This window comes from Hyphomicrobiales bacterium, from assembly GCA_016710435.1.
GTDB lineage: Bacteria > Pseudomonadota > Alphaproteobacteria > Rhizobiales > Aestuariivirgaceae > Aestuariivirga.
The window spans coordinates 1-46,301 of the sequence record JADJVV010000008.1 but is presented as its reverse complement, the minus strand read 5'-3'; the positions used below and the strand labels follow the sequence as shown (position 1 = coordinate 46,301).

Annotated in this window: 52 protein-coding genes and 1 pseudogene; 23 read left to right on the top strand and 30 right to left on the bottom strand. The window is 59.2% G+C overall.

All coding sequences use genetic code 11. The annotated features are described in order from the left end of the window. Window positions 1–204 precede the first annotated feature (204 nt). The 3 genes from IPM06_17870 to IPM06_17860 all read left to right on the top strand — a co-directional run bounded on the left by IPM06_17870 (window position 205) and on the right by IPM06_17860 (window position 1,415). On the top strand, window positions 205–447 hold the full coding sequence (locus IPM06_17870; GenBank protein MBK8772272.1) for a hypothetical protein: 243 nt from the start codon (window positions 205–207) through the stop codon (window positions 445–447). A gap of 363 nt (window positions 448–810) precedes the next feature. Beyond that, the gene (locus tag IPM06_17865) at window positions 811–1,047 is read left to right on the top strand and encodes a hypothetical protein (GenBank protein ID MBK8772271.1); all 237 of its coding nucleotides are present in this window, start codon (window positions 811–813) and stop codon (window positions 1,045–1,047) included. Between the two features lie 44 nt (window positions 1,048–1,091). Next, window positions 1,092–1,415, top strand: coding sequence for a hypothetical protein (locus IPM06_17860; protein ID MBK8772270.1), 324 nt, complete (start codon window positions 1,092–1,094; stop codon window positions 1,413–1,415). A gap of 746 nt (window positions 1,416–2,161) precedes the next feature. Here the strand turns inward: IPM06_17860 and IPM06_17855 are convergent. The 30 genes and pseudogenes from IPM06_17855 to IPM06_17710 all read right to left on the bottom strand — a co-directional run bounded on the left by IPM06_17855 (window position 2,162) and on the right by IPM06_17710 (window position 34,654). Then, complete coding sequence (locus IPM06_17855) at window positions 2,162–3,325, bottom strand: glycoside hydrolase family 19 protein (protein ID MBK8772269.1); 1,164 nt, start codon at window positions 3,323–3,325, stop codon at window positions 2,162–2,164. Between the two features lie 96 nt (window positions 3,326–3,421). Then, window positions 3,422–3,613 carry a hypothetical protein gene (locus IPM06_17850; GenBank protein MBK8772268.1) on the bottom strand — a complete coding sequence of 64 codons (192 nt, stop codon included), beginning with the start codon at window positions 3,611–3,613 and terminating at the stop codon, window positions 3,422–3,424. Then, window positions 3,589–3,897, bottom strand: a complete 309-nt coding sequence (locus tag IPM06_17845) for a hypothetical protein (GenBank protein MBK8772267.1) — start codon at window positions 3,895–3,897, stop codon at window positions 3,589–3,591. The genes IPM06_17850 and IPM06_17845 overlap by 25 nt, the downstream gene beginning before the upstream one ends. A 90-nt stretch (window positions 3,898–3,987) precedes the next feature. Next, a complete protein-coding gene (locus tag IPM06_17840; protein ID MBK8772266.1) occupies window positions 3,988–4,239 on the bottom strand; it encodes a hypothetical protein in 252 nt (83 codons plus the stop codon). 12 nt (window positions 4,240–4,251) lie between these two features. Then, window positions 4,252–6,219: a hypothetical protein gene (locus IPM06_17835; GenBank protein ID MBK8772265.1), complete on the bottom strand. Its 1,968-nt coding sequence runs from the start codon at window positions 6,217–6,219 to the stop codon at window positions 4,252–4,254. A gap of 61 nt (window positions 6,220–6,280) precedes the next feature. Beyond that, a complete protein-coding gene (locus IPM06_17830; protein MBK8772264.1) occupies window positions 6,281–12,517 on the bottom strand; it encodes a GNAT family N-acetyltransferase in 6,237 nt (2,078 codons plus the stop codon). Further along, window positions 12,514–14,673, bottom strand: a complete 2,160-nt coding sequence (locus IPM06_17825) for a transglycosylase SLT domain-containing protein (protein MBK8772263.1) — start codon at window positions 14,671–14,673, stop codon at window positions 12,514–12,516. Before IPM06_17825 ends, IPM06_17830 begins: the two co-directional genes overlap by 4 nt. A 1-nt stretch (window position 14,674) precedes the next feature. Beyond that, a complete protein-coding gene (locus IPM06_17820) occupies window positions 14,675–15,655 on the bottom strand; it encodes a hypothetical protein (protein MBK8772262.1) in 981 nt (326 codons plus the stop codon). Between the two features lies 1 nt (window position 15,656). After that, window positions 15,657–18,311 carry a hypothetical protein gene (locus IPM06_17815; GenBank protein ID MBK8772261.1) on the bottom strand — a complete coding sequence of 885 codons (2,655 nt, stop codon included), beginning with the start codon at window positions 18,309–18,311 and terminating at the stop codon, window positions 15,657–15,659. A gap of 1 nt (window position 18,312) precedes the next feature. Next, a complete protein-coding gene (locus tag IPM06_17810; GenBank protein MBK8772260.1) occupies window positions 18,313–18,954 on the bottom strand; it encodes a hypothetical protein in 642 nt (213 codons plus the stop codon). Beyond that, complete coding sequence (locus IPM06_17805; protein ID MBK8772259.1) at window positions 18,955–20,463, bottom strand: fibronectin type III domain-containing protein; 1,509 nt, start codon at window positions 20,461–20,463, stop codon at window positions 18,955–18,957. Beyond that, a complete protein-coding gene (locus tag IPM06_17800) occupies window positions 20,464–22,764 on the bottom strand; it encodes a fibronectin type III domain-containing protein (GenBank protein ID MBK8772258.1) in 2,301 nt (766 codons plus the stop codon). After that, window positions 22,764–23,069, bottom strand: coding sequence for a hypothetical protein (locus IPM06_17795; protein MBK8772257.1), 306 nt, complete (start codon window positions 23,067–23,069; stop codon window positions 22,764–22,766). The genes IPM06_17800 and IPM06_17795 overlap by 1 nt, the downstream gene beginning before the upstream one ends. 11 nt (window positions 23,070–23,080) lie before the next feature. Next, window positions 23,081–23,350 carry a hypothetical protein gene (locus IPM06_17790; GenBank protein ID MBK8772256.1) on the bottom strand — a complete coding sequence of 90 codons (270 nt, stop codon included), beginning with the start codon at window positions 23,348–23,350 and terminating at the stop codon, window positions 23,081–23,083. Continuing rightward, window positions 23,347–23,601 (bottom strand): hypothetical protein, encoded by a 255-nt coding sequence (locus tag IPM06_17785; protein MBK8772255.1) that lies wholly within the window; start codon window positions 23,599–23,601, stop codon window positions 23,347–23,349. Before IPM06_17785 ends, IPM06_17790 begins: the two co-directional genes overlap by 4 nt. Continuing rightward, on the bottom strand, window positions 23,598–24,029 hold the full coding sequence (locus tag IPM06_17780) for a hypothetical protein (protein ID MBK8772254.1): 432 nt from the start codon (window positions 24,027–24,029) through the stop codon (window positions 23,598–23,600). Before IPM06_17780 ends, IPM06_17785 begins: the two co-directional genes overlap by 4 nt. An 18-nt stretch (window positions 24,030–24,047) precedes the next feature. Beyond that, the gene (locus IPM06_17775; protein MBK8772253.1) at window positions 24,048–24,404 is read right to left on the bottom strand and encodes a hypothetical protein; all 357 of its coding nucleotides are present in this window, start codon (window positions 24,402–24,404) and stop codon (window positions 24,048–24,050) included. A 66-nt stretch (window positions 24,405–24,470) separates the two neighbouring features. Next, the gene (locus IPM06_17770) at window positions 24,471–24,659 is read right to left on the bottom strand and encodes a hypothetical protein (protein ID MBK8772252.1); all 189 of its coding nucleotides are present in this window, start codon (window positions 24,657–24,659) and stop codon (window positions 24,471–24,473) included. A 5-nt stretch (window positions 24,660–24,664) separates the two neighbouring features. After that, the gene (locus IPM06_17765) at window positions 24,665–25,117 is read right to left on the bottom strand and encodes a hypothetical protein (protein ID MBK8772251.1); all 453 of its coding nucleotides are present in this window, start codon (window positions 25,115–25,117) and stop codon (window positions 24,665–24,667) included. Window positions 25,118–25,129: 12 nt separating this feature from the next. Beyond that, entirely contained in the window at window positions 25,130–26,149 is a 1,020-nt protein-coding gene (locus tag IPM06_17760; protein MBK8772250.1) for a hypothetical protein, read from the bottom strand. 15 nt (window positions 26,150–26,164) lie between these two features. Then, window positions 26,165–26,794 (bottom strand): hypothetical protein, encoded by a 630-nt coding sequence (locus IPM06_17755; GenBank protein ID MBK8772249.1) that lies wholly within the window; start codon window positions 26,792–26,794, stop codon window positions 26,165–26,167. Continuing rightward, window positions 26,718–27,098, bottom strand: coding sequence for an endopeptidase (locus IPM06_17750; GenBank protein MBK8772248.1), 381 nt, complete (start codon window positions 27,096–27,098; stop codon window positions 26,718–26,720). The genes IPM06_17755 and IPM06_17750 overlap by 77 nt, the downstream gene beginning before the upstream one ends. Window positions 27,099–27,128: 30 nt before the next feature. Next, window positions 27,129–28,808, bottom strand: coding sequence for a phage head-tail adapter protein (locus IPM06_17745; protein ID MBK8772247.1), 1,680 nt, complete (start codon window positions 28,806–28,808; stop codon window positions 27,129–27,131). A gap of 1,328 nt (window positions 28,809–30,136) precedes the next feature. Next, complete coding sequence (locus IPM06_17740; protein MBK8772246.1) at window positions 30,137–31,402, bottom strand: terminase; 1,266 nt, start codon at window positions 31,400–31,402, stop codon at window positions 30,137–30,139. Between the two features lie 245 nt (window positions 31,403–31,647). Continuing rightward, a pseudogene (locus IPM06_17735) lies at window positions 31,648–32,016 on the bottom strand (terminase). A 281-nt stretch (window positions 32,017–32,297) separates the two neighbouring features. After that, window positions 32,298–32,732: a DUF1064 domain-containing protein gene (locus tag IPM06_17730; GenBank protein ID MBK8772245.1), complete on the bottom strand. Its 435-nt coding sequence runs from the start codon at window positions 32,730–32,732 to the stop codon at window positions 32,298–32,300. Between the two features lie 10 nt (window positions 32,733–32,742). Further along, the gene (locus IPM06_17725; GenBank protein MBK8772244.1) at window positions 32,743–33,030 is read right to left on the bottom strand and encodes a hypothetical protein; all 288 of its coding nucleotides are present in this window, start codon (window positions 33,028–33,030) and stop codon (window positions 32,743–32,745) included. Then, on the bottom strand, window positions 33,027–33,383 hold the full coding sequence (locus IPM06_17720) for a DUF1566 domain-containing protein (GenBank protein MBK8772243.1): 357 nt from the start codon (window positions 33,381–33,383) through the stop codon (window positions 33,027–33,029). The genes IPM06_17725 and IPM06_17720 overlap by 4 nt, the downstream gene beginning before the upstream one ends. 190 nt (window positions 33,384–33,573) lie before the next feature. Then, complete coding sequence (locus IPM06_17715) at window positions 33,574–33,882, bottom strand: hypothetical protein (protein ID MBK8772242.1); 309 nt, start codon at window positions 33,880–33,882, stop codon at window positions 33,574–33,576. Continuing rightward, window positions 33,869–34,654 (bottom strand): hypothetical protein, encoded by a 786-nt coding sequence (locus IPM06_17710; GenBank protein MBK8772241.1) that lies wholly within the window; start codon window positions 34,652–34,654, stop codon window positions 33,869–33,871. The genes IPM06_17715 and IPM06_17710 overlap by 14 nt, the downstream gene beginning before the upstream one ends. Window positions 34,655–35,808: 1,154 nt before the next feature. Between IPM06_17710 and IPM06_17705 the strand changes: the two genes are divergently transcribed. The 20 genes from IPM06_17705 to IPM06_17610 all read left to right on the top strand — a co-directional run bounded on the left by IPM06_17705 (window position 35,809) and on the right by IPM06_17610 (window position 46,199). Next, window positions 35,809–36,132 carry a hypothetical protein gene (locus tag IPM06_17705; GenBank protein ID MBK8772240.1) on the top strand — a complete coding sequence of 108 codons (324 nt, stop codon included), beginning with the start codon at window positions 35,809–35,811 and terminating at the stop codon, window positions 36,130–36,132. After that, complete coding sequence (locus IPM06_17700; GenBank protein MBK8772239.1) at window positions 36,125–36,370, top strand: hypothetical protein; 246 nt, start codon at window positions 36,125–36,127, stop codon at window positions 36,368–36,370. Before IPM06_17705 ends, IPM06_17700 begins: the two co-directional genes overlap by 8 nt. Before the next feature lie 45 nt (window positions 36,371–36,415). Continuing rightward, window positions 36,416–36,631, top strand: coding sequence for a hypothetical protein (locus IPM06_17695; protein ID MBK8772238.1), 216 nt, complete (start codon window positions 36,416–36,418; stop codon window positions 36,629–36,631). 2 nt (window positions 36,632–36,633) lie between these two features. Further along, window positions 36,634–36,894, top strand: a complete 261-nt coding sequence (locus IPM06_17690; GenBank protein ID MBK8772237.1) for a hypothetical protein — start codon at window positions 36,634–36,636, stop codon at window positions 36,892–36,894. Window positions 36,895–36,912: 18 nt separating this feature from the next. After that, entirely contained in the window at window positions 36,913–37,224 is a 312-nt protein-coding gene (locus tag IPM06_17685; protein MBK8772236.1) for a hypothetical protein, read from the top strand. Between the two features lies 1 nt (window position 37,225). Continuing rightward, complete coding sequence (locus IPM06_17680) at window positions 37,226–38,515, top strand: hypothetical protein (protein MBK8772235.1); 1,290 nt, start codon at window positions 37,226–37,228, stop codon at window positions 38,513–38,515. Window positions 38,516–38,989: 474 nt separating this feature from the next. Next, window positions 38,990–39,247: a hypothetical protein gene (locus IPM06_17675; GenBank protein MBK8772234.1), complete on the top strand. Its 258-nt coding sequence runs from the start codon at window positions 38,990–38,992 to the stop codon at window positions 39,245–39,247. Then, a complete protein-coding gene (locus IPM06_17670; protein ID MBK8772233.1) occupies window positions 39,225–40,046 on the top strand; it encodes a PD-(D/E)XK nuclease-like domain-containing protein in 822 nt (273 codons plus the stop codon). The genes IPM06_17675 and IPM06_17670 overlap by 23 nt, the downstream gene beginning before the upstream one ends. 86 nt (window positions 40,047–40,132) lie before the next feature. Next, complete coding sequence (locus tag IPM06_17665) at window positions 40,133–40,528, top strand: hypothetical protein (GenBank protein ID MBK8772232.1); 396 nt, start codon at window positions 40,133–40,135, stop codon at window positions 40,526–40,528. Window positions 40,529–40,811: 283 nt separating this feature from the next. Then, complete coding sequence (locus tag IPM06_17660; protein ID MBK8772231.1) at window positions 40,812–41,000, top strand: hypothetical protein; 189 nt, start codon at window positions 40,812–40,814, stop codon at window positions 40,998–41,000. Next, a complete protein-coding gene (locus tag IPM06_17655) occupies window positions 40,997–41,197 on the top strand; it encodes a hypothetical protein (GenBank protein MBK8772230.1) in 201 nt (66 codons plus the stop codon). The genes IPM06_17660 and IPM06_17655 overlap by 4 nt, the downstream gene beginning before the upstream one ends. Then, the gene (locus tag IPM06_17650; protein ID MBK8772229.1) at window positions 41,194–41,508 is read left to right on the top strand and encodes a hypothetical protein; all 315 of its coding nucleotides are present in this window, start codon (window positions 41,194–41,196) and stop codon (window positions 41,506–41,508) included. The genes IPM06_17655 and IPM06_17650 overlap by 4 nt, the downstream gene beginning before the upstream one ends. Then, a complete protein-coding gene (locus tag IPM06_17645) occupies window positions 41,505–42,278 on the top strand; it encodes a hypothetical protein (GenBank protein MBK8772228.1) in 774 nt (257 codons plus the stop codon). The genes IPM06_17650 and IPM06_17645 overlap by 4 nt, the downstream gene beginning before the upstream one ends. A 1,048-nt stretch (window positions 42,279–43,326) precedes the next feature. Then, window positions 43,327–43,731: a hypothetical protein gene (locus IPM06_17640; GenBank protein ID MBK8772227.1), complete on the top strand. Its 405-nt coding sequence runs from the start codon at window positions 43,327–43,329 to the stop codon at window positions 43,729–43,731. Beyond that, entirely contained in the window at window positions 43,724–44,149 is a 426-nt protein-coding gene (locus IPM06_17635) for a hypothetical protein (GenBank protein ID MBK8772226.1), read from the top strand. Before IPM06_17640 ends, IPM06_17635 begins: the two co-directional genes overlap by 8 nt. After that, the gene (locus tag IPM06_17630) at window positions 44,133–44,357 is read left to right on the top strand and encodes a hypothetical protein (protein ID MBK8772225.1); all 225 of its coding nucleotides are present in this window, start codon (window positions 44,133–44,135) and stop codon (window positions 44,355–44,357) included. The genes IPM06_17635 and IPM06_17630 overlap by 17 nt, the downstream gene beginning before the upstream one ends. Beyond that, the gene (locus tag IPM06_17625; protein MBK8772224.1) at window positions 44,354–44,683 is read left to right on the top strand and encodes a hypothetical protein; all 330 of its coding nucleotides are present in this window, start codon (window positions 44,354–44,356) and stop codon (window positions 44,681–44,683) included. Before IPM06_17630 ends, IPM06_17625 begins: the two co-directional genes overlap by 4 nt. A gap of 76 nt (window positions 44,684–44,759) precedes the next feature. Continuing rightward, window positions 44,760–45,008: a hypothetical protein gene (locus IPM06_17620; protein ID MBK8772223.1), complete on the top strand. Its 249-nt coding sequence runs from the start codon at window positions 44,760–44,762 to the stop codon at window positions 45,006–45,008. Window positions 45,009–45,402: 394 nt separating this feature from the next. Next, window positions 45,403–45,606 (top strand): hypothetical protein, encoded by a 204-nt coding sequence (locus IPM06_17615; protein MBK8772222.1) that lies wholly within the window; start codon window positions 45,403–45,405, stop codon window positions 45,604–45,606. A 365-nt stretch (window positions 45,607–45,971) separates the two neighbouring features. Further along, on the top strand, window positions 45,972–46,199 hold the full coding sequence (locus IPM06_17610; GenBank protein ID MBK8772221.1) for a hypothetical protein: 228 nt from the start codon (window positions 45,972–45,974) through the stop codon (window positions 46,197–46,199). Window positions 46,200–46,301: the final 102 nt, after the last annotated feature.

The following is a 46,301-nucleotide window of genomic DNA, read 5'->3' as shown; positions in this document are numbered from 1 at the left end:
AGTTCATTACGTTGCGGTATGGGTTTGGCGCGGAAGTTGTGCGCTCAGTCATCTACGATTTTGCTGAGGTGAAATCGAAATCTCGGTCCGCGGGATGGACCGCGGCAACGAATACGGCCCGTGCCTGCACGATGCCTAACGCTGAGGTGAGCCGATGACAACTAGTACATCCGTAAGGTTCTGACAACCGAAAAAGGAGCGAACATGATTACACCTGAAGAAGCCGAAGTAATTGCTGGAAAGATGAGTCAGGACTACGTTAACGCCTGCAAATGCAACACGGTGCATGATGTTGCAAATGCGCTGATGATGTTGGTTAGTGTGTGCAGCCGCGGAATGTGCGCCACTGTTGGGCAGCCGGAAACGGTTAAACGACTCGAAATCGCAGCAGCATACATCGCCAAGACGCAAGATGGGCGTAACTGGCGCTCTGAGCGGGCGCATTGAAGACGCAGAACGCTTAGATCAGGCCGACGCCGAACGGTCGCGCCTGGATCGCAGTCGTTATGCCACGGCCACTCCGCGGAGGAACTATGGGCGAAAAAACGAAGCGCAAGCACCTGAACGACTACTCGCATGCCCACCGGGATATTGAGTTGACCGAAGCCGCGATAAACATAGGCGAGCAGTGAGCGGTGCGCAGAAATGAAGGCGCTGAAGCCCCACGGAAAGCAGGTGCATCTGCGCAGGCTCGACGCAGCGGCTGAAAAACTGGCGCACCGTATGGGGCTAACACAGAAGTCAGCGGCGCCAGAACGGCGTCCGCTTGACTGCCAGGTTCGGCGGCTGGTGAAACGGAGAGGATAGACCATGGGTTGGGAAGCATGGGGAGACCCGGAAGACCCGCCGAACTGCCTGACGGCTGGCTGTGCGAAGAAGGCCGAAGACCTGCAGGGCGTGGGCGGCTTGGCTATGCTGGTTGCGAAACTCGCCAGGTCGCTGCGGAAAGCCGCGCCGGATCACGACCTGCCGGCAATGGCGATGGACTACTTGCGCCGCGAGGAGCTTTGCGGATCGCCATTGCGCGAGACGCCGAACCAGTATTAGACAGCCCGTGCAAGACGAACCACGAGCCAACCGGAGAAAACATAATGAGCCTCAGCGTGCGTTTGAGCAAAGTACGCGAAACAACGATTTACGCCAGTAACATTACCCACAACCTCAACAAGATGGCTAGTGCGGCGGGGATTTACAAGCACTTGTGGAGGCCAGAAGAAATTGGCATAACAAAAGCGGCGCAGTTGATTGAGCCGCTGCGTGAAGGCTTGGCGCTGCTTCTGAGCGACCCGGAGAGTTTCAAGGAGTTCGACCCAGAGAATAAATGGGGCGATTACGACGGGCTGGTTGATTTTGTGCGTGCGTATCTTTCCGCGTGCGAAGAAAATCCAAACGCTACGGTGACAGCGGTCCGGTAAGTTCTAACGCAAAGGTAAGCGCGCTGCATGACTGGTTAGCCTGGAACAGCTGAGCCAGAACCGCTACACACGCAGGTGACTCAAGCTGCCGGCACCGTGGCGCTGAGTGTGCGGGGTGGGTATGTGGAAACTTACAGCAGGCCGGAGGGGCCTATTCATTGCGAAAACAGGCGAGTGGCGCATGGACCAAAGACGCTGCCACGACGGATTGTTATTCCTGCCGGTGTCGGGACATCCGACTACCGAGGGCAAATCCGAACGGGGTCACTTGATGTTCACCTGACTGAGGCGGGGTCAAACTCGGACGGTGCGTCACAGGTTCCGCCACCTGTTGGGTGTGCGGCGTACGGCACCTTTAAACCGCAGGACGCTGGCCAAGACGTTCGGGCTCCCGGTGCTGGTTGCCGCGGCAGCGCGCATGGGGCATAACGCGCAGCTAATTGACGTGGCGAAGTAATCGTGACGATGCGAACGAAAAAACACTGGCGCCCATTACGCGCGCCGCGGCCTAGCCTGACGTTGTGCTTTCTCGGGCCGAAACTTCGGCCATCGAGAACCAGTGCGCAACACGCCCGCCGAACCATACGTCTGACTTTTCCAAGCCCGGATTTCTATCCGCCACACTCGCCGCCGGCGCAGAAGTTCGAGCGAAGCGACGGCGAACTGCATCGGATTGTCATGCGCAGCTTGCTCGCTGGCATGCGTAGAAACTGACGCTGACGCCGGAGCGCCGGTTTCGAATGGCGTTACTTCGCTAACAGATCAGTCTTCTTCTGCGACCCCGAAGAAGAGCCAAGCCAGTAAGTCGTGATGCTTCCGAGCACGGCGCCGATGACGGCTCCGATTACCATTGACTGGACCTCGCCGGAGAAAATATCCTTGGGCGCTGTCAGCACTCGCACCACGACAAAATACACGAGGGGAAGCAGCGCAACACTAATCCACAGTGACGGCAGCTTGTAGGGCGGCGCGCCGCTCTCTGCGACCTTCTGCGAGTATTCACGCGCGCCCTGTATCCCGCCGCCGCCAGCCTCCTGCAGATCGAACCACGCGGCTTGCACGGCCTGCTGCGCTGACTGCGCTGCCGCAGGGTCATCGACGATGCGCTGCACAGCGTCCTGGGCGTTTGCGGCCCCCACGGCCTGGGTAACGTGATCTACCACCGCAGAGGCCAGCGCCACATTCCGCTGCGCGACCTCGCTGCCTGGCGGGAATAGCTTGGCAACTTCAGGAATCAGGCCGGACAGCGCCGAGATGGCCGCTCCGAGAAATGGATTGGCGAAGCTGACAACGCCGCCGACGGTCTTGCCGATGTCGCTGAATGTGCTGCTGGATTGGGCTGGCATGGGATTCCTCTCTGCGATGGTTTGCTCGACCTCGATTGGGTCAGCCATGTGCCCGGCTTCGACGATTGGGGCTGCAGGCTGTGTTTCAGGCGCTGGCGCGGCTTTGGTATTGCCGGCCATGATAAGAGCCGCCGTGGCCCGTTTGTGCAGCGCTATGCGGTCTGACAAGCCATTAATCCCGCCATTGATGCGGCGGGTAAGGGCCTCGAAGTCCCCGGTGTCGGCCAGTGCGTTGCAGCCGTGCGAATGCCAGAACCAGCCGGCTGATCGAGCGGCCAGACCGGGTTGCTCAAGCAGTTCCGGATGGTTCAGCAGATCGACACCGATCGCCGCCGCGCAATCACGGTAATTGGCCCGGCCGGTGATCTGTATCAGCCCGCGGCCGAGGAAGCGCTTTCCGTCCCCCGGCTGATCGTTGCCGAGGTCGGCGCGGCCTTCATACCGTTCCTGAGCTGGCGTTGGTCCCCAGATTTCTTTCGACCACCTGAACAACCCGGACTCGTGGGCAATCTGGGCAATGAACGCGGCTTGACGGACGGAATTGTTGATCGCCCAATCGTTCATTGCCGCTGTGATCGGCGCAGCGAACCGATCGGCGGCTTGGCTGGTGCAGCCGGTTGCAGCTTGTAGTTCGGTCGGCGTCACTTGGCTGATTTTTCCTCAATCATGGTTATCGAACCCCCACGGCACGGTCGGCAGTGCCGGCTGCGGCAAGTCGTCGGTCAGTAAGTCGCGGTCGCGCTCGATCCTATCCATTGCCAGCAACACGCATTGCGGACAGACAATTGAGTATGGCACATCGTGTTTGCAGCGCAAGGTATCAAACATTACTTTGTTATCCAGTTCTGCCATTTTTCCAGCACGATCTTGCCCAGCGGCTGCCCGAACGACACTACCGCGCCCATTATGGTAATGATGAGGTAGCCGATCACCGTCTGCTTGGCCTTTTCCCATCGGTCCGCGCGCAGTTTCCGGCGCGCCACCTCTTCCCGCCACCAATCGAACAGCGTTCGATGTTCGTCTGGCGTAATGCCGTTGTGCATGTCTGCCAGCATAGAGAGGTGTTCGCGCATCTCGGTGACAATCAGGCGGTTCTGTTTCTCTTCGGCGATATGCTGTGCGACATCCCGTAGCATGTCAACCCTGCTAGACTGGCGGCGGTTATATTCACCGTCTTCCCCATCGTCAAATTGTGATGGCATTTGCGTTTAATCAGGGGAGCGGCCTTACCCCTTCAGGATGTCGTCTAAAAACTTCTGGTCTCCCTCTGTCCGTTGGCCTGGCTCCGGGCCGGTACCGGCCGTCCAGTTTTGCGTGCCAGAGCCGGACGCGGGAGCAGGCGGGGTTGCCGTCGGCAACGGCGAGGCAACGACAGGAGAAGGATGAGACGCAACCGGCGTCTCCGCTCCTTGGCCTGCCGACTCCTTCTTGATGACGACGACTACATAGTCTGCGGTTTCTTGTACGGATACGTTCATGGTCAATCTCCATTATGCCGTGGTGCTGTTTGTGATGTGCCCAGATGTTGCAAGCCCGGTCAGAAGCGACGCCAGAGCCGCATTTCCGCCACGCGATCCGGTGATGGTAGGCTTTGCGACGGGTGATGCCCCGTTGAATCCTATCCCGGTGCTGTTGATCGCAATTGCTACCCCACCAGAACTTGAGAGCGTGATTCCACCGCCTGCGTCGGCCTGCGATATTTCGAGGTTCCCGGTTCCGCGATGGGCAATCTGCGTCGCGCCGTTCGCCCCGGCCTGACGCGATATTCGCGCCCCATAGTCAGTATAGGTTGCATCGCCGATCAGGTCGATATGGCTGATGCCGTTGCCGGAACGGCCGGAACCAATCTCGAGCGCCACCGTCTCGGTTGTCGCGTTCTTGCCGAGTATCATTCCGCCGGTCCAGGCCGTACCGACCTCGCGCCAGTAGATCGAATTGGTGCCGCCCTTGTGGTGCCCGATGCGGTAGCTCACCGCGTTCGCCGAGGCGACGAAATCACCGCCCTCGGCAACCGGCTCCTGATAGAACGCGTTAACCAAGATGTTCTTGCAATTGTTCAGTTTCAGGCCAACACGCCCGGTAAAAGCCCCTGCGAAGGCATCGACCGCGAGCTGAGAAAACGCATTGGAATACACGCCACGGTTTCCCGTTGGATCGGCTGTATTCATCTCGCAGCCGACCGCATTGGTGGCGATCAGGTTCGCGTAGCAGTTGCCGTCGAAATAGTTGTTGTCTGCCCACTCGGCGAAGTCGAAGCCGCGCACTGAAACCCCGGCGAACTGCACATTTCTGAAGCTGTTGAGTGTGACCACATTCACGGCCGGGCCGTCGGTCGGCCCGTCACCCTGCAGGCGCAGTCCCGTTCCGCCGATTCCATCCTGGTAGATCGAATCGAAGTTGTTGAAGGCCGCGTTCCGGTTTCCCCAACTGTTCGTCTCGCCAGAGGAATTGCATTGCACGTCGAGCACAATCTGCGTCGCCGAGTTGGACGAAATCCGAATGTCGCGAAACACCGAATAGAGCGGGCTGAACAGATCGATTGCCTTGGTCGCCGTGTTCGAATCGATGTCGATGCCGATGATTCCGGCCTCGGTCAAAATCGTCGACGTCCCAGAGGTGACAACCGAGCCGGCGCCACCATTCCACTTGATCTGGGAGTCGCCAAGGCCAAACAGGATCACGCCCGGCTTGAGGGTAATGGCTGATGCGACCAGATAGGTGCCGGCCGGGAAGAACACCGATCCGCGCACGGCTGCCGCCGCATCGATGGCCGCCTGGATCGCCGTCGCGTCGTTGGTGACGCCATCGCCAGCCGCGGAATATGGTGCGTCCATGACGCTGATGCCGCGCTGCTTGAGCGAAGCCCCGACAGTTGAGGCAACGTAGGATGACGAATACGAGAAGCCGACCAGCCCAGCACCGGCACTGGACCCAAATGCCGCGGAGAATGCAGAAGGATCGGACGGCGGGAAGTTCTGCAGACCATCCGCCGCGGCGTTCCAGCCGATGAGCGAACTCGCCAACGGGTTCGGTAGCGCACCACTGCCCGCCCCTGACGAGATAGGAACCGTGATGGCGCGGTCGGTCTTCTCCTCGACCTGCTGCACCAGAATAGTCAATTTGTCGAACGCATCTTCAATCACCTGCGGATACCAGCCTCCACCATTGGTCAGGTCGGTCTGCTGCAGCGACTGCAGCGCAGTCGTGATGGTAATTTTGTGACCGGCAGGAGGCGCAACCAGCATCGTGATCGAGCCTCCTGGCGAAACATTCTGGTCAGCGTTAAGGCTGACCGTGTAGTGCGTGGTCAGCGTCTTGTCCGTCTCCACGCCGCTCGAATCGGTCTGAATGACTCGTAGGTCGACCTGCGTGAAGACCTTGAACGTGAAGGGAAAGATGACGGTTACGCCGTTTCCAGCGAAGGGACCTGCTACGCGGTCATCGGATGAAATCGTCATGATAAGCTACCTCGATTCTTGATCGTCAGTTTGCACAATTGTGTTATGGATTCCCGGCGCGTCAGCGCTTTTCCTGATAGCCGAAGAGCAACGCGGCTGGGTTATCGGTTTTTCCTTCGGACATGGCTTGCGCCCCGGTAACGGAGCGATTGATCTGCGCAGACGGTATGCCGAAGAGGTCGCCGGCAACATTGACGAACGCCTTGCGGAATGCGGTATCGAAATCGCCCTGCACAGCCTGCTCCGCTGCCTTCTGAACATCTGGAACGGCGCGCAGTCCAGTCGGCCCGGAGTAGTCGAACGATGGCTGTCCCGTCACGATGCGCGACATGTTGCCAAACTCGCGCAAGCCCACGACGAGGCCCATCCAGAAGTTGAGCATCTCGCCCAGCAGGTTTTTCAGCTTGTCGTCCGGCTCGCCGTCGCCCGGCATGATTGCCTGCTTGAGCAGCACGGCGAGCACCGGCGGCGCCAAATAGAGCAGCAGGTAGTCAGATGCCAGGCGCGCGCGTTGTGCTGTCGTATTGGCCGTCATGGTGCGTTCGACGCCGATATTAAGCGCCGTGTTCATGAAGGTGTAGAAGGTCGTGAACAGTTTGACGAACGGCCCGCCGCGCTCGATCGCCGACTGATCCATCACCAACCCGGATCCCTGGCTGTCCTTCACCGCCTGATCGGCCAACGACACAGCCCGCGCCTCGTCGTTGCCTTCGGCCAGCGCCTTGTCGTAGCTGCCCCACCATGTCGGCAGATCGACCGTGCGCTGCATCGCCAGCATCATCGAGAAGGCGTGGCGCTCGATCACCTGGCGTACCGTCGCTTGTCCCTGCACCTGGTTGCGCAGTTCGTTGAGTTCGCGGAAACGGGTTCGGCCCCGTTCTTCCATGAATACCGACTTGGCGTTGACCTCGCGCGAGAGTTCAAGCGGCGAGGCCATGAAGCGCATCAGCCCGCGCAAGGCGGCGTGCGGCCCGATGCGAACAATCGACTGGCTGAAGCCCAACGGCTGAATCGCCGCAACCACGACGTTGAAGCCCAGCCCGGCGATCGACACATTGTGGCGCAGCGTACCGATCAGGCCCTCGAGCGCGTGCCGCTCGGCGCTGTCGCCGCGCGCGACGGCTTCGACCCAGTGCTTAAGCTGCTGCTTCCATTCCGGCCCGTAGTGCTCGCGAATCGCTTGGTCAATGGTGTTCGATCGCAACAACTTGTTCGCATCGATCAGCCACTCATGCCACGACAAGTCGTGAATCACCTCATTGACGCCTGAGTAGAGGCCGGTCAGCGAGTAGAGGATCGGGCGTCCTTTGACTTCGGCGACGCGCGCCTTGGTGAAGCTGCGCCGTGTCGTTGCCGAGGTGTAACCGGCCGCCATCATCGCCTTGGCCGCCTCGGCGTCGTCATGCTGTTCGGCCTGCAGCGTGGCGCGCGGATCGTACTTGATCGGGTAATAGCCGCCACGCAGCGTGAGAGCCTGGCCGTCGGCGCTGATTACAGTCAGTTGCTGCGGCGCAATCCATTCCGGCTCGATGCCGTAGACGCGCCGCTCTTTCTCGCCGATCGCCTCTCTGTAGGTGTCGAAGTGATCCCAGACCTGTTGCACGGCCGCCCATTCCGCCGCGGTCAGCGACTGCAGCACCGGCTCGATCGCACCACGCGACCAGCCTTCGCCGTCGAGCAGCCGCTGCAGGTTGCCTGCGTTGCCGGTGTTGAGCGCGAGCGCAATTCGCTGTTCCCGGTTCAGGCTGGTCTTTAGCGTCGGGAAAAACGTGCCCTTGCCTTCCATCCTACCGAGCGCGAGAACCGGCCGCAGTATCTCGGTAAGCCGCTCGGTCGCCTGTTGGCGCATGACAGTTTCCATATCGGCGCGCTCGTTCGCGGTGCGCATGAAGTATTCCCACATCGGCCCGCCATCCTTGCCGCCGTCCAGCACCCGCGCAATCGTCGACGCCTTCAGATGCGCCGCGCCGAATCGTGCGATACCGAGCGCGGCACGGCCCAGCGCAGTAACAGGCGTGCGGGTGTTGGCTTGGCGATCCCCGGCATGCGCGATGATGCCATCAGCGATCGCGTCGCGCGCTGTCTCGTAGTCGCGCTGGTCGCGCGCCGTGAGCAACTTGCGCTTGAGCCGCCCAAGGTGCTCAATCTGCTGCACTGCCTCGACCAAGCCGCGGAACTCTTCGACCGTCATGTCCTTGTAGGACTTGCGTTGCGCCTCGTCGAGCAGCCCGGGCGGCAAATCAGGTTCGATACCCTGCGACTGCTGCGATTCGACCCATTGCGCCAGGCTGGCTTTGCGGTCGATCGCCTTGAGCGATTGCTGGCGAAGGTCAAAGCGCTCGAGCAGCGCGTCTATCTGCTCGCCATAGTCGGCGCCGATCGCCTTGCGCGCGCTCGCCTTGTCGAATTTCTTCAGGTAGCGAATGCCTTGCTCTACGTTGTCGCGCGCATCGTATGCAGCCTTCGCCAGATACGCACTCAGCACCGCGTTGCGCTTCTCGGCGGCTGCGGTCTCGATGTCGCCGGTCTTGAATGCCTTCTCGGCTGCCCGCGCGGCCTTTGACTCTGCAGCCGTGTATTGCCCCGGCTTGAGGTTGCGAACACGCTGACGGGCGATCGTCTCGGCTGCGAACTGCTTGGCCGCTTCCGGTACCAGAGGACGCACGATAGGCCGACCGTTCTTGTCGGTACCTGCCTGCCCGGTCGGATTTGCTGCCGCCGCCAGTGCGTTGTATTCGGTCGTGACGAAGCGCGCATGGGCGGCACTCGATACTGCTGCATTGGCGGCATCTTCGAGCGCTTCCGGTGTGGCGAGGTCAGCATGCTCGGTCAGCATCAGTTGGTCGGTCAGGGCTTCGATGGCAACCTGCGGCTTCTCGACGATAGCCAGAGTGCGCGCCATCTCATCGCCACTGGAAAAGCCGAACTGCTCTGCAACAACATCAGGATGCAAGCCGCCATTCGCCAGCATGCGCAAGCTGTTGAGAAACTCTGTTACGGGATGGTTCTTTCCGTACATCTCGACTACTGATGCTCTATCAAGACGACTTGCGCCCATCTGCGAGACTTCGACGCCTTCCCCCGCCTTTGCCGGCTGTTCGAACTGACCGTAATCGACGCTCAGCGAATACTGGTCATCGCCTCTAACACTTGCTCCAAACTTCTCTTCAAACTCGGCCAGATCCCATTTACCGTTCTCATCGAGTGACAAATAGCCGTATTGCGCTAGCATCTCAGCCATGCCGTCAATAGATTCGCCACCTTTTTTGCGCAATACAGGCTTTCCAAAGACTCCGGATTCTGGCTTGTCAGCAGGATCGGCACCCCATTCTCCGATCACCGCGGCCTTGTTCAATCCTCCAAGCTTGGCAATTGCAGTCAGCAACGTATCGCGAGACTCATCAACGACATTCGGATTGGACTTCGCCTTAACTTCCGGCGCAATCTTGTCTGTCTGGTCGAGCTTGTTCGTCAGAAACTGCCAAGCCCGATAGATCGGCTGTTCCATCACCTGCCGGCGCGCTTCGATCATCGTCTCGGCGCGAACCTCCTTCTGTTCGGCCTGCAGCCGCTTGAGTTCCCGCGAGCGAGCGCCAGCGAGCCACTGCATGTCGCGTAGGCCGCGCACTTCAAGCGTGCCGATCGCCTCCTGCGTAGCCTGCAGCGCCTGGTCGTGGTAGGCCTTGAACGCTTCCGGCGTCATGCCGGCCTGCTCTGCGGTCTGGAACAGCGGCAGCATGGAGCGCGCCATTTGCGTGGTCTGAATCTGCTCGGTCGTGGCCAGCATGCGGTCCATCACGCCGCGCACCTCGTCGGTGAGTTCTACGCGCATGTTCTTCAGCGACTTGTAGACGTTCAGCATCCAAGCGCGGAATCGCTGGAACAGTCCATGCATCTCGATCGATGGCGACGTTCCCTCGAAAAGGTAGCGTTCGAAGCCTTCGGCCCACTTCTCGTGATAGGCGCGTTTCTCTTCGAAGTCCAGCGCGGTCCATTCGGCCATATCCCTGACGCCGAACCACGCGAGAAGGGTCTGCATGTCCCGCTGCATCTCGACCGGCGTATCGGGGCGCGAGGCGAGGTCGGCGGTCATCTCGAGGAAGAAATGCCCGGTCTCGTGCAAGAAGGTCGTCAGGTCGGCGCCTTTCAGCAGGACGATCAGGTTTGTATCGGGGCTGAAGCTGCCGCGCTTGTCTTGGCGCAGGATGTTTGGGTTGTTCGGGTCGAAGGTGTCGCGGTTTCCAGCCGGCCTATACATGGATTCCGACATGCTGAAGTCTTTGTTCCTGCCCTTGTTTTCCACAAAGCCGAAGCGCTTGTAGAATTCCTTTAGGCGCTTCTTGTTTCCACCGAAGTCTGACGCCGGGCTCAGCGCAACGATCTTTCCGGTCGCGTCCGCATAGTCGATCAGCCGCTGCATAGCAGCCGTTCCGACGCCCTGGCCGCGCAAGTCATCTAGAACTACGATCTTCGACACGGTAATCACGTCGCCGTCTTCGTAAACCGTTCCGTCGACGCCTGCCGCAGCCCATGCCGTTCGCACATCGTTAATCGTAGATACAGCGCCCTGATTGAACTGCGCCCCACCAACTCCCTGCGCCGCCACTCGCAACGGAAACTGCGAATACAGCGCCTCTGGTGTCGTACCCATCTTCGCCGCCGTGACCGCGTAGAACTGCGCAACGAATGAGGCATAGGCGTCATGCACGGGTGCGGTGAATCGGTTGGCCGTGTTGAGTTGCTCGAGGATCGTCGTTTTGACCATCTCGGCGCTGGCCTTGAATGTCGCATCGTCCGACTTCTCGGCAATAACCCGCTCGAATTCCTGCCGCAGTTGCGCGCCCTGTGTTTGCATGTACTCGGCGGCTTCGGTCTGGCTGTAGCCCTGCGGATCGGTCTTCAGGTTCGGAATCAATTGCTGGTCGAACTGGCCGGCAAGGTTGGCGGCGAACTCGGCGGTCGGAATGCGCACCTGCCCACCGGTCGCGGCGGCTACCTCGAGCTGATCGGCAACGGCCGGCGAGAGTTGCGCGACTTGATCGGCCACCCCCGATTGCATCAGCGCGTTGGCGTCGATGTAGAGGTTCTCGACCGGGCCGTCTTCCGTGGCCTGGCGGATGAATGATTCAAAGGTCGTGGCGTCGCGCTGGCGCACCTTGGACGCTGCAGCAAGTTGAGACAGGGCGGCAATGGCGCCAGCATCCTGTTCGGCGGCTGCAGCGGCCTGAATCTGCCGTTGTCCACGCCCTCGCACATGCAATGCAGACTCGACGATTGCGCGCACCACGCCGCCAACTGCCGCGCCGACGCCACCCTCTTCGACCGACTGGCTGAAGTCTATCTTCGCTTCCGGGTTGGTCAGTACCTTGCGCGTGACATCCTGCAGCACGTTTTCGGTGAACTCTTGCGCCCCTTCCGAAGCAGAGGCGATTCCGATGCGCGCCAAGGCCGCCGCGACGGCGTTCTTGACATGCCCGTCAAGCGGCCCAAGCAGCTTGTCGAGCGCCCAGCGTTCCGTGACCCCCGTGATGATTGCCCCGGTCGCAACGCTGAGGTCGCGCGCTTCCTGACTCGCGCCGGTGTCAGGCGCGATCTTCTCCGCCATGACATCGGCGCCCTGCGCGTACAGGCTGGTCCCGCGCGTGATCGGGAGCGTAACGATCTGCTCGCCGACTTGACCGATGCCACCGAACACCTTGTCGATGAAGGTCTGCCGCTGTGGCGGAACCATCACGTCTTTACGCGCCAGGTCCTTGACGATGCCGCCCGCGCCACGCCAGCCTTCTCCGAGCAGCGGTCCGACCAGCGACTCAGGAGTAGGCCGTCCGCCGGCCTGCGGTTTCGGCAGCCAGCGTGCCGCGAAGTCTCCGATTGTCCGTCTCTGAAGGATGTCGAGCAGTTGTCCGGTACCGCTCACTTCCATACCCAGCGCTTCTAATGCCCCGCCGCCCATCTGGCGCAACGCGCGCTCGGTTTGCGTCATGGCTGGGATGTCGTCATGCGCCAGCCGAGAGTTGCTCAGGTTGCCCAAAAACCGCGTGGTGTGCGGAAAGTCTTTCGCCATTTGCACGAAGTCGACCGCCTCGATCTGCGCCTGGCGCTTTACCTCATCGGGGAAGGCGCGCGCCGATTCCAGCGGAACGCCGGTGCGCTGCGCGGCCTGGCGCAGTTCGGCCTCATAGTCCGGTGGCGTGTCGAGCGACATCGCGACGTTAATGCGCGCGTCGAAGGCCGGATTGGTTCCCGTGTCGTTCAGGTAGGCATCGACCGCGCCGGCCGTGTCGAATTCGTCGTTCATCGTTGGCTGAGCTTCAGCTTCCAGTAGGCGCCAAGCAGATCGGTATCGGCCGGCGAGTCGATGCCGCGAGCGGCGAAATCCTTCTTGAGTTGATCGCGGACGTTGGTCGGAATGTCCCCAGGTGCCATGCCCATCAGCCCCATCGACTTGAGCCCGCCGATATCCATACCAAGGAATGTGTTGCGAAATGAAACACTCTTGGAAAACAGCCCGTCTATGTGCTTCTCGACTTCGGCGTCGGTCATCTTCTTGCCGGTCACAGTCTGGGCGTTAAGGATCGAGTCGCGCACTGTCTTGTGCATCGCGCCGATCAACTGCGATTCAGCGCTTCCATCCTTCGGAGTCGGGTCGCGTCCTAGCATGCGCAGGCGATCGTCGAGCACCTGCTTGATCGCCGATGTATTCAGGTCATCTGGCTTGTCCGAGCCTTTGCCGGAAATCTCCTTCTGCCGCTCTCTGGCGAAATGCTGGAAATCCGATTGCGAGAGTTCGCCACGCAGCCGGTAGAACTGCGCGTCAGTGAGCGCCTTCAACGATCGCTCGTCTGTGAGTTTCAGGTACAGCGCCGGGTTGGTCGTGTCATCGCCCTTTGCGAGACGGCTGCCATAGCTCATCAGGTTGTCGATTTCCTTCGGCGGTATAGCCGATCGCGTCGCAATCGAGAGCGACGAGAAGCGCCCGCCGTTCTGCTCTAGTTCGCGCATTGCCGTCATCACCGCGGATTCGTCGCGATCCTTCTGCGCCTTGTCGATCAGCCCGTATTGATGCTCCGCCGTCTGGCGCGTCAATCTGACCAGTTCGGGCCTGGCATTCGGCCCCAGTCGTTCGACGGCGACATTGACCATTTCCATCTCACTCGGCGCCTGTGGCGCGCCGGACCCCGTTGCGTAGGCGCGCATGTTTTTCTGAACATACGCTTTCGTCTCATCCGGCATGAACGACAGCCACGCCTCCTTGTTTCCGGCGATATCGGCCATTTTCATGGCGGTCTTTACCCTACCCGCCCCTGCGTTGTAGGCCGCCCAGGCCATCGGCACATTGTTGTGGAATATGCGCAACTGATCCTTTAGGTAGGCGCGGCCAAGCGCGGCGTTGTAATCGGCATCATCCTTGAATCGCTTCTGGTCCCATTCCAGCCCGGCCAGCTTTGCCGCTTCTGGCCCGGTCGTCGGCATCACCTGTGCGATTCCGATCGCGCCCGCGGATGAAGTCATGACGTTGCCGGCCTTGTCGAATTGCCGACCTCCTGATTCGGTCTTGAATGTGATGTTCACCATTCGGTCGAAGTCGGTAGGCTGGAAGCGCGGGGTCAGTTGCTGAGTCGCCCAGTTGGTTGCGGACAAGGCTTGCTGTACGTCCATCACCTTGTCAATCTGCCCGGTAGCTTTCAGCGCATCGTCGGCCGTGATGTCGTTACTGTACTTGGCGAGGTAGCGCGAAGCGTATGAGGCGTTGCCGGCCTGCAGTGCGGCCTCGATCACGCTGGCATGCACGTTGCTGGTCGCAATCTGCATGCGCGCGATCTTCTCGGACGCCGACCACCCGTGGATTTTCCCTGCGCTCATAACCGCGGCTTTTACCTGGTTCAGGTTGGTATAGACCTTCTTCTCGTTGTTCCAGTAGCGCTGTGCTTCATTCGCAGCGATCTTGATCGTGCCATCGGCCACCGACAGCGTATGCGCCTTGAACTCATGCGACATGTACGTCGCCGTCCGTCCCTTGAATTCCGACACCATCGCTTCGGCGCGCAGGTTGAAGCCCTGCCGCTGCCGATCGTTGCCGAGACCTGCAGCGATTTCTCCTATCGAGGTCTGCAGCTTCTGCCCGTACTCGTCAGGCAGGCTGATTCCGTCAGGCCGGGTCAGCGCGGAATCGCCCTTTAGCGACTGATAGCCGGTCTCCTGATTCCACTCAAGATCAAGCGCCGTCGCCCGCGCCTTGTTCATTGCGTTCATGACCGCGATTTCATTGACCGTGTTTTGCTCATCCACGGCAATCTGCACCAACGTCGAGCCGACGCCGGTCAGCGCATTGCCGAACTCTTGCAATTGCTGGCCTGGATAGGCTGCTTCAGCCGGCGAGGCACCGCGCGGCACTTGTATGGCATTGATTGCGCCGGTGTCGGCGTATGGGGTATCGGATGGAATTCTCGGCATGTCAGCCTCGCGTTTTGTTGAGGCGATACCAGCTATCCGCCACCTTGCTGACGCCACCGAGCAGCGAGGTTCCGGCGGACAGCCACGGACTCATATTGTCGGCTGCCGTGCGCTTTGAGTCGCTGGCGGCCTCAGACATCGACAGGCCCGACTCGGCCAGCACCTTCTTCAGCTCTAGCGCCGCTTCGGTGTTGAGCATGCCGGCGTCGGCCATAGCCTTCTTGAAGTCGGCTTCCGCAATCGCGCTTTCGGTGAGCGATGTCGCACGCACTTCGCTGAGTTGCTGTTCCATGCCGGCAATCATGAGCGTGGCGCCGGCGGAAGCCCGCTTTGCCCCCGCCGATATCCCGGCATTCTCCGCTGCCATGCGATAGCCCAGGGCAGCCTGCAGCGCCTTCTCGCGCACCTGCGTGACAGACTGCTCGCCGACGACTTCGTCGGACGTGAGCACCGCTGCGGTCGTGCCGGAGCCGAGTTCGATGCCGCGTGCCGCCATAGATGCGCGGCGCTTCGACTTGGTCTGCGCAGTCTTCATGCGCACGGCCTGTTCGTCCCATTGGCCGTGCAACAGAGATGACTGGGCATGCAGTTCTGCAAGATGCGCTTCGTTGTCGTCGATCGCGGCCCCGGCGTAAGCATTTGCCGCCGATGCGCCGGCGCGAGCCATACCGATTCCGGCCTGTGCGCGCAATGTCGCGGCATCGCTCTCAGAACGAATCACCGACAGGTCGGCATCGTGCTTGATCTGCGCGAAGCCAAGTTGCGCGTTGATCGACTCGAGGCCAATCTGCGCCAGCGAGGCGGAATAGTTCGATCGCGCCTGAATGTCGTCCAGACCCGCTTGCGCATTGATCGCGCTAGCTTGGCCGCTGGTCGAGTAGTAGGCGCCTATCGCCGAGGTTGCCACGCCGGCAACCTGCGCCGCCTGACCAAGATCCTCGAAGCTGAAACTATCGAACCACGAGCCAATGTCAAAATCCATGTCAGGCCACCGTAACTTCGAGTGCAATACCGCTGATGGTAAGCGGTAGTGGATCAATCTGCCGGATGCATACCTGCGCATCCGGCGTCCATTGTCCCTTAATGACGATATCGATAGGCGCCGTCTTGAGTGCGGGCGGGGACCCATACGGTTCATTGTTGCGCTGCTTGTACTCGGTCAAATGATCGAAGTCCTGGCCGACGAAGATTCCGCTCGAGCGATAGACGCGCAACTGGACCTTGTTCACGTTCTTTTCGCGCGTCTGGCCGAGCGCTTCTGTCTCGATCCATAGCGGCAGGGTCTGGATATCGGCGATGTATGGAAGGCCAATGTGCGCCACACTGACCGCCTGTGGCAGGGTGATCGCGCCAGCCGTCACTACTTCCTGCGCCATCACGGCGCCATCCCCGAGGATAGAGACAGTTTTCCCTTCGAGGTGGCCCAGTCCGCTGATCGTCGTCGCCGGGGCGCCGTCGTAGGTCAGGCCGCAGTCGACGAAAAACGAGTCCGCCTGGTCGGCCGTGCTGCGCTGGTGCAGGCGCTCGATGTAGCGTTTCGTCTGGCCGTTGATGGTGCGGCGGACGACGACGTAGAGCACGTCCTGGTCACCTTCAGGCACCACGCAGCAGGCCTCGAATGCGCCGTCCGTGTCGTGCCTCGCCCAGGCGCCTACTTGTTGCTCCGGGACGTAAGTAAATGAGAGCAGGCTGCCGTTGCTCGAGACCAGCCACACGACCGGATAGGGCGCCTTCTGATAGGCCATGTCGACAACCTGCAGATCGTCGAACAGGTGCGGCGCACGCAGCGACAAATCGCCGCTGATGTAGCCCTTGTTCTGCCAGGCATATGCCATCTCGCGCGCATGCCCGCCGCGCGCAGCCCCGTAGATCACATTGTTGGAAACAATCACCGGTTGCACGTTGTTCGCACCGATGTAGGACTGCGGCTTGACGTTGATCGTCTCCGGCGTGAGCGCGTCCGAACTGACCGACGAAAATTCCGTGGAACTGGACAGGAACACCAGATCAGAAAGCGGAACCACATGACGAATGGTGCTGGCCTCGCGCGCCGCAATGCGGAACTGGATGGAATCGTCGTCCTTGATCGGCAGAGAATAGTCCATGTTGGACTCGGTGCCGCTCTTGGTCATCCAGATATTTTGTGATTCGTCCGTGGTTCCGGCGAATACGCGCCGCTGTTCGAAGTAGCTCACTGCTGCAGGATAGTTGCCTGTCGACTCGAACAGGGTCTGCGCGATCGGTGGGGTGCGCGACAGATCAGGCGCGATATTGTCGTCTGTGAACGATGTCGCATCGTCAGCCTGGCCGACGTAGCCGAACAGCCCGCCGCTCTTGCGATAGACGCGGTAGCGCGTTACCCCCGCCATTGCGTTCCACGTCACGGTGTTGTAAGCCCCTGCGGCGAACAGGTTGCCGTCGCAGTAGCCGATGGTCGAAGCGATAGATTCGTCGAAGCCCTTCGAGTCCACAGAGGTAACGACATAGGCGTAGTCGGTGCCAGTACCGCCTGTTGCGGTGGCGGTTGCTGTCCCAGGTGGCGTCTGTGCGCTGGCGAAGGCAATCGCAGACATCTGCCAGTTGGTAGCACTGTAGCGTCGCAACTCGCGCGGTGCGTAGCCTGGGTGCACCAAAGTCAGCACGTCAGCCGACTGAACATAGTGAATGTTGGCGACATCCTCGTCTGCGTATGGAGTCGGTATCTCGTATTCGCCGCTCGCCGGCTCGAGATACCAATAGGTCGCGTTCGGCGGCACTTGGTTGGTGTGGCCGAGGATGCAGTAATACGTCGAGCCGCCGGAGGCGACCAGATCACCGACCAGATACCAGCGCGCCGCCGTGTGCGTGCCTGACTGGCTGCCGAATGTATGCACGCCGGCCCCGCCGACCGATTCGGCGAGTCCAAACGTGTTAGTCGCGGCGTTGATCACGTAATAGACGCCGTTGGCGGTCAAGCGAGAAGGCAGTGCGCCGGTAGTAGTCAGCAACAGCGGCGTTCCGTTGGCCAGGCCATGGGCTGCCCAGGTCACTACGCCTGCCGTCAACTTGTGCGCAGTCTGCGTCCCGCTCGAGCTGACGAAAGTGCTCAATGCCGTACCGCCGACCGTTGCGGCGATCTTGAACGTGTTGGCGGTCACGTCACGGACGTAGTAGGTCAGGCCCGCCGTCAGGCCTGGAAGCTTGCCGGTCGTGGTGAAGGCAACGGGATCACCGTTCGCCATTCCATGCGCGTTCCATGTCACGACACCTGGATTGGCAGTAGTGATCGTGACAACGGCCGATGTTGAAACGCTGATCGTTACCGTGTTGCTGGCGTTCGACCACGCCGATGCGGAAGGCGTCAGCAGCGTCGCGCCATCTGTATGAAACCGCAGGTACTGGTCGCCGAACTCGATGGCAATCGATTGGTCAGTCGAGTAGATGAACGGTATCAGACGCGCAAGCTTGGCCGAGTCCTTGGTCGAATGCACGAACTGAAAGCCGGCGCGGTTCTCGATCGGCCCCTGCGGCTTGACGATGAAATTGCGTGCGATAGCCAGACCGGCCTGATACTTCGCGTCGTCGGCGCGAGCCCAGAATTCGGGAGACACCTCGCCGCCGGTGAATGACTTCTGGAGCGTTCGAAGGTTTGCCGCCACGTCAACGAATCCAGGTTGACTCTGACGTTGGAGTCATCGTCCGATCGCGCAGCCACGGCGGAAGATGTTCCGGGCGAATCCTGTTTTGCGCCGCATCGGAGATCATGGCGCGGCCGAACCAATCGAGGAACTGCTTGTGCGAATCGAGCGCCGCTTTACGCCCGGAATCACCTTTGATAATCGGCCCGGCAAGATAGGAGGCGAGCAGCCAGGAAAGAGCCACCACGACATGCGGCGGAAGCTTTGCGCTATCGGTGATGCGCCGCGAATAGCGGCAGACAGCGTCATTCACGTTGGTGAAAATGCAGGCCTCTCCGCCCGGCAATGTCTCGCTGACGAACTCGCGCGGCTGCTCGTCATCAGATACGCCAGAATCATGGACGGCGATGACGGCCAGGCAGTTGGCCGGCACGCTGTAAGCGTAGGCCCAGCCGAAGGCTGGCGCTTCGACCAATTTGGACAGGACCGCGCGAGACGTGTTGAAGCTCCACGGGGTCTGCAAGATGGCATCACGGGCGATCGGATAGAACACTGCGCAGTGCGCTGCCTGTGCGCTTCCATCCGGCGGTGCTATCGAGGTAACTTCGGCCTCGTCGCCAAGATGAGAGAGCGCGAGGTTGCATATATCGACATCCGATGACATTTATGCTCTCCGTCTACGCCGCGTGGTGATAAAGCCTGCCCGTCGGTCTTCCGTGCCGGTCGTGCTCGTGCCGACGCTTCGCGGCGTCCACGCATAGCTGGCACTGTTCGCGGCCAATGTGCTCACCACGGTACGGCTAGTTGCGACATTTTGCGGTGTGAAAACGTATGAAGCTTGATCTATCGTGTCTGAATAAACATTGCTCTTCGCTGTCCCGACATTCTGCGGGGTGAAGGCGTAGCTCGCCGAGTTGGCGGAAGTCGTCTGGTTTCCGCCTTTGCTCGTTCCAATCGGCTGCGGGGTGAAGGCATAACTTGCCTGTGCGGATGCGATATTGAACCCGCCGATCAGCCCAACATCCTGAGGTGTAAATGTGTAGCTCGCCGCATCGGCCACCATTGGATCGATGCTGGTCGTGAAGACTTCCTCGTTCGACCACGTTTGCGGCTCACCAGCAACGAGTGCAGCAACGCGCCAGTAGTACGTCGTGCGCTCTGCAAGTCCGGTTATCGCGTAGGTCAGGACATCCGTTGCGACTTCGGCGCTGTTGGCATACGGCTCACCCGAGTTGCTGTCCCACTCGATGCGGTACCCCTCATTGCCAGGAACCGAAAGGTATGTGACATCGACCGTGCGGGTGCGTGCTGTTCCGACTGGCTGTGGCGTGAAGCTGTACGTCGCTTGCGCAATGACGGTAGTTTTGTTTCCGCCTTGGCTTGTTCCAACATTCTGCGGGGTAAAAGCATATGATGCCTGGGCAATTGGCGTCACATGTCCCCACGACGTTCCGACCGACTGTGGGGTGAAGGCGTAACTCGCTTGCGCTGCAACTGTGGTCGCGCTTCCGCCTCCACCTGCCGCTGGCTTGAACGCCATGACGCCGGTAATGTGTGATTCGTTCGCCGCAACGGTGAAGGTGGCAGCTACGGCCGCAGCCGTTGTCTGTACCTTGTACTCGCTGCGGCATGCAGCAGTGGCATTCGATACGCCGCTCGTATAGCCAGTGCCAGCCGAGGCCAGCGTCGACCCGCCGTCATTCTGTGTGAACCCGTAGATCAGGCATCCGTCGACGGCAGGAGTGATGCTGGGAGATGTGACTGCGTTCGTCCCGGTTCCTGGAGAATTCTGCACGTTCATCCCAAACGTGCCTGTTGCTGCCGAACTCGTTGCAACGCCAGAGAATTCTTCTACCGTAAGCTCTACATAGTTCGGAGACAGACCTCCCACGAAGGTTAGCGTGAACGTTGTCGGAGCATTGGAAATGCCTTCTTTGTAGAATAGAAACCCCGCTTGGTTATTTGTGGCATCAGCTCCGTTAGTTAATACAACGGTATAAGAATTACTTTGATTGTCATTGACTAGCGGAACGTGCGTTGTCGGGCCAAATGTCCCATGACCACAAACCAGACTATTCGCGGCAACCGGAGTGCCAAATGTAAGCTGCAGCGAGGCAATTGATGCTCCGGTGAAATCCTGATTTGAGCCGCCTTGTACGGGATTGATTGCCATTTAGCGCGGCCTGAATTTGTCTCTGCCTGGCGCAGCCAGCGGATTGGCGAGTGCTTTGAACGCACCGAAGGAACGCTTTTTAGTCACGAGGTCTTGTTGCAAGAGGCCGAACCAGCACTCTTCGTTCGCTGTTGTAGCGCAGCGGTCAGTCAGCACGTACCATACTGACGGTCCCGCCCACGACTTACCAGCAAGGATGCCGAAGCCCTGCTTCACCCAGTCATTGGCCTGCGAGGTGACGCTGACACTGCCCATATTGCCCGATCCGCTGGTCGGAATACCCCACTCTGTAGTAACGATCTTCAACGCAGACTGCGCGTTATTGGTCATTAGCGTTCGCAAGCTGCCACTGCCCTCAGTGCGCTGCTCCATTTGCATCCAGCCTGTCCCGAGGCCCGTGGTGTAGGCGGTGCCGGGCGGCTGCGTGCTGTTGGTGTATGGGTGGAACCCGATACCGTCCCAGTGCTCTTTTACCGTCGCAATGCCATATAGATCGGTGAGCCAGCCAATCGAGGTACGCGAGGTTGTACAAGTGACATTCGGAGTCGTGCCAGTACAGCCAACGTCGGTCGCAGGTCCGGTTCCACCTAATATCACCGCTGTTGCCGGGCGTGCGGCTTTCGCGGCGTTGTAGCCTGGCTCCAACACTTTCGTGTAGTAATTCGACGCCGATACCGAAGGACAGGAGAAATTGATCGCATTCGGCTCATTCCAGAACTCGACGGCATCCGGGGTGAATCGAGCAACCGCCGCGCCGACGAAAGCCCCGAATGCCGCGCCACTGACCGGCATCGCGTTGCTGGTCGAGCAGGCGCCGTCACGATTCCATGCTGGCGAGTACCCGAGCATCAGCATCTTCTGAAAACCGTGCGCGTTGATCTCAGCGATGCGCGTGTCGTAACTCGACCAGTCATAGACGCCTTGCGTCGCCTCAACCGTCGAATGCGTGACATCCATACGCACCCAGCAAGAAGTGCCGCACATAAACTCGATCGCATCAAGCGCCGCTTCACGCTGCCCCGCGTCCCAAGTGCCGTCGCGGAACTCGAGCGGAAGATTGACTCCGTAGCCGAACGCCAGGTTGAGGTGCGAGGTGGCGGTCACAGAGGTGCTGGGCGCAGACTGATTCCCCGCTGCATCCTTCGCGCTGACGCGATACTCGTAGCGAGTCATAGCCGGTACCGTGTCGGCGTAGCTCGTTCCTGCAGGCGCGGCGATCTGCGTCCATGCCCCGCCATCTGGGAGTGAGCGGCGTTCAAGCGGGTAGCTCGTGACGCCCACCGCGTCTGTCGATGCAGACCATGTGCAGGTAATCCCCGTGGTAGTCGAGGAAGGGCAGGATAGGCTAGCGGGAACGGTCGGCGCGGTAGTGTCGCCACCTCCCGCTATAGAGTTGAAAGTATCATCAACCGAAAAGTCGTCCCAGTAGAACGTCCCGCCAGCGGCGACCGACGATCGAATCTGAAAGTATGGACCAGCCGTTCCGGGGAAGTGGAATCCCGCTGCGTCAGCAGTTCCCGCATCCGGCACAATCTTCCAGCCGGTGTTTGTGCTTACCTGCGTGCCGTTGATGTAAAGCGTGAACTCCGAATCGCAGCCAGCACCCGGCGTGCAGCTAAACGAAGACGGCTCTTTTATCTTTAGGATGTACTCACGCCACGTGCTGTCTGTCGGGTGTGTATAGGAGACATTGATACCTGAGGCAGCAGATGAACCGTGCGCCCCGGTATTGTTGTAGCATTCTCCCGCGTGCGATCCGCCCACCCCATCGCTATCGCAGTCGTCGAATTGGAAACCACTCGGTGTCATGAGCACCGTGAACCATTGCCCAGTCGGGGTGGATTCTCGAATCACCTTAATAACCGGGTCGCCGACACCGGAATTTCCCCACGACCAGCCAGACTCTATCCGCATCCACCATCGGTAATATCGGGTCGATCCAGAGAATGTGCCGGGGAAGTAGTTTCCAAACAGCCCTTGATAGAGGGGTTCTGCGCCTTCAGGCTGGTTCCCGCCGTCATTGCCTACGGCAACCGTTTTGAGCGATCCGCTGCCGGAATGCTTGATGCTGGTCGAGATGGAGGTGCCGGGTGCCCCATTGGAGAGGGTAAAGTTGTCGCTCGACCCCCCGCTGGGAGGGGCCTTTGTCCCCGTCGCCGAGTTGGTGCATGGGTGCGTGCAGTCGGCCGTCCACGCAAGAAACGTCGTAGCATGCACGCTCCCGCACACGGCGAACAGCACAACGGCGGCGAGAGTATAGATCGCGCTCGCCGCACCGCTCCACAACAGGCGATCGAACATCACGCGACCGGAGCGAGATTGAGCTTCTTCGCGACAGCCATGCGATTGGCGATCAGGCCAATCTCACGCTTCGTCGAGATCCAGTCTGCGCCCCAGATATTTTCGATCTGGTCTGCCAGCTCCGTCGCACTGATGCGCGCCGCTTCTGCCCTTGCGTTCTCCGCGTCGAGTTTCGCCTGGATCGGGGCGGTCTTCACGTAGGTCGCCTCTACAACGGCGTTGAGTAGATCGTAGCGCGCCACCATGTCGCTCCACGTCATTGCATTGACTGCGGCATCCTGCGCAGCCACGGATTCAATTGTCATTGCTTGCGGTTTCATGCTTCACCTCGTGTAGGTTGGTCGACAACTAGTCCCATCGTGGCTTTGCCAGGAATAGGCGGGAAACATACGTTCTTGCCAGGGTTGTTTATGTGTAGCGCATAAAGATCAACCTTTTCACGGGCGTCCAATACCGCCATCGCGTAGGGGATATCAAAATCAATCCCCCCTGGCCGCATAAACGGTTGCTTTGCAAGTTCAATGATACGCGGCGACAACCCTGCCTCGATCAACTGCTCGACTGTCGCGGTGTAGGCGATCTTCACGCCTCACCTTTAGTTCTGATCTGCGGTAAATACAGCACATCATTTATGCCTTCGCACTTGATGCGCGCTCCTGACTGTATGACAACCGGACGGCCCTTGAGTTGGCGTCCTTCGCCATCGACCCAGGCTATGGTCACTTCGTTGTTGTCGGCAGTCGTGACCTTTAGCAGATGCCCGTTGGTCATGACCTGCCGCACAACTCGGTTGAAGAGCCTGGCGGTAATCTCGCCGTACATAACCTGGACGGTCATGCGGATTGCCAGAGCCCATTCGTGGCGTCGTGATCGGCCGTAAAAGTCTCGGTGTTCGCAAGCGTAACCGCCGATCCGTGGTCATACCCGAGCACCAGCGCATCAGCCGGAGAGGTGGCCGTGTCGTTGTAGTAGTGCAGGTAGCGGAACGTGGCGACTGCGCCGGTTGCAGTGAGCACCTCGTCGGCAATGACTACTTTTGCCGTGCCCGTCGTCTCACTCAACGTCACGGAATCAAGGGTCAGCCCCCCGCCAGCGCCGCCCGTGTAGCCGCCGCCCGTGGCAATCTGCGTCACGTCGGCGAGCACGGTATGCGTTTGGGTCAGTCCGGTGTTTCCAAGGGCGATCTTAAAGGTGTGGGTTCCCCACACGTGAACGCCTTTGTTGACCTGCTCTATGTAATCGTAGTACTTAACTGGGGAAGCCATGCTCTTGCTCCTTGTATTCTAACGGGTGCCTTCGACCAGATACACGTTCAGCGACACACCGGTTCCTGCGGAAACCCGCGGGCGAATGTGGCGGACGATCGGGCCAATGGTCAGGATGTCGGCGGAGGTGAATTGCAGCGCAACGCCGAACACGTCTTTTAGCGTTGCCCATGTCGTGCCGCCGTCATTACTGCCCTCGATTAGCAGCGTGCCGCCCGCGCCGAAGGTGCCGAACACCTGGACAGAACGGTCAGCAAAGCGAGAGAGTTCGAACGCCGCGCCGGTGTCGGCCTCGGTGATTGCCAGCCAGCGACACCCAGACCATGTATGGCTTGGCGGACGCGGGTCTAGACTGCTGGATGCGATTGTCGCCATACGGTCTCCTCCTGTGGAAAAACGGAGTGGGAGCCTTCGCCACCACTCCGCTGAATCATCGCCTAATCATCGCCTCTTGAGCTTCCCGCCCTGGCCGGTATCCAGAGAGTCCGGCTCTTCTGACGGAATAACTAGCTCGATGTTGTCAGACAGCTTCGTCCCTTCTGGGAACTCGGCCTCGAACTCTTCCCCCTCCTGCACCTTGCGGCACAGGTGAGAAATGAGCGTCTCGCGCAGGGCTCGGTATTTAGCCATGACGGTCAGGCGACAGTGAAGCCGCTCGCGTAGTACTTGCCTACGCTCACGTCGCTATCGGTGATGTTGACGGTGAACTTGCCAGCGGTAAGCGGACCAGTTGCGACCGTGAATTGCAGGCCGAAATAGCGCTGGCCGATTGGTTGCGCATTGAGATTTGCAGACGGGATCGGGATGACGATCGGCTTGCGGCCGGCGGTCAGTTCGGCCTTGCCGATCGGACTCGTCGCGCCGATGATCGTCGGCGAGCTGAGCGCGGCAGCAGCCGAGGTGATGAGTTGGAAATCCACCGTCGCCGCACCGGCCGCGGTTGCCGTCTCGTCGACGGTGATCACAGCATAGAGCTGCCGGCCCGGCCCGATATCGCGCGCCGTGCCGAGGTCGATGGTGTTGGTCGATACCGCTGAAGCGGTGACGGCTTGCGCGGCCGAGAGTTGCAGTAGTGCATCGGTCATCATGGTGGCGGCTCCTTAAGAAACGGCAGTCTCGGCGATGCCGAGTTTGTCGACGATGCGGATCGGAACCCCTTGGAACTTCAGGGTCATGATTGACTGGCCGAACTGATTGAGCGCCGGCTGCACCGAAAGCACATTCTGCGAACGGTCCAGCGACTGAATCATCAGGCCCTCAGCGATAGATCGATTCGCGTAAAAGGCCGCGCGGCCCATGTTCATATTCGGAATGCGCGCCATTGCCTTGGTCATCAGCTTGACCAGGTTGGTGGCCGCGGTCAGCGCCTGCGTACCCGTCACCCCGATCCAGTCTGACACGTCGATGTTGGCGATGCGTACCGCATACCGCCAGTCCTTGACAACCAGTCCGCAATCCCACTGGTAGAGCGAGCGTGCCGCCTGATACCAGTTGCCGGCGGCATCCTGCACCGATTCTTCCCCAAGGTCTTTGCTTGTGAGGCCAGCTTTCGACCCCTTCGGATAGGTGCTGAACACGGTTTGCTCGCCCCACACCACGAGATACATTGAGGCGTTGTCCGAGCCCGAGCCGCCTGCCAGGATGACGTTGTTACCGTTGCCGGCCGAGGTAGAACTGTACCGTGTCGACAGACCTGAGAAGGTTTTCGGATCGACCGCGACGTTGCCGTTGAAGAGCTTGTCCGTCATCTCCTGCGCCATCGACTCGAGGAACGGGGAATCTTCGGAGAGCCGGAACGCTGCGCTGTTGCCGTTGAGTTGCAGCAGCTTGGCATCGATGTGGCTGCGCGCTTCCATCATCGCACACGGCTCGGTGATCTGCGCCGTGGTGGACTTGCTCGGAGGAACCCCGGCGTTGTACTGACGCCAGTAGACCGCCGGCAAGCCGGTGCGGATCGTGACGATATGCGAGGTCGGTTGATTGGATTCGACGAATACCGGGTCTTCCAGGCAGTCGTTGGTTTGCGAGAGCAGTTCGGCGATCGGATCAACCGAACCGTCGGGCATCATGCGCTTCGAAACATCGGCCAGGGTGAGCTGACCAGTTGATAGAGTTGCCATTTTGTCGTTACCTCATCACGGGTTCATGTGCGGGAACAAGCGTTGCGCCGTGCTGCGCGCGCCATTGACTGCGCCGCCGCCATTCACAATGCTGTCCTCCTTGACTGTCTGCCCGGCCTTCCACAACATCCGGATGATTTCCGGATGGTTTGATAGGCCGGTTGCCGCGAGCAACTGCTTGAGTTGCGGCGTACCGTAGGCATCGAGGCCGCGTTCTGCAACGGCCAGGTTCTGCTTCAGGTTCTCGCCGCCGAATTCCTTGTCTTCCTTCGCTTGCGTGGCCCAGAAAGTCGCCGCAGTCTTTGCGTTCTCGGCGTGCTGCTTGGTCCGAGCGAATTCGCGGTCGAGGAATTTCTGAGCGCCGGCCTGGTCGAGGTTCAGCGCCTTCGCGTCGGCGACGAGCGCCGTCAAGTCGGCTGAGTCCTTGTCCATGCCTTCAGGAAGAGTGAAATCAGTGTACTCGGCCGGTGCCGCGGAAGTCTGCGTATCGGCCTGCTGTTGCGTGTTGTCGCCCGCTGCCGGCTCGGTGCCGGGCGCTGCGTCCATCAACGTAGTGGCGGGTGCAGTGTCAGTTTGTCCCGTTGTCGTCGTAGGTTGCGTCGTTGCTGTTGCTGCTTGATCGGTTACCGCTGCTGCTTCGTCCATTTTGTCTCGCCTCTTCGATCATCTTGGCGTAGGCATCCGGGCATGTGGTGTTGATAGATGCCAGAAGCTGCAGCCCCATGTCACGCCGTCCTTCGCGGAAGAACGTCTCGCTGTTGCCTGTGAAACTACTTTGCCAGATGCCTGCGCGCTCGAGGAATCGGTAAGCGATCCGCCGGCCGCGCGGCCCTGACATCAACCATCGAATGTCCTCTGTCTCGTTCTTTCGGTCGAGCCCGTCGCGATCGTCCTTCGCCTTGCGGTGCTGTTCCTGGCCTTCGAGGTCAAACGGGTCATGCGATGACATTAAATGCGCGCCCCTGTGTTATGGAGCCCCTCATTGCACGGTCCCCGGCGTCGAATACCCGCTGAACATGTTCATCACGTCGCCCATCTGAGACGGATCGACAGACCCGACGTTGCGCACGGTCTCACTCTGCAATTTCTGCTGTTCGGCCTGTGCGGCTTGCGCCTGCGCTTGTGCGCGCTGCTTGCGTACCAGCGCGACCTGCTCGCCCGGAATTATCATTTTCGGATCGACGCCTAGCATGTCCGAGTAGGCGTCCGCCCACTCATCAACGTCCAGCTTGTCGATGACTTCCGGCTTGATCTGCGCCACTACGCCGAGGTTCGAGACGAATCTATCGACGCTGTTCGTTCCGACCGCGCGCTGTGCTTGCGCGAGCACCGAGACGTACTCGACGTTCAGGTCCATGCCTTTCAACTCCTCAGGCACGAGCGGCAGAATTCCTGCCTTGAGCATGCGGGAGAAGGTGATGTCCACGTGCGGATCAAGGAGCTCGTTGTGGAGCGACTCTGTCACCGGCCCCAGCATCAGCAACTTTTCTTCATGCCGCTCAGCCACCTCGGTAGCTGTCATGCGCGCATCGGTCTGATTGGCAAGCATTAAGAACAGGTCGGCGTAGAAGGCCGATCTGATGCGTCCGCGCACGTCCTGGATGTCGGCCAGCAGGTGATTGAGGTCCAGCCGGATTTCGAACTGCGTGCGGATTCCGCTGTGCGGCGAAGTGGCGTCGTAGTAGGAGATTCCCCCTGGCAGCGAATCAACGCCGACGTTCTTCATCGCGGTCGGCGCCTGCAACGGCGGCTGCGACATGTAATCGATTCCCTGTCCCTTGCGCAACTGCTCCTGCTGCAACTGTTTGATGTCGCCCAACGATTCCATTCCGGGCGAATGGCCGTATATGTCGCCACCGGCCGTCTGCCAGCGCGGACAAAGCGCCGGAAAAATCTCGAATCCGGATTCACGCAGCACCTTCTGGTGATCGCATGCGACCTCGATGTAGGTCGAGGCCCACGGCATGTTCTTGGCGTCGCGTTTCGTATCGTCGCGGTCCTCGCGCGGCTGCACAATGTGGATTACCTCGCGCCAGTCGTCGACGCGGTGCCTATCCCATGCGTCCTTGATGCCGGTCGAAACGTTGGCGATACCGAACTCGCGGACGATGTTGCCCACCGTCATGCGGTACTTGCGCGCCAGAGTATTAACCATTCCACGGTTATCGGTCGCGACAGAAAATTCGCCGATCGTCAGCGGGTAGTGACGGATTACGTCGGTGTAGTCCTCGGTGAGAAAGGATGCCGCCGTGCCGAAAGCGCCAAGCTCGAGGTACATGTGCTGTAGCGCGCGATAGGTATTCGAGCGCTGGAATACCTCGCGCATCAACTGCGTGACATCAGACAACCAGATTTTCACCGGCCCATAGCGGTTCAGGTCGTGATCTGGGGTCGCCAGCTTGAACCACGGCCGCGCCGGGCTGGTCATGCCGGACATCATGCCGGCCTGTAGGGTGTAGAGCGCGCGCGTCCCGGTAGAGTCGTAGATCGCGTTGTGGCGCTTCTCGCCGCGGTTGTTGTCGGTGCAGAGAAAGCGGCCATTGCGCGGCAGCAGGTACCTGGCTATCTCCTGCCAGTGCGTCAGCCACGATGAGCGTTCCTGCTCGAGCGCCGCCCAGCGCTGAAGAATCTGCTTGCGTGAGTCTATGTAGTCCGCCATCAAGCCCCAGCAACGTGTTACGGCCGAGTGTCAGTAGGCCAGGATCGAGCCCTCCTGCGCCGGTGAGCATCGTGCCGGCAACGCCCATTTGCCCGGCTCGACGGTTGCCGCTGAGCGCGGCCGCAAAGTCAGGCTGTCTCTGATTGTTCCGACGAAGTTGTTCCTCTGCGAGCTTCGACGACTTCGCGGCTTGTGCCAGCTGCTGCGAATAGACCTGTTGCTGGTACGACGCCATAGCCTGCTGCATGCGCAACTGCTCCTGCAGTGTGGCGTTCTGCTGCGCGAGCTGCTTTTCCTGCGCCTGGCGCTGCAATTCGAGGGACTTGGCGGCTGCATCGGCTTGCGCCTGCTGTGCCGCCTGCTGTGCGGCCAGCGCGTCATTGCCGGCCTGTTGCTGCTGTCCTGCGGCCTGTTTGGTGGCATCGGCCGCGCCTTGGCCTTGGAAGACCGAAGCGGCTGTCTGCGCGATAGACAGCACGTCCTTGTACGGCTTGGCCGCGCCGTAGGCGTCCTTCAGTTGATTGATGAGCCCGGCGCCCTTGCCTCCTGCGTCGAGCTGGTCAGCCTTCAACAGGTCGCCAATGATCGAGTCAAGTGCCTGCTGTTGCTCGATGGTGTAGCCGGCGTCGACGGCGCTTGCACCGGCCGCGCCGGCCGCGCCACTCTCGAGCGCATCGGCGATGGTGAGATCGTGTATCAGCGAGTCGAGCGCGGCTTGCTGCCCTGCTGTGTAGCCGCCAGCCGCGGCGGCACCAGCCGCACCCGCTTCGGTGGCAGTCGCCGCAACCGCTGCTTCACCAGCGCCGGCGCCTCCCGTGAACAGCGTAGAGGAACTCGCGGACCCTGCTGAGCCTGCACCGAAGGCTCCACCAACGCCGGCCGTCATGATGCCGGCAGCTACCAGCGGCAACATGGACATGACCTTGTCCATGAACCCCACCTTTTCCGGAATCCAGTATTTCTCGGCGTCTTTGATGTCGTACAAAAGGCCGTACTGCGAGTCCCATGTCGCATTCTTCAGCGCCGCAGCCTGTGCGCCCGGCGCCCAGCGGTCCGGGTTATCAAACTCTCCCTGCTGGAAGACGCGCTTGGTGCCCATCTTCATCAGCCAGTTGTCTGGGTTGTAGTTGCCCAGGTCGATCGAGATGTCGTCTGGCTGCTTGCCGCGTACTGCAGACAGCAGGGTTTCCGGACTGCCACCCTTCCGGGCTGCTGCGAGCGTATCAGCGCTGAGATACTGTGCGATCGAGTCGAGATACGATGCCATGACAATCACCGGACTGTAATTCCGGTGGATTGTCGCGACCGATCAGAGAGTCATGGAGCCCCTAAACGTTCTGGTATGGGTCGTAGGCGCGGCGGGCATTTGGCTTGTTCCCCGCGGGTAAAGCGTCCTTCTTGAACACAGGGAAGGCAAACGAGAGCACCAGCGCGTCGGCCCTGTTCGGCGATGGAATGCCACGCGCCTTCATGTCCTTCTTTGCCTCGATCTGCACCTTGCCGTCGACTCGCGGAACGACTTCAGGCGCCATCAACTCGTCCCGCAGCACAGGATCATCGGGAATGCAGCCACCGGCCTTGAGCCAGTCTCGCGCCGCTTGCCACATCTCTGCGCGCTTGTTGAGGCAGCCCTGATTGGCAGAGGCGGAAGCGAACCACACCAGCAGCCAAGTACGGCCCATGCCCTGCCCGGCGCTGACGATGCCGGTACCAAAGCCGGCGTCGATGAACACAGCATCCGCCTTTTCCTCGTCTTCGTAACGGGCAATGAGGGCGGCTGCGATCAGGTCGTTGTCGTTCTTCGCCATGCGATGCAGGATGCGGAACACCAGCCCTTGCCGCAGGCCGATGACAAATTCGTCGTCTCCTTCCCATGCTGGATCGACTGTCAGGATTTTCGGCGCGAAGTCGAACTGATGCAGTTGCAACTCCTTCCCGTAGGCTGCAGAGACATCAACCTCGCTTATGAACTGCCGCGACGAGGCCGACGGGAACATGCCTCGCACTCTGACCTTGACGAAGTCTGAGTCCTCGCCGTAGTCCTGCACCCACTTGGCAATTTGCTCCTTGTTCGTGCCTTCGACCTGGCGGCTGTCGATCTGGCGAAATTGCCAACGGTGCTTTAGCCGGCGCGCGCACTCCCTGAATCGCCCTGTGTTCCGCGTCGGGTTGCCGAACGCTATCCAGATTATCTCGGTGCTTTCGTCGGTCAGCGCACCCTCTGCGACTTCCCAGACCTTGTCGGCAATGGCCGAGGCCTCGTCAAAGATCAGCACGATGCGCTTGCCCTTGTTGTGCAGGCCCGCGAATGCCTCGGTATTGTTCTCGCTCCAAGGAATGAAGTCGGCCCGCCAGGTCTTCCGATGCACCGAATCCTTCGAGGAGATCGAAGTCGACTCAACATCGAACCAGTTTGCCGTGAGCGAGAGCCGCGACCACTTGCCCACTTCCGGGCTTGTCTTGGTGCGCAACTGGGCCTCGGTGTTGGCCGTGACCATGACTTTGCAATCGTCGCAGGTCGATAGCGCCCAATTGCACAGCATGCCGATCGCGGCGGACTTCCCGATCCCGTGCCCGGACGCGACTCCAAGCATCAGCGGCTGAAAGCGCGTTGCCTTGTTGCTCAGGTGATCGCGGATAATCGCGAACGTCTCTGCTTGCCAGAGGCGGGGACCGGAATAGTCTTTCAGCTCTCCGTGTCCCCAGTCATACGCCTTTCGCGCCCACCTCTCAGGATCGCGGGCACAGAGTTTTGCCAGCTTGATCTTTGCAGATTCTGGATCGATATTCACTCGGAAAGCGCTCGTGCTAGCCGCTCTGCAAGACCTGCCGTGATATTCAAATCTACCGACTGCTTCTCCCCGTACTTCTGAGGGCACCACTTAGCCAGCAATTTAAGGCGTGTCTCGATCTGCAACTTGCGGTGCCCAAGCATGTCCTCGCGCACCTCTCTCTGCCCATCTTCTGTGACCTCGATACGGACACCTTCAAGCGGCGTGTCGGCGATATTTAGTGCCTCTTCCGCGATGGCGTCGAAGCCGATTTCACGCGCGCGCGCGATGCGTGCCGCAAACTCGGCCCGGCTCGCAATCCAAGAATACACGGTTCGCCACGCGGGCATATGTTCCTCGCGGCAAATCGCTCGAAGAGGCTCCCCATCGGCAAGGCGATTACAGATTTCAGTCGCCGCCGCTTCCGTATATGTCGACCGACGCCCGGGCTTCTTCATACCACCTCCACAGTCTTGACATCGGCGCAATGCTCCGCCCGAGTTCGGTATTTGCATACCTTCCAGACCAACCCTCGGCTGATTCGCCGCCCCTTAATCTGTGTCATGTACTTCGAGATGGTCTTGTAGCCCTTACCTTCGTCCTCGTGCATGGCGCGTATTGTATCGACATCGGCATCGGTGAGGATAGCCCGCGGGTGGCTCTCACCGATTCGCCGGCCTGACTCACTGACTCGGATCAAGCGAAAAATTGCCATTTTTCATACCTCATCAACGTCGATACCATGCACGTACTTAAGGAGGTGGAGCTTCACCCGGTACAGCGCGCTGGTTTTGGTCGCCGCGCTCTTCACGTCCTCGACGATCTTAACCCAGTCGCCGGATGCTACGCTGGCCTCGTAGCCAAAGTCGGCGTAGTAGCGCAGGGCAGGCTTCTTCTTGCCCTTCAGGACCACAGGCGGCGCCAAAACGAAAACCGGCTGAATCACAAGATTGCGGATAAATCCTGCGTCCTCGTCCTCCTTGAGCACCCGATAGCGCGCCCCTCTTTTTGAATCGAACTTGATTCCATCGACGATAGTCTTCCGGTTGCCGTATTTCGTAGCCTTAGCCGGTGCTTTTGCCACAACCTTAGCATCAGCCCGAGCCGGCGCTTTGACGCGAGACTGGGCCTTCCGGTATTCCTCTTCAGTCATGCGCATACCCCTAATCCTCCATGTGTCCAGCCGCTGCCGCCGCCCGGTACGCCTCGATCACGTCAGCCCGCAGCCTTTCAGTCGCCGCATCGCCCCGGCGTTTCCGGCAGAGATCGAAATAGGCGGCCTTTTCGGCGTTCTCAAGGGCGAGCACGTATTTGACCTCGCATGCGTGGCGTTTCGCCTCAACCTCGATCCGGGCTTTGTACTCGGCCTCTTCGCGTGATAGCCCGCCGTCGTATTCCATGATCGCAGCTCGCTCCTCGAAAAGCTCGGTGTCTATTTCATCCATGCTCATCGCTCAATAGCTACCCTGCGGACGGCGCGGACCCGGAGCTTGAGGCGCTTGAGGCTGTAAGTCTGGAGGCCGTTGTGGAAGAGCTGAAACCAGGCATAGTCAGAGGAGGAGGCGGGCTGCTCGGCTGACCAATACCAATCCTTTTCGAAGGCCTCCGGACGGTTGCCGTACAAAATGGCCTGCTCGCGCCGGGTTGGCAGTTCGCCGCCCCGCTCGGTGGCCCACTCGCAAGCCTTCTTCCAGGTGAGCGGGGCAGCAGTGCCTGGCAGCACGATAAGGTGGTGATCCTTTGATCCATTCTTGCCGAGCACGATTCCCGCATAGATTTCGCCTTCTTGCAGTTCTGGTCTCACGCTATGTACCTCCGTCCGTGACTCGTATCTTGAGCCGTCACCATCTCAGCAGACAGCAGCCGAGACAGTGCGCTGCGTATCGTATCTTTTGCGAGTTCTGGAAACACCTTGCGGTGGATATCATCGACCGAGTGGGCATAGGCGCAGTGCCGCAGCAGTTCTGGAAGGGTAGTTCTAGGGCGTGCGCGCTTCATTCAGTGTCCTTCAACGCTTCCTGCGCGTTCTTGATTGCCAGGGAAGGCAACCACTCCCCGTCTGCAACGCGCGTCAGAACCATCCTCGCCCAGTCCAGAGGATCAGGAGGTGGGGCATTAGACAGATGTTTCGCATAGGCCATAACCGACTCACGGTCCAGCCCAATACGCCGATCGATAAGCCAGTCTCGATCCTTTATGGTGGCGGCGTGCTCGATGTTTCGAAGGATTGCCGGGTCGGTACCCTGCGGCTTTGCAGGGGCGTAGTACGGTTTTTCAGGAGGCGCAGCGTCAAACCGGCTCATGGTATTTCTTCTCCCAGATTTTCAGAAAGTTCGCTTCCTTGGTGATCCACTCGAGATTGGCAACGAATACATTGCGACCGTTTCCCGGCGTTGCCTGCCCTGAAAGAAACTTGCTTGCAGAGCAAAACTTAAAGAACTTCTCCCACGTCTCAAGGTCTGGTAGTTCCCCGGATTTCCACCGCTGCCTGATTTGCGCCCTTCTGGCTTCCGATAAGCGGACCACTTTAGGCATTAACGGGCAGTGTTCGTGGTACAGATCGACTATTTTCTGGTACGGGATAGGGTCTAAACGCACCGCGTTTTGACTAATAGGCCCGTTAGGGCCTATATAAGGTTCACCTTCCTCTGCCTCTGTATACTGCTTGGGCTTACTCGGCTTATCAGTGCTTACGCTAGGCTTATTCTGCTTACTGTCACGCCAACGCTGCTGTGCCAGCCGGTTCTGTTCCCTTCGATCTTCTTCGCTCCTAATTGCCCGGTACTTCCCGTGATTCACAACGCGCCAACCCCAGGAGCGATGGTCGTCTATCTTGATGATTCTTCGCCCTTCTTCTTCTGGTGATCGGCTCTCTGGGTCGGGTGATTCGAGCACAACGATAGCCGCCTCCACTCGATCTACACTGAGGCCGGTTTCCTCGGATATTGCCCGGAAGTGCTTATCTACCACCCCATCAGCTCCGCAATGAGCCAGCAAATTTGTGAACACTAGAATCTCGTCAGAGCAACCCCGTAGCGTTCCCTGATACAGTGAAGCAAAGAGTTTAGCGTACATGTAGCGCCCTCATAATGACCATAAGCCGAGAGATATTATTATAACAATTACGCTAGATGGGTCAAGTAAAATGGCTTAAGCCACTCGGCTAACAATCAGCCGGCCGTCGCCAGTGCGGGTCCGAAAGACTCGGCCCCACTGCGTACCGTACCAGTAGGTAAGATTGCGAAGGTTGCGTAGTTCGCGCGACGTGCCGTAGAAGTCTCGAGACTGGCCGACTTCGATATCCGCAATCGCCGCCTTTACGCCGCCTGCTACCTCTATAGGGTCAGTCTTCCGAACCGGGCCGAACTCGATCATGGCAAGCCTACTTTGCCCTAAATACCCAAGCCGGACCAGACCTCGACCTTACCATCCGTCCGGTTATCGTCCCCTCCCGCATCAGCGCCAGAAGGGCGTCGTGAACCTTCCAAACCGGGGATTTTTCATCGCCTATCGCCCTCCATACTTCTCGCGTGCGGGCCGCCTCGGATCGCCCTGCCAAATAAGACAAAATTAGAGGAATAAGGTCCTCGCTCGAAGTCCACTTCGGGGAAATACGTAGCGGAGGCGGCTTTTTCCCGCAGAGTAGGCTCCTGGCGCGAGACTCGAGCGTGTCGCTCGAATTCATCGCTGCCAGTTGATCGGCAATTGAAATGGGGACGTGGGGCGAAAAAGCGATGGGTGGCGCTGGGGCTCTTCCTTGTTGTTTCACTTTCAGGCTCAATCCATTTCTGTGTTAGGGCGCCGCGCCTTTTGACGATAAGGAAAAGGGCTTATCACTACATTCTGCGGAAGCTGCTCAGCGACGCAGAACAGGCGCGGCATTGAAAAGGTGCCCGCGTGCGCCGCTACCGGGAGGGAGGAGCGGTAGAGTGGGAGGCGCACGCGGGCGAAGAGGGTGAAGCTCGCTTAGAGCAGCAGGCGAAAACTCGCTTGAGGGTGACGTATCCAGGGTTCGGAATCTCCCCGGCCCGGAATGAATAGAGCCAGCGGACAGAGACGCCGGAATCATGCGCAATCTTCCTCAAGTCGCGCGATTCAAGCCCTGCGAGCTGCTTCTTTACGGTCTTTATCATGTCGGTTTCCATACCTGAATCGTATAGCAGGATTTTGCAGGATGCAAGAAATATTTTGCAGAATTCTGCTTGACATGCGCGCAGGATTCTGCTCAAATGACTACATCAACAGCGCAACACAACCCAAGGAGGTCCGCAATGTTTGAAGGAAAAGACGTAATCATTCGCACCCATTCCGCCGGCGTCCATTTCGGCACGCTTGCGAGTCGCATCGGAAGGGAGGTAGTGCTGCACAACGCCCGCCGGATTTGGTATTGGCATGGAGCGTTTACCCTCTCTGCCGTCGCTGAGAAAGGAATCAGCAAATCCTCGAAGCTTTCGATTTCCATCCCGCATATCTTGCTCACAGAGGCCATTGAGATTATTCCGTGCAGCGAGGCAGCCGCCGCAAATCTGCGGGCGCTGAAAGCGCATGAGTAATACCGGCTCCAGCGACAGCGACGGCTACGTCGACGGCGACGGCGACGGCTACGGCTACGGCTCCGGCTCCGGCGACGGCGACGGCTCCGGCTCCGGCTACGGCGACGGCTACGGCTCCGGCTACAGCTACGGCTCCGGCTACAGCTACGGCTCCGGCTACAGCTACGGCTCCGGCTACGGCGACGGCTCCGGCTCCGGCTACGGCTCCGACGACGGCTCCGGCTCCGGCGACGGCTGAAATTCTTATTCATGCCGGAATCGATCAGCGCTGAGGAAATCATAAATGAACCTTGCAACCATCGCCACTGAGATCAACGCCGCCAGCTCCGAACTCAAGACGCTGCTGCGCGAGATCGACTCGCCGGAACGCATGATTGCCCGCGTCCAAGTGCTTTACGATGTTGCGGTGGCGCGCGGATGGTTGGACGTTGAATTCCACCTTTCGCATGCGTTGGCCGAACTGCAGGCGCAAAATGAACGTGAAGGGGAGCAATCGTGATAATGAAACTGCGCTACTGGTGGCTGCGCGCCCTAATGAATCACAGCCTTAACCTTGAGGCGGCCTACTCGATGGCGGCCGCTCAATACGGAGAAGCCGCCAGAGCGGCAATGCTTGAAGGCCGCGACTCGACCCCGCTGCTTATAGCCCAGCAGTTGTATCAGTCGATGCGCGACGCAGAGCGCGGTTTGCAGGAAGAGTATCTGGAGCGCATGAACTCTCTCCGCGATCGGCCGAGAATGCTTGAGCAGAACATTTTTTAACCACACAAGGAGATTCGCATGAAAGTAATTCGTCAAGGCGACGTATTGCTCGTCAAGGTCGCCGCCATGCCAGCCGATGTAACGGCGATCAGCCAGGACAAAGGCCGTGTCATTCTGGCGCACGGCGAGGTCACGGGGCACGCCCACCAGATCGCCGAACCGACGAAGGCAAAGCTCTGGTCTGCCGGCGCGGAGCGTTTCCTGCAAGTGATGGAAAAGACCTCGCTCAAGCATGAGGAGCATTCTGCTGCACAGCTAGATGTCGGCATTTATCATGTGGCCATCCAAACGCAATTCACCCCGCAAGAACTGCGCAGCGTGGTTGACTGACATGCGAATCGATTCCATCACTGACGAGCAAAAGTCGAGATTTGGAGAGTGGGCGCAACAATGGATTGATATCGGCCTATCTACCGAGCCGGCCAATTTTGAGGCTGCAACCGCAGCCGCCATGCGCGGATACAAACTAGCCGGCCACGAACAACCGATGGTTATTTTGCGTATGGGCAGCCCCTATGCCGCCACGGTCGGGGGAGCGATGGCTTGGCTGATACTTAAGAATGGATTGAGGGCTCAGGTCAGGGATCAGGTCGGGGATCAGGTCGGGGATCAGGTCGGGGATCAGGTCAGGGATCAGGTCGGGGATCAGGTCGGGGATCAGGTCGGGGCTCAGGTTAGGGATCAGGTCTGGGCTCAGGTCGGGGCTCAGGTCTGGGATCAGGTCGGGGATCAGGTCGGGGATCAGGTCGGGGCTCAGGTCGGGGATCAGGTCAGGGATCAGGTCAGGGATCAGGTCTGGGATCAGGTCGGGGATCAGGTCGGGGATCAGGTCAGGGCTCAGGTCGGGGATCAGGTCGGGGATCAGGTCGGGGCTCAGGTTAGGGATCAGGTCGGAGTCGCCGCCAAAGACGGGTTTAACAACTACGGATACGATGCCGTATGGGGGACAGGATTCGCATCATGGGTAAGCTTCTTCCGCGATGTCTGTGGGTTGGATGATCCTATCCTCGAAAAATTCAGCGTGCTTGAGGAGCTAGTCAAATCCTGCGGCTGGACGTGGTGGCATAGAAACGTGCTAGCAATCTCCGATCGTCCTCGCATCATCAACCGAGACGATCGGAATCGGCTGCATAGTCTGACCGGCCCTGCCATCGCATATCCGGACGGATGGGCAATCCATGCCGTTCATGGTGTGCGCGTGCCTGCTTATATTATCGAGCACCCTGAGCAGATTACGGCCAAGGCAATAGACGACGAGCCGAATGCTGAGATTCGGCGTGTCATGATCGAACTCTACGGGCTTGAGCGATACATCGTCGATAGCGGTGCAGTGGTAAAGCACGAAATCGGACCGGACTATCCAATAGCTGGGTTGCGAACAGCGAGACTGTTCAGCAAGGAGCTATCAGACGACGAGCCGATTGTATGTCTAGACATGCTAAACAGCACGCCGGAACCTGACGGCACGACAAAGCGGTACTTTATTCGAGTCGACCCCAACGCCTATGACGGGCGCGCTGCAAATGATTGCCTAGCGGCGATGGCGAGCACCTACCGTTATGCCGATGGATCTATGATGTTCGATCGGCCGGAAGACTACGCGCCTGAATTTGAATCATGATGGAGCCGGCATCGTGACCCTCAATAACTGGTACTGGCTAACGCCGAAGGGCGTCAGCACAATCCATCTCGCCTCATTGCGCCATGTCCTGCGCATGTGCGCTGGTGAAGCCGCCAAAGCCTCTTGCGAATCGGATATCCGGAAATGATGGAATTTACTAGGAGGAAAGTATGAAGCCACTTTGGGCTCAGGCACGGGAGCAGCGGATAGCCCGCCCACACGCCCTGCCGGCCGGGAAAATTGGATTTGCTTACGCCGTCACGATGCGAGGAGACGAGTGGCGCGAATATCTCACCCTCTACAGCACGACGACGTGCGAGTTCCAGTATGAGGCACAGACGCCTGACGAGAATGACCGGGTTGTGAACCGGCTCTGCATTCCCGAGCGGAATCCGCACGACTGGTTTTCGTGGAGGTCCAAGTGAACCGCTTTGGTTACGACATCGTGCATGCTCGTGGTCGAGGGATAGCAGCGTGAAGTTGGAGACGATATTCCTTAGAGCGGCTAGGATTTTGCATAATGAACCGTATTACAGTTTCGCAAACGCGATCAATCATTCTGCAACAACTGTAAATGAGCTATATGCCGCTAGAAATATGTTTCAGCGCTTCTATCCAGAAATGACAGATCTTGCTTATTGGTGGGAGAAAGAAGGAGTGCGCATACTAGCCCTCCTGTTTGCCGCAGAAATTGCAAAGGATCTCGAAAATGAACCGCTTTCAGTACGATAACGTTGATGCTGTGAATTGGTCCAGCCTTAAATATATGGCGGAATCCCCAGCCAAGTACAAGCACATGCTGACCCACAAGCGCGCGGATACGCCAGCCCTCGCATTCGGCCGCGCGATCCATACGATGGTTTTCGAGCCGGAACTGTTCAACTCAGAAATTGCGATATGGGGCGGTGAGCGGCGCCAGGGGAAGGCGTGGACAGACTTCAAGGATGCGAACATCGGGAAAACAATCTTCAGTTCGGCGGAAATTGACGAGGCGATGGCGATCGCCAGAGCGGTTCGGGCGCATCCTCTCGTTGTGCCGTATATGCAAGACGCGGGCGCGGAATACGAGTGCAGCCTAATATGGACCGACGTAAATTCCGGCCTGCAGTGCAAGGCGCGGCCAGACTGGATCGTCCCATCTGCCAGAACGCTCATCGACCTGAAGACGACGATCAGCATTGACGGGCGAAGATTCGGCGCCTTGGCCGCTCGATATATGTACCACTGCCAGATGGCTCACTACGCGGCCGGAATCCATGCCGCGCGCGGGTGGATGCCGCAGTCTATTCTCCTCGTCGCCGTGGAGAAGTCAGCGCCTTACGACGTTGGAGTATTCGAGATTGACGCCGACTCACTCTGGTACGCGACGGACGAAGTGGGCAAACTGCTGGTGCGTGTGGCAGAGTGCAGGGCGTCAGGCAGGTGGCCTGGGCGCTACACGGAGCCGCAAGCGCTGCAGTTGCCGGCCTGGGTCGGCATGGACGACGACGACGACGCCCGGATGCGTTCGGGGATAGAATTAGGAGAATGACATGGACATGGGCCTAGGATTCTTGGGGGACGTATATCACAGCCGCAGAGCTGGTCGGCAAAGAGCCGACTCTAACAATCGACCGCGTGACGCTCGAACAAGTCGAGTCGATGAAGATCGGCGACGACGACGGGAAGGGGAAGACGAAGGATAGGATCATCGTCTATTTCCGTGAGTCGCGCAGCCCGCGAGGGTGGCTCCTGAACCGGACAAACGCCGAGTGCATCAAAGAGCTGTGGGGTCGCGAGACGAACGCATGGGTCGGCCACAAACTGACCCTGTGCGTTCGCCAGGTGCGAGTCGGGCCAAAGATGGAGCCAGGAATTCGCATCAAGGGGTCACCTGAACTCGATGCGGAACGGACGTTTGATCTGAAACTCCCGCGCAAAAAGCCGATTCCTACGACATTGGCTTGCACGAAGAAGGCGCCGGAGTCTGCAAACGAGGCCCGCAACGGGGTGACGCGTGATGCCGACAGCTAACCTTTAAGGAATCACGACTATGACCAACGCAACCAAGACAGTGAGCAATTTGCCGCCATGCAAAGGAACAAATTGCGGTTGTACAGATGGATGGAGTCACTCAAAGGAATGCTTTGATGAACACGATGCAGCAACAGCGATGCCGTATGACGAACAGCGGTTGCATCACCCAGACACTGGAACAGGGTGGAAATGCTATGTTTGTGGATATGGTGGAGTGGCTAACAACTACGCGAACACGTTTTGCTCAAACTGCAGTTGTCATCGATAACAAGGAGGATATATGACCGACGCAACCAAGATCAGAGCATCCCTGATAGCCAAGGCATCAGAGGACCGGCCGTCCAGTGGGCACCATGAAGCATGGGCGCTTGGGTACCTGACCGACTGGATGGCGCACCACTGCTGCCCCACGCTGATCCGCCAGTTGCTGAACGATCTGCAGTCGGCGACACAGGAGCAGCCGAAGTGACCAAACCAAACCCACGCATCGTCGAGCCTCAAGCCGACGACGATCGCGGCATGGAGATGCTCGCCTATGCCGTCATCTACGCCTCGATCATCCTGGCGCTATGCATCGTCGCCATGCTCTACGCCGGGGCGATCGAGCTTCCCACTCCTGATCTTCGGTCGCCTGACTATTCGGCGCAGCAGGGGCCGCGGTCGTGAGTACAGACTCCGACGTTGAAGAATGGAAAGCCGCGATGGACGCAGGGGCCGATGCGATCGCCAGGAGGGAGAGAGTGCGAGGGCTTGAACGACGACTCGCTATTGAGACGGCGGTCTGGACAATCTACCAAGAATGCAAATTCGCCAGGCAGATTGACGGCGAGGACTGGTGGATCGTTCCGACATTCTTCGACGAGGAGACTCGCGAGCGTATGTGCCTCGAATACCTCGACATGAACGGCCTGATCGAGAAACGAGACATCGACGACAAGGGGCCTTGCATTCGCATTCGGCATGAGGATCTGAGATGAGCCCTCGTATTGTTTGCCAATTCTCCTGTGGTGCAGCGTCTGCAATCGCGACTAAACTCACGCTCGCCAAATACGGAGACGACTGCGTGATCGTAAATGCGTTCATTGCCGAAGAACACGCGGACAATCGGCGATTTTTTCAAGACTGCGAGAAATGGTTCGGTCGAGAAATAGTCACCCTACGAGACGCCAAATACAACGCCAGCGCGATAGAAGTCTTTGAGACTGTCGGCTTCATAAAAGGGCAGAATGGTGCCGCCTGTACTCGTCGCATCAAGCGCGGGCTGCTCGATGCATGGAAACAGCCGGGGGACGTGATGGTTCTTGGCTATACCGCAGAAGAAGTGCATCGGTATGAGGATTTCATCGAGCGGAACCCTGATCGACCGGTTCTCGTTCCTTTGATAGAACACGGTCTGACGAAGGAAGATTGCAAAGCGATGGTACAACGCGCCGGGCTAGTACTGCCGATGATGTACCGACTCGGTTACGACAACGCGAATTGCATCGGTTGCGTCAAAGGAGGTCAGGGATATTTCCGGGCGATCCGAGAAGACTTCCCCGACCAGTTCGAGAGGTTAGCGCAAGCAGAGGACAAGGTGGCCGCGCTTCACGGCGACAACGCCAGAATTCTTTTCCATCGGTCTGGCCCGCTGGAAGGGCAGCGGTTCCCGCTCCGCGAATTGCCACAAGGGGAACCATACAGAGGCGAGCCGCTTCCGTCGTGTTCGTTTTTCTGCGAGATGGCCGAACAGGAATACTCGTCATGAGCATATCGACGCAGCAGGGGGCGAGCGACAAGAATGCAAATTCATCATGCGGCTGGACGGAAATGAATGGTGGAGCCTTCAGACATTCTTCGACGACGCGACGCGCGAGCGTGTTTCAGATTGCGTCGAATACTTTGACCTTTGCGGACTGATCGAGAAACGAGACATCGACGGCAAGGGGAATTGCATTCGCATTCGGTATGAGGATATGAGATGACTCCGGACAGAAGCTCTCGCGCCGAACCAGACACCAGCGCGTTCCGACATCCATCAGACTGCCCGTTCTGCGGTAGCCGGGAAGTGGCAGTTACGGCCTTCGAGGTGCGCCGCGACAGCGCACCATCGATCTACGCCGTCCTTTGCCGAGACTGCGGCGCGCGAGGGCCAACTTCCGCCAATTGGGATGTCGGAATCGGGCATCTGGCTGCGACGATCTTGTGGAATAGCAACGCCATTCGAGGATGAAAGAAATGACCCCCGCCGATCGCGTCAAGCGCATCCTGGACAACACAGTAGGCTGCGTAGGATTATCTGAGAGAGAAATGAACATTACCAATTGCCCGCACTGCGGGGAGCGGCTGGAACCGCACGTAAGCCGGCCTGACGGATGCGTTTGCGATAATAACGAATGGAACGACCCGTACAATCTGCCGCCAGTGTGTGACAAATTCGAGGCAGACAGCGTTGGAATGAACTGCATTCGATGCGAACACGACTATGAGTGCCATGCTGAATCGCGATCTAACGTGAAGGTGAGCGGCCCGACGGCGGCATTATCGCCGGAGGGTCCGGCTCGAACGACGGGTTAGCCATAAGGAGATAGCGATGATAAAGGTGTTTAGATGCGGATGGTGCGGATCTCCAACTACAGCGCAAGGGCAGTGCCTTACGCTGGAAGAGGCGAACGCCATATATGGCGCAGATTGGGATGCCGCAGAGCAGGTGAATGGCGAGTGCTGCCCGAATGGGGACAGCCATACTACGCAAACAACCCAGACCATGCGCCTGAATGCTGCGAGGTTGCTGCTGACTAACCGGAGAAGAAACGATGAGCACGAAACAAACGATTTTGTACCGGATAGACGAAAAGACGGGTGCCGGGTTTCACCTCTACCAGGACCTCCTTGAACTTGATGACGACGGAAATTGCCCGGTGCACCTTGAGCTAAACGCAGTGCAGTTCGAAGCGGGCGCTGGATGGCTAGCTGGCGGCGGTGGAGTGGATGTCACCATCCCGAGATTGTGGGCAGAGGCGCTCGGGCTTGTGGGGAACAGCGCTGCAGCCGAAATTGAGAAGTTGCGTGGCGAGAAGTTGCGACTGGAAACCGCCATCCAGCGAACACTGGACGAGAACGGCCATCTCGCAGATGGTGACGATTGCACGCTGATACATTTGGTCCGCGCAATGCCGACGGCTGACGCTAGGCCGCTTGGCGGAGAAGGCAATGAATGAGAATGTGCAAAAAACCTGTCAAACTTGCAAAGGCGAGAAGCCGGCGACCGCCTACAGAGGCCCCCGCAGCGAGTGCAAAGCATGCGAAAGAGCAAGGCACAGGGCTTGGTACGCGGCGCAAACTGTGAAGCCGCACCAGACGATAGAAGGCGCGGCCTACTTCCGGGCATGGTACGAGGGCAACGCGAAGGCTGTGAAAGCGCGGGCGGTGGCGTGGGTCGCGGCAAACCCAGACAAGCGGCGGAACATATCCAAAGAAAACATGGCGCGGCAGCGTGACAAACTGAGCACAGCCTATGTACGACGAATGCTCGCGGCCAGCGTTGGACTGAAATCGGCTGACATTCCTCTACCGCTGGTGGAATGTCAACGTGAACTACTAAAACTGAAAAGGGCGATCAATGAAAAACGTGGATGAACTGCGCGGCCAACTGGCAGACGTGTTCGCCAAGCTGCGCGCTGGCGAGATGAATCCCGGCGAAGCGGCAGAACTTGCCAACTTGGCAGGCAAGATGATCGGGAGCGCCAAGGTGCAGGTGGAGTATTACGCGCTGCGAAAAGAGGCGCCGACCATTGCTTTCTTGCAGGCCGAGTGCTTGACGCCCCCGCCGCAGGTGACGAAATGAACATCGTTGCATGGCGCTACCGCCCGATAATGGGAGTTGACAAATTCCAGTGGAGGCTGACTGAGGTGCCGCCATGGAAGTGGGGCACAGACCTCGCGATTGAACAGCAGCCACTGTATGCAAAGAGCCCGCATGACGGAACAAACAGCGCGGACGTGATCGCGGGCCTTGAGATGGCGCTTTCACAGGCCGCAGCAATGATTGATCGCCAGCAGTATGTTATGCAGCGCGCGATGGACGCATGGGACACCACGACGCACAAGAAGAGCGGCGACGGGCGTTTGTGGCAGTGCATGGAAGAACTGCGCGGAGAGTGCGGGAAGTAAACCTAACGCTGGCGTAACCGGCGCGTAGCGAAGCGGAGCGTCCGCGTTGACGCAAATGTTAGGCATAGGAGAAACGATGAAAGCGACAGTCTGGACAAGTTGGGATGGATCAGCGGCGGACCACGACAGCTGGAAGCCAAAGTGCATCTTCAACGGGGAAATTACGGCCGTACCGAGGGAGGGGGAGTTCATTACGTTGCGGTATGGGTTTGGCGCGGAAGTTGTGCGCTCAGTCATCTACGATTTTGTGAGAGGTGAAATCGAAATCTCGGTCCGCGGGATGGACCGCGGCAACGAATACGGCCCGTGCCTGCACGATGCCTAACGCTGAGGTGAGCCGATGACAACTAGTACATCCGTAAGGTTCTGACAACCGAAAAAGGAGCGAACAGATTACACCTGAAGAAGCCGAAGTAATTGCTGGAAAGATTAGTCAGGACTACGTTAACGCCTGCAAATGCAACACGGTGCATGATGTTGCAAATGCGCTGATGATGTTGGTTAGTGTGTGCAGCCGCGGAATGTGCGCCACTGTTGGGCAGCCGGAAACGGTTAAACGACTCGAAATCGCAGCAGCATACATCGCCAAGACGCAAGATGGGCGTAACTGGCGCTCTGAGCGGGCGCATTGAAGACGCAGAACGCTTAGATCAGGCCGACGCCGAAGGCGGTCGCGCCTGGATCGCCGTGTTATGCCACGGCAACTACTTGGAGGAACTATGGGCGAAAAAACGAAGCGCAAGCACCTGAACGACTACTCACATGCCCACCGGGATATTGAGTTGACCGAGGCCGCGATAAACATACTTGAGCGAGTGAGCGGTGCGCAGACTGTAGTGAAGGCGCTGAAGCGGAAGCAGCAGGTGCATCTGCGCAGGCTCGACGCAGCGGCTGAGAAACTTGGCGCACCGTATGGGGCATAACACAGAAGTCAGCGGCGCCAGAACGGCGTCCGCTGGACTGCCGGGTTCGGCGGCTGGTGAAACGGAGAAAGGATAGACCATGAGTTGGGAAGCATGGGGAGACCCGGAAGACCCGCCAGAACTGCCTGACGGCTGGCTGTGCGAAGAAGAGGCCGAAGACCTACAACGGAGCGTGGGCGACTTGGCTATGCTGGTTGCGAAACTCGCCAGGTCGCTGCGGAAGCCGCGCCGGAACACGACCTGCCGGCAATGGCGATGGACTACTTGCGCCGCGAGGGGCTTTGCGGATCGCCATTGCGCGAGACGCCGAACCAGTATTCGACAGCCCGTGCAAGACGAACCACGAGCCAACCGGAGGAAACATAATGAGCCTCAGCGTGCGTTTGAGCAAAGTACGCGAAACAACGATTTACGCCAGTAAAATTACCCACAACCTCAACAAGATGGCTAGTGCGGCGGGGATTTACAAGCACTTGTGGAGGCCAGAAGAAATTGGCATAACAAAAGCGGCGCAGTTGATCGAGCCGCTGCGTGAAGGCTTGGCGCTGCTTCTGAGCGACCCGAGAGTTTCAGGAGTTCGACCCAGAGAATAAATGGGGCGATTACGACGGGCTGGTTGATTTTGTGCGTGCGTATCTTTCCGCGTGCGAAGAAAATCCAAACGCTACGGTGACAGCAGTCCGGTAAGTTCTAAC

Coding starts and splice junctions, on each gene's coding strand:
- IPM06_17870 (MBK8772272.1), top strand. CDS start 205: ATGATTACACCTGAAGAAGCCGAAGTAATTGCTGGAAAGATGAGTCAG.
- IPM06_17865 (MBK8772271.1), top strand. CDS start 811: ATGGGTTGGGAAGCATGGGGAGACCCGGAAGACCCGCCGAACTGCCTG.
- IPM06_17860 (MBK8772270.1), top strand. CDS start 1,092: ATGAGCCTCAGCGTGCGTTTGAGCAAAGTACGCGAAACAACGATTTAC.
- IPM06_17855 (MBK8772269.1), bottom strand. CDS start 3,325: ATGAACGATTGGGCGATCAACAATTCCGTCCGTCAAGCCGCGTTCATT.
- IPM06_17850 (MBK8772268.1), bottom strand. CDS start 3,613: ATGGCAGAACTGGATAACAAAGTAATGTTTGATACCTTGCGCTGCAAA.
- IPM06_17845 (MBK8772267.1), bottom strand. CDS start 3,897: ATGCTACGGGATGTCGCACAGCATATCGCCGAAGAGAAACAGAACCGC.
- IPM06_17840 (MBK8772266.1), bottom strand. CDS start 4,239: ATGAACGTATCCGTACAAGAAACCGCAGACTATGTAGTCGTCGTCATC.
- IPM06_17835 (MBK8772265.1), bottom strand. CDS start 6,219: ATGACGATTTCATCCGATGACCGCGTAGCAGGTCCCTTCGCTGGAAAC.
- IPM06_17830 (MBK8772264.1), bottom strand. CDS start 12,517: ATGAACGACGAATTCGACACGGCCGGCGCGGTCGATGCCTACCTGAAC.
- IPM06_17825 (MBK8772263.1), bottom strand. CDS start 14,673: ATGCCGAGAATTCCATCCGATACCCCATACGCCGACACCGGCGCAATC.
- IPM06_17820 (MBK8772262.1), bottom strand. CDS start 15,655: ATGGATTTTGACATTGGCTCGTGGTTCGATAGTTTCAGCTTCGAGGAT.
- IPM06_17810 (MBK8772260.1), bottom strand. CDS start 18,954: ATGTCATCGGATGTCGATATATGCAACCTCGCGCTCTCTCATCTTGGC.
- IPM06_17805 (MBK8772259.1), bottom strand. CDS start 20,463: ATGGCAATCAATCCCGTACAAGGCGGCTCAAATCAGGATTTCACCGGA.
- IPM06_17800 (MBK8772258.1), bottom strand. CDS start 22,764: ATGTTCGATCGCCTGTTGTGGAGCGGTGCGGCGAGCGCGATCTATACT.
- IPM06_17795 (MBK8772257.1), bottom strand. CDS start 23,069: ATGACAATTGAATCCGTGGCTGCGCAGGATGCCGCAGTCAATGCAATG.
- IPM06_17785 (MBK8772255.1), bottom strand. CDS start 23,601: ATGACCGTCCAGGTTATGTACGGCGAGATTACCGCCAGGCTCTTCAAC.
- IPM06_17780 (MBK8772254.1), bottom strand. CDS start 24,029: ATGGCTTCCCCAGTTAAGTACTACGATTACATAGAGCAGGTCAACAAA.
- IPM06_17775 (MBK8772253.1), bottom strand. CDS start 24,404: ATGGCGACAATCGCATCCAGCAGTCTAGACCCGCGTCCGCCAAGCCAT.
- IPM06_17770 (MBK8772252.1), bottom strand. CDS start 24,659: ATGGCTAAATACCGAGCCCTGCGCGAGACGCTCATTTCTCACCTGTGC.
- IPM06_17765 (MBK8772251.1), bottom strand. CDS start 25,117: ATGATGACCGATGCACTACTGCAACTCTCGGCCGCGCAAGCCGTCACC.
- IPM06_17760 (MBK8772250.1), bottom strand. CDS start 26,149: ATGGCAACTCTATCAACTGGTCAGCTCACCCTGGCCGATGTTTCGAAG.
- IPM06_17755 (MBK8772249.1), bottom strand. CDS start 26,794: ATGGACGAAGCAGCAGCGGTAACCGATCAAGCAGCAACAGCAACGACG.
- IPM06_17750 (MBK8772248.1), bottom strand. CDS start 27,098: ATGTCATCGCATGACCCGTTTGACCTCGAAGGCCAGGAACAGCACCGC.
- IPM06_17745 (MBK8772247.1), bottom strand. CDS start 28,808: ATGGCGGACTACATAGACTCACGCAAGCAGATTCTTCAGCGCTGGGCG.
- IPM06_17740 (MBK8772246.1), bottom strand. CDS start 31,402: ATGCTTGGAGTCGCGTCCGGGCACGGGATCGGGAAGTCCGCCGCGATC.
- IPM06_17730 (MBK8772245.1), bottom strand. CDS start 32,732: ATGACTGAAGAGGAATACCGGAAGGCCCAGTCTCGCGTCAAAGCGCCG.
- IPM06_17725 (MBK8772244.1), bottom strand. CDS start 33,030: ATGAGCATGGATGAAATAGACACCGAGCTTTTCGAGGAGCGAGCTGCG.
- IPM06_17715 (MBK8772242.1), bottom strand. CDS start 33,882: ATGAGCCGGTTTGACGCTGCGCCTCCTGAAAAACCGTACTACGCCCCT.
- IPM06_17710 (MBK8772241.1), bottom strand. CDS start 34,654: ATGTACGCTAAACTCTTTGCTTCACTGTATCAGGGAACGCTACGGGGT.
- IPM06_17705 (MBK8772240.1), top strand. CDS start 35,809: ATGACTACATCAACAGCGCAACACAACCCAAGGAGGTCCGCAATGTTT.
- IPM06_17700 (MBK8772239.1), top strand. CDS start 36,125: ATGAGTAATACCGGCTCCAGCGACAGCGACGGCTACGTCGACGGCGAC.
- IPM06_17695 (MBK8772238.1), top strand. CDS start 36,416: ATGAACCTTGCAACCATCGCCACTGAGATCAACGCCGCCAGCTCCGAA.
- IPM06_17690 (MBK8772237.1), top strand. CDS start 36,634: ATGAAACTGCGCTACTGGTGGCTGCGCGCCCTAATGAATCACAGCCTT.
- IPM06_17685 (MBK8772236.1), top strand. CDS start 36,913: ATGAAAGTAATTCGTCAAGGCGACGTATTGCTCGTCAAGGTCGCCGCC.
- IPM06_17680 (MBK8772235.1), top strand. CDS start 37,226: ATGCGAATCGATTCCATCACTGACGAGCAAAAGTCGAGATTTGGAGAG.
- IPM06_17670 (MBK8772233.1), top strand. CDS start 39,225: ATGAACCGCTTTCAGTACGATAACGTTGATGCTGTGAATTGGTCCAGC.
- IPM06_17660 (MBK8772231.1), top strand. CDS start 40,812: ATGACCGACGCAACCAAGATCAGAGCATCCCTGATAGCCAAGGCATCA.
- IPM06_17645 (MBK8772228.1), top strand. CDS start 41,505: ATGAGCCCTCGTATTGTTTGCCAATTCTCCTGTGGTGCAGCGTCTGCA.
- IPM06_17640 (MBK8772227.1), top strand. CDS start 43,327: ATGAGCACGAAACAAACGATTTTGTACCGGATAGACGAAAAGACGGGT.
- IPM06_17635 (MBK8772226.1), top strand. CDS start 43,724: ATGAATGAGAATGTGCAAAAAACCTGTCAAACTTGCAAAGGCGAGAAG.
- IPM06_17630 (MBK8772225.1), top strand. CDS start 44,133: ATGAAAAACGTGGATGAACTGCGCGGCCAACTGGCAGACGTGTTCGCC.
- IPM06_17625 (MBK8772224.1), top strand. CDS start 44,354: ATGAACATCGTTGCATGGCGCTACCGCCCGATAATGGGAGTTGACAAA.
- IPM06_17620 (MBK8772223.1), top strand. CDS start 44,760: ATGAAAGCGACAGTCTGGACAAGTTGGGATGGATCAGCGGCGGACCAC.
- IPM06_17615 (MBK8772222.1), top strand. CDS start 45,403: ATGGGCGAAAAAACGAAGCGCAAGCACCTGAACGACTACTCACATGCC.
- IPM06_17610 (MBK8772221.1), top strand. CDS start 45,972: ATGAGCCTCAGCGTGCGTTTGAGCAAAGTACGCGAAACAACGATTTAC.